General features: G+C 62.7%; 46 protein-coding genes, 3 pseudogenes and 1 riboswitch (1 of these 50 running past the window's edge). Of the genes and pseudogenes, 19 read left to right on the forward strand and 30 right to left on the reverse strand.

Annotated elements, in window-relative coordinates:
- The 9 genes from ACLEJU_RS13480 to ACLEJU_RS13520 form a co-directional block, all read left to right on the forward strand.
- On the forward strand, positions 1-213 hold a 213-nt coding region (locus tag ACLEJU_RS13480; RefSeq protein WP_440776683.1), incomplete at its 5' end, for an enolase C-terminal domain-like protein.
- Positions 214-364: 151 nt separating this feature from the next.
- A complete protein-coding gene (catC, locus tag ACLEJU_RS13485; RefSeq protein ID WP_435424581.1) occupies positions 365-655 on the forward strand; it encodes a muconolactone Delta-isomerase in 291 nt (96 codons plus the stop codon).
- Between the two features lie 38 nt (positions 656-693).
- Entirely contained in the window at positions 694-1,608 is a 915-nt protein-coding gene (gene catA, locus ACLEJU_RS13490; protein WP_435424554.1) for a catechol 1,2-dioxygenase, read from the forward strand.
- 159 nt (positions 1,609-1,767) lie between these two features.
- Positions 1,768-2,967: a benzoate/H(+) symporter BenE family transporter gene (locus tag ACLEJU_RS13495; protein ID WP_435424555.1), complete on the forward strand. Its 1,200-nt coding sequence runs from the start codon at positions 1,768-1,770 to the stop codon at positions 2,965-2,967.
- 54 nt (positions 2,968-3,021) lie between these two features.
- Positions 3,022-4,272: an OprD family porin gene (locus ACLEJU_RS13500; RefSeq protein WP_435424556.1), complete on the forward strand. Its 1,251-nt coding sequence runs from the start codon at positions 3,022-3,024 to the stop codon at positions 4,270-4,272.
- A gap of 93 nt (positions 4,273-4,365) precedes the next feature.
- A complete protein-coding gene (locus ACLEJU_RS13505; RefSeq protein ID WP_435424557.1) occupies positions 4,366-5,445 on the forward strand; it encodes a metal-dependent hydrolase in 1,080 nt (359 codons plus the stop codon).
- A gap of 3 nt (positions 5,446-5,448) precedes the next feature.
- Positions 5,449-6,156 carry a TraX family protein gene (locus ACLEJU_RS13510; RefSeq protein ID WP_435424558.1) on the forward strand — a complete coding sequence of 236 codons (708 nt, stop codon included), beginning with the start codon at positions 5,449-5,451 and terminating at the stop codon, positions 6,154-6,156.
- Between the two features lie 30 nt (positions 6,157-6,186).
- Positions 6,187-7,098 (forward strand): LysR substrate-binding domain-containing protein, encoded by a 912-nt coding sequence (locus ACLEJU_RS13515; protein ID WP_435424559.1) that lies wholly within the window; start codon positions 6,187-6,189, stop codon positions 7,096-7,098.
- A 99-nt stretch (positions 7,099-7,197) separates the two neighbouring features.
- The gene (locus ACLEJU_RS13520) at positions 7,198-8,178 is read left to right on the forward strand and encodes an LLM class flavin-dependent oxidoreductase (RefSeq protein WP_435424560.1); all 981 of its coding nucleotides are present in this window, start codon (positions 7,198-7,200) and stop codon (positions 8,176-8,178) included.
- A gap of 59 nt (positions 8,179-8,237) precedes the next feature.
- On the opposite strand, the gene ACLEJU_RS13525 is transcribed toward ACLEJU_RS13520, so the two are convergent.
- A complete protein-coding gene (locus ACLEJU_RS13525) occupies positions 8,238-9,335 on the reverse strand; it encodes an alkene reductase (RefSeq protein ID WP_435424561.1) in 1,098 nt (365 codons plus the stop codon).
- A gap of 201 nt (positions 9,336-9,536) precedes the next feature.
- Positions 9,537-10,547 carry an aldo/keto reductase gene (locus ACLEJU_RS13530; RefSeq protein ID WP_435424562.1) on the reverse strand — a complete coding sequence of 337 codons (1,011 nt, stop codon included), beginning with the start codon at positions 10,545-10,547 and terminating at the stop codon, positions 9,537-9,539.
- A gap of 212 nt (positions 10,548-10,759) precedes the next feature.
- Between ACLEJU_RS13530 and ACLEJU_RS13535 the strand changes: the two genes are divergently transcribed.
- Entirely contained in the window at positions 10,760-11,695 is a 936-nt protein-coding gene (locus ACLEJU_RS13535) for an RHS repeat-associated core domain-containing protein (protein WP_435424563.1), read from the forward strand.
- Positions 11,696-11,793: 98 nt separating this feature from the next.
- Here ACLEJU_RS13535 and ACLEJU_RS13540 read toward each other — a convergent pair whose 3' ends face one another.
- Positions 11,794-13,323, reverse strand: coding sequence for an FAD-dependent oxidoreductase (locus ACLEJU_RS13540; protein ID WP_435424564.1), 1,530 nt, complete (start codon positions 13,321-13,323; stop codon positions 11,794-11,796).
- Positions 13,324-13,459: 136 nt separating this feature from the next.
- Positions 13,460-14,788 (reverse strand): MFS transporter, encoded by a 1,329-nt coding sequence (locus tag ACLEJU_RS13545; protein ID WP_435424565.1) that lies wholly within the window; start codon positions 14,786-14,788, stop codon positions 13,460-13,462.
- Between the two features lie 163 nt (positions 14,789-14,951).
- Between ACLEJU_RS13545 and ACLEJU_RS13550 the strand changes: the two genes are divergently transcribed.
- The gene (locus ACLEJU_RS13550; protein ID WP_435424566.1) at positions 14,952-16,049 is read left to right on the forward strand and encodes a sugar diacid recognition domain-containing protein; all 1,098 of its coding nucleotides are present in this window, start codon (positions 14,952-14,954) and stop codon (positions 16,047-16,049) included.
- Positions 16,050-16,161: 112 nt separating this feature from the next.
- Positions 16,162-17,304 (forward strand): glycerate kinase, encoded by a 1,143-nt coding sequence (locus ACLEJU_RS13555; RefSeq protein WP_435424567.1) that lies wholly within the window; start codon positions 16,162-16,164, stop codon positions 17,302-17,304.
- Here ACLEJU_RS13555 and ACLEJU_RS13560 read toward each other — a convergent pair.
- On the reverse strand, positions 17,242-18,258 hold the full coding sequence (locus ACLEJU_RS13560) for a LysR substrate-binding domain-containing protein (RefSeq protein WP_435424568.1): 1,017 nt from the start codon (positions 18,256-18,258) through the stop codon (positions 17,242-17,244). The two genes, ACLEJU_RS13555 and ACLEJU_RS13560, sit on opposite strands and share 63 nt — an antisense overlap.
- Positions 18,259-18,405: 147 nt before the next feature.
- Between ACLEJU_RS13560 and ACLEJU_RS13565 the strand changes: the two are divergent.
- Positions 18,406-18,996 (forward strand): annotated as a pseudogene (locus ACLEJU_RS13565) (SDR family NAD(P)-dependent oxidoreductase); the annotation flags it as partial.
- 3 nt (positions 18,997-18,999) lie between these two features.
- The gene (locus ACLEJU_RS13570) at positions 19,000-20,109 is read left to right on the forward strand and encodes an SMP-30/gluconolactonase/LRE family protein (RefSeq protein WP_435424582.1); all 1,110 of its coding nucleotides are present in this window, start codon (positions 19,000-19,002) and stop codon (positions 20,107-20,109) included.
- Here ACLEJU_RS13570 and ACLEJU_RS13575 read toward each other — a convergent pair.
- From ACLEJU_RS13575 to ACLEJU_RS13595, 5 genes are all read right to left on the reverse strand, one after another.
- Positions 20,099-21,079, reverse strand: coding sequence for a tyrosine-type recombinase/integrase (locus ACLEJU_RS13575; RefSeq protein WP_435424569.1), 981 nt, complete (start codon positions 21,077-21,079; stop codon positions 20,099-20,101). The two genes, ACLEJU_RS13570 and ACLEJU_RS13575, sit on opposite strands and share 11 nt — an antisense overlap.
- 57 nt (positions 21,080-21,136) lie before the next feature.
- Entirely contained in the window at positions 21,137-22,009 is an 873-nt protein-coding gene (locus tag ACLEJU_RS13580) for a phosphate/phosphite/phosphonate ABC transporter substrate-binding protein (protein WP_435424570.1), read from the reverse strand.
- Entirely contained in the window at positions 21,997-24,324 is a 2,328-nt protein-coding gene (locus tag ACLEJU_RS13585) for a putative bifunctional diguanylate cyclase/phosphodiesterase (RefSeq protein WP_435424571.1), read from the reverse strand. Before ACLEJU_RS13585 ends, ACLEJU_RS13580 begins: the two co-directional genes overlap by 13 nt.
- Before the next feature lie 80 nt (positions 24,325-24,404).
- Positions 24,405-25,400, reverse strand: a complete 996-nt coding sequence (locus tag ACLEJU_RS13590; protein WP_435424572.1) for an SCO family protein — start codon at positions 25,398-25,400, stop codon at positions 24,405-24,407.
- Between the two features lie 61 nt (positions 25,401-25,461).
- Positions 25,462-28,851: an Ig-like domain-containing protein gene (locus tag ACLEJU_RS13595; protein WP_435424573.1), complete on the reverse strand. Its 3,390-nt coding sequence runs from the start codon at positions 28,849-28,851 to the stop codon at positions 25,462-25,464.
- Between the two features lie 252 nt (positions 28,852-29,103).
- Positions 29,104-29,218, forward strand: a riboswitch (TPP riboswitch).
- Between the two features lie 30 nt (positions 29,219-29,248).
- Here ACLEJU_RS13595 and ACLEJU_RS13600 point away from each other — a divergent pair.
- Together ACLEJU_RS13600 and tenA are read left to right on the forward strand one after the other, a co-directional pair.
- Positions 29,249-29,896, forward strand: a complete 648-nt coding sequence (locus ACLEJU_RS13600) for a TenA family protein (protein WP_435424574.1) — start codon at positions 29,249-29,251, stop codon at positions 29,894-29,896.
- The gene (gene tenA, locus ACLEJU_RS13605; protein ID WP_435424575.1) at positions 29,893-30,558 is read left to right on the forward strand and encodes a thiaminase II; all 666 of its coding nucleotides are present in this window, start codon (positions 29,893-29,895) and stop codon (positions 30,556-30,558) included. The genes ACLEJU_RS13600 and tenA overlap by 4 nt, the downstream gene beginning before the upstream one ends.
- Positions 30,559-30,571: 13 nt before the next feature.
- Here tenA and ACLEJU_RS13610 read toward each other — a convergent pair whose 3' ends face one another.
- From ACLEJU_RS13610 to tssB, 15 genes are all read right to left on the reverse strand, one after another.
- Positions 30,572-30,766, reverse strand: coding sequence for a hypothetical protein (locus ACLEJU_RS13610; RefSeq protein ID WP_435424576.1), 195 nt, complete (start codon positions 30,764-30,766; stop codon positions 30,572-30,574).
- A gap of 143 nt (positions 30,767-30,909) precedes the next feature.
- The gene (locus ACLEJU_RS13615) at positions 30,910-31,803 is read right to left on the reverse strand and encodes a hypothetical protein (RefSeq protein WP_435424577.1); all 894 of its coding nucleotides are present in this window, start codon (positions 31,801-31,803) and stop codon (positions 30,910-30,912) included.
- A 3-nt stretch (positions 31,804-31,806) separates the two neighbouring features.
- Positions 31,807-34,791 (reverse strand): T6SS effector BTH_I2691 family protein, encoded by a 2,985-nt coding sequence (locus tag ACLEJU_RS13620; RefSeq protein WP_435424578.1) that lies wholly within the window; start codon positions 34,789-34,791, stop codon positions 31,807-31,809.
- On the reverse strand, positions 34,784-35,713 hold the full coding sequence (locus ACLEJU_RS13625) for a DUF4123 domain-containing protein (RefSeq protein ID WP_435424579.1): 930 nt from the start codon (positions 35,711-35,713) through the stop codon (positions 34,784-34,786). The genes ACLEJU_RS13620 and ACLEJU_RS13625 overlap by 8 nt, the downstream gene beginning before the upstream one ends.
- On the reverse strand, positions 35,710-37,872 hold the full coding sequence (gene tssI / locus ACLEJU_RS13630; RefSeq protein ID WP_440776684.1) for a type VI secretion system tip protein TssI/VgrG: 2,163 nt from the start codon (positions 37,870-37,872) through the stop codon (positions 35,710-35,712). The genes ACLEJU_RS13625 and tssI overlap by 4 nt, the downstream gene beginning before the upstream one ends.
- Before the next feature lie 71 nt (positions 37,873-37,943).
- Entirely contained in the window at positions 37,944-38,468 is a 525-nt protein-coding gene (locus ACLEJU_RS13635; RefSeq protein ID WP_435424462.1) for an Hcp family type VI secretion system effector, read from the reverse strand.
- A 113-nt stretch (positions 38,469-38,581) separates the two neighbouring features.
- Entirely contained in the window at positions 38,582-39,427 is an 846-nt protein-coding gene (gene icmH / locus ACLEJU_RS13640) for a type IVB secretion system protein IcmH/DotU (RefSeq protein ID WP_435424461.1), read from the reverse strand.
- A 1-nt stretch (position 39,428) separates the two neighbouring features.
- Complete coding sequence (tssK, locus tag ACLEJU_RS13645) at positions 39,429-40,766, reverse strand: type VI secretion system baseplate subunit TssK (protein ID WP_435424460.1); 1,338 nt, start codon at positions 40,764-40,766, stop codon at positions 39,429-39,431.
- 45 nt (positions 40,767-40,811) lie between these two features.
- Complete coding sequence (gene tssJ, locus ACLEJU_RS13650; protein WP_435424459.1) at positions 40,812-41,537, reverse strand: type VI secretion system lipoprotein TssJ; 726 nt, start codon at positions 41,535-41,537, stop codon at positions 40,812-40,814.
- Entirely contained in the window at positions 41,428-42,138 is a 711-nt protein-coding gene (locus ACLEJU_RS13655; protein WP_435424458.1) for an FHA domain-containing protein, read from the reverse strand. Before ACLEJU_RS13655 ends, tssJ begins: the two co-directional genes overlap by 110 nt.
- A complete protein-coding gene (tssG, locus tag ACLEJU_RS13660; protein WP_435424457.1) occupies positions 42,135-43,151 on the reverse strand; it encodes a type VI secretion system baseplate subunit TssG in 1,017 nt (338 codons plus the stop codon). Before tssG ends, ACLEJU_RS13655 begins: the two co-directional genes overlap by 4 nt.
- Complete coding sequence (tssF, locus tag ACLEJU_RS13665) at positions 43,115-44,881, reverse strand: type VI secretion system baseplate subunit TssF (protein WP_435424456.1); 1,767 nt, start codon at positions 44,879-44,881, stop codon at positions 43,115-43,117. The genes tssG and tssF overlap by 37 nt, the downstream gene beginning before the upstream one ends.
- A 2-nt stretch (positions 44,882-44,883) precedes the next feature.
- Positions 44,884-45,294: a type VI secretion system baseplate subunit TssE gene (gene tssE, locus ACLEJU_RS13670; protein ID WP_435424455.1), complete on the reverse strand. Its 411-nt coding sequence runs from the start codon at positions 45,292-45,294 to the stop codon at positions 44,884-44,886.
- On the reverse strand, positions 45,291-46,781 hold the full coding sequence (gene tssC / locus ACLEJU_RS13675; RefSeq protein ID WP_435424454.1) for a type VI secretion system contractile sheath large subunit: 1,491 nt from the start codon (positions 46,779-46,781) through the stop codon (positions 45,291-45,293). Before tssC ends, tssE begins: the two co-directional genes overlap by 4 nt.
- Positions 46,782-46,799: 18 nt before the next feature.
- On the reverse strand, positions 46,800-47,303 hold the full coding sequence (gene tssB / locus ACLEJU_RS13680; protein WP_435424453.1) for a type VI secretion system contractile sheath small subunit: 504 nt from the start codon (positions 47,301-47,303) through the stop codon (positions 46,800-46,802).
- A 431-nt stretch (positions 47,304-47,734) separates the two neighbouring features.
- On the opposite strand from tssB, the gene vasI reads away from it, so the two are divergent.
- From vasI to tssM, 3 genes are read left to right on the forward strand one after another with little or no spacing between them, the layout of a single operon-like run.
- Positions 47,735-48,298, forward strand: coding sequence for a type VI secretion system-associated protein VasI (gene vasI, locus ACLEJU_RS13685; protein ID WP_435424452.1), 564 nt, complete (start codon positions 47,735-47,737; stop codon positions 48,296-48,298).
- The gene (gene tssA / locus ACLEJU_RS13690) at positions 48,286-49,752 is read left to right on the forward strand and encodes a type VI secretion system protein TssA (protein ID WP_435424451.1); all 1,467 of its coding nucleotides are present in this window, start codon (positions 48,286-48,288) and stop codon (positions 49,750-49,752) included. Before vasI ends, tssA begins: the two co-directional genes overlap by 13 nt.
- Positions 49,749-53,321 (forward strand): type VI secretion system membrane subunit TssM, encoded by a 3,573-nt coding sequence (gene tssM, locus ACLEJU_RS13695; protein ID WP_435424450.1) that lies wholly within the window; start codon positions 49,749-49,751, stop codon positions 53,319-53,321. Before tssA ends, tssM begins: the two co-directional genes overlap by 4 nt.
- A gap of 18 nt (positions 53,322-53,339) precedes the next feature.
- On the opposite strand, the gene ACLEJU_RS13700 is transcribed toward tssM, so the two are convergent.
- The 5 genes and pseudogenes from ACLEJU_RS13700 to ACLEJU_RS13720 form a co-directional block, all read right to left on the reverse strand.
- Complete coding sequence (locus ACLEJU_RS13700) at positions 53,340-54,419, reverse strand: 4-oxalomesaconate tautomerase (RefSeq protein ID WP_435424449.1); 1,080 nt, start codon at positions 54,417-54,419, stop codon at positions 53,340-53,342.
- A pseudogene (locus tag ACLEJU_RS13705) lies at positions 54,416-54,982 on the reverse strand (4-carboxy-4-hydroxy-2-oxoadipate aldolase/oxaloacetate decarboxylase); the annotation flags it as partial. The gene ACLEJU_RS13700 and the pseudogene ACLEJU_RS13705, both read right to left, overlap by 4 nt.
- A pseudogene (locus ACLEJU_RS13710) lies at positions 54,979-55,365 on the reverse strand (OprD family outer membrane porin); the annotation flags it as partial. The pseudogenes ACLEJU_RS13710 and ACLEJU_RS13705, both read right to left, overlap by 4 nt.
- A 105-nt stretch (positions 55,366-55,470) precedes the next feature.
- A complete protein-coding gene (locus tag ACLEJU_RS13715; RefSeq protein ID WP_435424448.1) occupies positions 55,471-56,733 on the reverse strand; it encodes a gallate dioxygenase in 1,263 nt (420 codons plus the stop codon).
- A 21-nt stretch (positions 56,734-56,754) separates the two neighbouring features.
- Positions 56,755-57,509: the 3' portion of an MFS transporter gene (locus ACLEJU_RS13720; protein ID WP_435424447.1), read on the reverse strand. 595 nt of this gene lie beyond the right edge of the window; only the last 755 of its 1,350 coding nucleotides appear in the window; its start codon lies off the right edge, out of view; its stop codon occupies positions 56,755-56,757.

Here is a 57,509-nt window from a genome sequence, read left to right on the forward strand (position 1 = left end):
GAAGGCTCGATCGGCACCTTGGCCTCGGCCCATGCCTTCCTCACCCTGCGCCAGCTGACCTGGGGCACCGAACTGTTCGGGCCGCTGCTGCTGACCGAAGAGATCGTCAACGAGCCACCGCAGTACCACGACTTCCAGCTGCATGTGCCACGTACGCCAGGCCTGGGCCTGACCCTGGACGAACAACGCCTGGCGCGTTTCGCCCGCGCTTGAAAGAACACACAACCCCCCTGTGGGAGCGGGCTTGCCCGCGAACACCGGCAGAGCCGGTGCCATCCACCGCGTTGTCTGCTTCGCGGGCAAGCCCGCTCCCACAGGGGATCGTGCCCGCCTTTGAACACTTTGCAAGACAGGAGAAAACAACATGCTGTTCCACGTGAAGATGACCGTGAAACTGCCGGTCGACATGGACCCGGCCAAGGCCGCGCAACTGAAGGCCGACGAGAAGGAGCTGGCCCAGCGTCTGCAGCGCGAGGGCACCTGGCGCCACCTGTGGCGCATCGCCGGGCACTACGCCAACTACAGCGTGTTCGACGTGCAAAGCGTCGAGGCGCTGCACGACACGCTGATGCAGTTGCCGCTGTTTCCGTACATGGACATTGAGGTCGACGGCCTGTGCCGCCACCCATCGTCGATCCACAGTGACGACCGCTGATTCAACCCTTTGCACAAGAACAAGATGAGGTATCCATCATGACCGTGAAGATTTCCCAAACTGCCGATATCCAGGCCTTTTTCGAAGAAGCCGCCGGCTTTGGCAATGACGAAGGCAGCCCGCGCCTGAAGCGCATCATCCAGCGCGTGCTGCAGGACACCGCACGCCTGATCGAGGACCTGGAAATCACCGAGGACGAGTTCTGGCACGCCGTCGACTACCTCAACCGCCTGGGCGGTCGCGGTGAGGCCGGGCTACTGGTGGCAGGCCTGGGCATCGAGCACTTCCTCGACCTGCTGCAGGATGCCAAGGATGCCGAAGTCGGCTTGACCGGCGGCACGCCACGCACCATCGAAGGCCCGCTGTACGTGGCCGGCGCGCCGCTGGCCCAGGGTGAAGTGCGCATGGACGACGGCAGCGAGGAGGGTGTGGCGACCGTCATGCTGCTCGAGGGCCAGGTGCTCGACCCGCAAGGCCAGCCACTGGCCGGAGCGATCGTTGACCTGTGGCATGCCAATACCCGTGGCACCTACTCGTTCTTCGACCAGAGCCAGTCCGAGTACAACCTGCGCCGCCGTATCGTCACCGATGCCGAAGGCCGTTATCGCGCCCGCTCCATCGTGCCGTCCGGTTATGGCTGTGATCCACAGGGCCCGACCCAGGAATGCCTGGACCTGCTCGGCCGCCACGGCCAGCGCCCGGCGCATGTGCACTTCTTCATTTCGGCAGCGGGGCACCGCCACCTGACCACCCAGATCAACCTGGCCGGGGACGAGTATCTGTGGGATGACTTTGCCTACGCCACCCGTGACGGGCTGGTGGGCGAGGTGGTGTTCCATGAAGGGGCAGAAGGGCGCCATGCCGAGTTGAAGTTCGATTTCCAGTTGCAGAAGGCGCACGGGACCGAGGACGAACAGCGCAGCGGGCGACCGCGAGCGTTGCAAGAGGCCTGAAACACCGCGCTGGCTTCTTCGCGGGCACGCCCGCTCCCACAGGTACGGCGCAGACCTTGAGACTTGTGGTGAATCTGTGAGAGCGGGCTTGCCCGCGAAGAAGCCAACACAGAACAAGAGCCAGCCAACAAGGCCGGCCGAAGCCTTGTGAGACGTCTCATGAAAACCCTGATCAAGGACTGGTCCCTGTCAGCCCTGGTCGCCGGCTGCATCGCGACCCTGATTTCCTACGCCGGCCCGCTGGTGATCATCTTCCATGCCGCCGAAGCCGCCGGTCTGTCCCACGGCATGCTGTCGTCCTGGGTCTGGGCCGTGTCCATGGGCAGCGCCGTGCTCGGTGCGGTACTCAGCCTGCATTACCGGGTGCCGGTGGTGATCGCTTGGTCGATCCCGGGTTCGGCGCTGCTGGTCACCGCCTTGCCTCAACTTGGCCTGGAACAGGCCGTAGGTGCGTATCTGGTCGCCAACCTGGTCCTGCTGCTGATCGGCATCAGCGGGGCCTTCGACCGCATCATCGCGCACCTGCCTGGCTCCATCGCGGCGGGCATGCAGGCCGGCATCCTGTTCAGCTTCGGCACCGAAGTGTTCCGGGCACTGCCGGTGCAGCCGCTGCTGGTGCTGGCGATGTTCGCGACCTACGTGCTGATGCGCAGGCTGCAACCGCGGTATGCCGTGGCGGCAGTGCTTGGTGTCGGCGCTCTGGTGACCGTGGCCAGCGGTGCCTTTCGCAGCGAGGCGCTGGTGCTGGAACTGGCCTCGCCACAGTGGATCGCCCCGCAGTTCAGCCTGGCGGCAACCTTCAGCCTGGCGTTGCCCATGGTGCTGGTCGCACTGACCGGGCAGTTCATGCCGGGCATGGCGGTATTGCGCAACGCAGGCTACGCCACGCCGGCCAGTCCGCTGATCAGTGCCAGCGCACTGGCCGGCGCGCTGCTCGCACCGTTCGGTTGCCATGGCCTGAACCTCGCAGCCGTCACCGCCAGCCTGTGCACCGGGCATGAAGCCCATGAGAACCCGCGTCGGCGTTACATCGCGGCGCTCGCCGGCAGTGCGCTGTACCTGCTGCTGGGGGTTGCCGGGGCGACGCTGATGTCGCTGTTCGCCGCGTTCCCGGCCGCGTTGATCGCCGCGCTGGCCGGGCTTGCCCTGTACGGCGCCATCAGCGAGGCCCTGGCGCGCAGCCTGGCCGAACCCAGCGAACGCGATGCCGGGTTGTTCAGCTTCCTGGTCACCGCCTCGGGGGTGTCCTTCCTGGGCCTGTCGGCAGCGTTCTGGGGGCTGCTGTTCGGCCTGCTGGCCCATGGGCTGCTGCGCCTGCGCCGCCCGCAACCCCGCGAGGTGCTGCGCCGCATCCCCTGAAAACCCGTGTTCCCCGCGCTTTATCCATAACAACAAGATCAAGAGAGCTTCGGAATGAACCACACCCCTTGCGTCGCCATCGGGCTGACCTTGCTCAGCCCTTCCTTGCTCGCTGCCGAAGGCGGCTTCTTAGAGGATGCCAAAGCCAGTCTCAGCGCCCGCAACTACTACTTCAGCCGTGATTTTTCCGACATCGTCGGCGTCAACCAGCAGTCCAAGGCCGAGGAGTGGGCCCAGGGCTTCATCCTCGACTTCAAGTCCGGCTACACGCCGGGCCCGGTCGGCTTCGGCGTCGATGCCCTGGGCCTGCTCGGCATCAAGCTCGACAGCAGCCCGGACCGGGTCAACTCCGGCCTGCTGCCGGTGCATGGCGATGGTCGCGCCGCCGACGAGTACAGCCGCATCGCGCCCACCTTCAAGGCCCGGCTGTCGAAGACCGAGCTGCGCGTGGGCGAATTGCAGCCCAACCTGCCGGTGCTGACGTTCAGTGATATCCGCCTGCTGCCGCCGACCTATCAGGGCACCAGCATCAGCTCGGCAGAAATCGACGGGCTGACCGTGCAGGCCGGGCACCTGACCAGCACCCACCTGCGCAATGAGGGCGGCGACGGCAAGATGAACGCCATGCTTGGCCATGTGCCCCAGCGCCAGGCCGAAAGCGATGCCTTCAACTATATGGGCGGTGACTACGCGTTCAACGCCAACCAAAGCAGCGTCAGCCTCTGGTATGGGCAGCTTGAAGACATCTACCACCAGGGTTTCCTGGGCTTGAAGCACAGCAAGCCGATGGGGGACTGGGTGCTGAGCGCCAACCTTGGCTATTTCACCGCCCACGAGGATGGTGATGCGCTGCTGGGCAAGATCGACAACCAGGCGTTCTTCTCCATGTTCACTGCCCGGCTCGGCGGCCACAGCTTCGGTGCCGGCTACCAGGGCATCTATGGCGACAGCCCGTTCCCACGGGTGTTTGCCAACATCTCCCCGTTGGGCAACGAAGTGCCGACCTATGAGTTCGCCTACACCGACGAGCGTTCGTACCAGGTGCGGTATGACTACAACTTTGCGGCGATGGGCGTGCCAGGGCTGACGGCGACAGTGCGCTATATCACCGGCAACAACGTCGACACCGGCCAGGGTTATGAAGGCAAGGACCGCGAGCGTGACCTGGATATTGGTTATGCCGTGCAGAGCGGCGTGCTCAAGGGGCTGGGTATCAGGGTTCGCAATGCCATGGCGCGGTCCAACTATCGCAGTGACATCGATGAAAACCGGCTGACGCTGGTGTACACCTGGCAGCTGTTCTGAGGCATCGTCAGCCATTTGTTGTCACACAGCAGCGATTGCGTCACCTGGGTGTGGAGGGTTAGGTTTCCTCATTGCCACTGAGGAAGCCTGACCTTGGATTCCATCACTCAAGCCGTGCTTGGCGCAGCGCTGCAAGGCACGGTTCTCGGCCGCGTCCAGGGCCGTCGCTCGCTCATCTACGGCGCCGCGTTGGGCACCGTGCCGGACCTCGACGTGGTTATCCGCTATGCCGACCCGGTGTCGCAGATGACCTATCACCGCGGCTTTTCCCATTCGCTCTTCGTTCTCACCGGGCTCGCCTTGCTGCTGGCCTGGCTGGTCAACTGGCTCGCCCGAACGCGCTGGCCCCACAAGGGCTACACCTTTTCCCGTCTGTTCCTGGCGTTCTGGCTGGTGCTGGTCACCCACCCGATCCTCGATGCGTTCACGGTCTACGGCACTCAGCTGTTCTGGCCGCTGCCATTCACCCCGCTGAGCTGGGCCGCGGTGTTCATCATCGATCCGGTCTATACCGTGCCACTGTTGGCTGCGGTGATCTACACGGCATTCAAGGGCCTGCAAAGCAGGGCAATACGCTTGTTGGGCCTGGCACTGCTGTTCAGCACGGCCTACCTGGGCTTCGGCCTGGCCGGGCGCATGGCCGCCGAACAGCGCTTGCAGACCGCGCTCGATGCACAGGGCATTATCGTCAGTGAAGTGCGCGCAGTGCCGATGGCCTTCAACAGCCTGGTCTGGCGGGTGCTGGCGAAAACTCCGGATGGCTATTACTACGAAGGCATCAGCAGCGCGTTCGACCGCGAACCACCGGAAATGCAGCGTCTGTCGCTGAACCTGGAGGCGGCGAAGGCGCTGAGCGGTTCTGCGTTACTCCAGCGTTTGCGCTGGTTCACCGACGATTGGCTGCGCTATGACGAGGCCGGTGACGCGTTGGTGGTCACCGACCTGCGCATGGGCATCCCGGGCAACTACACCTTCCGCTTCAACATGGCCCACCGTGACGGTCAGGGCCACTGGATCGTCGACCGACCAAGCCTGTGGCAGGGCAGCGGCGCGATGTTCAACCCTGACGACCTGGCGCTGATCTGGCGGCGCATCCTCGACCAGCAACCGCCGTTGCCATTGGCAGCCTGGACCAGCAGATACCTGGGGCAGGCCAGCGAGCCTGGGCACTAAGGCGTGCGCTCGGCGGGGCTGGACCTGGTCAAGTGGGTGGCGATCGTGACCATGATTGGCGACCATGTGCGGTTCATCTGGCCTGCGGCACAAGGCTTGTTCATCGTTGGCCGGTTCGCATTTCCCTTGTTCTGCCTGGCCATGGCGGTCAACGTGGCGCGTGCTGGCAATATCAACCTGCGCTACCTCGGTTGGTTGCTGGCGTTCGCCGTATTGTCCGAAGCGCCTTATCGCTGGCTGGACCCTGACTCGCAGACCTTCAGCATCATTCCCACGCTGACCCTGGGGCTGCTGGTTGCATGGAGTGTGCATCATCAGCAGGTTTGGGTACGGCTGGGCGGGCTTGCTGCCATTCTGCTCGCCGCACTCTACAGCGAGCGCCTGATGTACGGCCTGCCTGGTGTGATGCTACCTGCCGGCTGGCTAGTGGCGCGTCGGCAGGGCGGACTGGCCTGGCTGCTGCCTTGCCTGCTGGCCGTGGCGGGAAACCTGACCAACAGCTGGCTGCGTGGACACCTCGGCGCTCCGGTGACCTTGATCACCATGGCCGCTGCGGCGCTGGCGATTCCCGTTGGCTGCCTGCTGCTGCGGGCCGAGCATTGGCCGGTGCCAGCGGTGCGGCGCTGGGGCTATCTGTTCTACCCTGTGCATCTGTTGCTCATCAAAGTCCTGGTATTAGCCCTTGCAATGGCGCAAATCGCACCCATCTAAGCGGGTCTTTCGTATCCGCAGGAGCCCGCCATGGAACCCAACCGCTTCGGCGATATCGCCGCCTTCGTGAGTGCCGTGAAGGCTGGCAGCTTCACCGCAGCGGCAGCCAGCCTTGGCCTGACCCGCTCGGCGGTGGGCAAGAGCATCGCCCGGCTGGAAGCGCGCATGGCCGTGCGCCTGCTAAACCGCACCACACGCAAGCTGAGCCTGACCGACGAGGGCCAGGTGGCCTTCGAGCGCTGGCGGCAGATTCTCGATGACCTGGACGAGGTCGAGAGCACCATGGCCCTGCGCCGGGGCAAGCCTACTGGCACCCTGCGCCTGACCGCGCCGCTATCGTTTGGCCAGCGCCATGTGCTGCCGATCCTGGATGCCTACCTCAAGCAGTGGCCGGAGCTGCGCGCCGATATTCGCTTCACCGACCGTTATGTCGATCTGGTCGAGGAGGGCGTCGACGTCGCCGTACGCATTGGCGCGCCGAAAGAAGATTCGCAGCTGTTGACCCGCACGGTCGCCTGGCAGCAGTTCGTCACCTGCGCCTCGCCCGAGTACCTGCACCAGCACGGCGTGCCACAGGTGCCGGCGGACCTCTACGGGCATGACAAGATCGCCTTCCTCAGTGGCGAGAAGTCGATGCCGTGGCGCTTTCACACCGACGAAGGGCTGCACCTGTGTGAGGAACCCGGGCGGCTGAACATCGACAGTTCCGAGGCGATGCTCGATGGCGCCCGGGCCGGTTTCGGCCTGATTCACCTGCCGACCTATATCACTGGCGATGACCTGCGGGCCGGTACGCTGGTGGAGGTGCTGCATGACTATCGCCCACCGGCCGACCCGATCCGCGTGGTCTACCCGAGCAAGCGGCACCTGTCGCCACGGGTACGCGGGTTCATCGACCTACTGGTGGCGACCTGGGAGCAAGGAGTGCCCTGGGAAGACTGATTGGGGACTGCCAGGCCCGTATCTGGTGCCTGAGTTCGGGTTTATCCCTGGCGCAGCAGCACAGACACTGGCGTCACTGATAATCCCTCTGGAGACCCCATGACTGCCTTGTCCGTACTGGATCTGGTCATGATCGGCGAAGGCAAGAACTTCGCCGACGCGATCGAAGAATCCCGCCAGCTGGCTCGCCACGTCCAGCAACATGACTACCGCCGCTACTGGATCGCCGAGCACCACGACATGCCCGGCATCGGTTCGGCTGCCACTTCGCTGGTGATCAACGAGATCGCCAATGCCACCCAGCACATTCGCGTCGGTGCTGGCGGCATCATGCTGCCCAACCATGCACCGCTGGTGGTCGCCGAGCAGTTCGGCACCCTCGACACGTTGCATCCGGGCCGTATCGACCTGGGCCTGGGGCGTGCGCCCGGTACCTCGGGGCCCACCGTACGCGCCTTGCGCGGTGCTGCGCCGGAGCGCGACTTCAGCCAGGACATCGCCGAACTCCGCGACTACCTGGCCGACAACGGCAAGCGCCAGGTCCGCGGTGTACCGGGCGCACACGATGTGCCGGTGTGGATCCTCGGCTCCAGCCTGTTCGGTGCCGACCTAGCCGCGAAGCTGGGGCTGCCGTATGCCTTTGCCTCGCATTTCGCACCGCGTTACCTGCTGCAGGCGATCGCCCATTACCGGGCCAACTTCCAGCCTTCCGCGCAATTGGCCAAGCCGTATGTGATGGTGGGTGTGAACCTGTTCGCCGCCGACAGCGATGCCGAAGCCGATTACCAGGCCAGCTCGCATCGCAAATGGATGCTGGACCTGCATGTCGGGCGCTTCGGCTTGCTGCCCAAGCCGCAGGAAGGGTATGTGCAGAGTCTGCCGGGGCATGAACGCGCGGTATTGGAGCAAGTGATGGCGTGCACCATTGCGGGTGGGCCGGATCGGGTGCGGGAAGGGCTGCGCTCGTTGATCGAGCAGACCGGGGCGGATGAGTTGATGATCGACTGTCGGATCCATGATCCGTTGGCCAGATTGCGCTCGCATGCTTATGCGGCGCGGGCATTGGCCGAATTGCGTTAAACCTCACTGGCCTCTTCGCAGGCAACAAAAAAGGGAGCCATCGGGCTCCCTTTTCAGTATCAGGCCTGCTTGAGGAACGGATAGTCCGTATACCCCTCAGGCCCATTGGCATAGTCGAACTGCGCCCGGTGTTCGTTCAACGGCGCTTGCAACCGCAGCCGCTCCACCAGGTCCGGGTTGGCAATGTAGCTGCGGCCGAAAGCCACGGCATCAATCAGGCCACGGCCGATCAAGTCCTCGCCTTTCTCGGCGGTATAGGCGCCTGCAGCGATGATCACACCTGGATACGCGGCACGAATCTGTTCGCGGAACTCATCGCGCAGCGGCTTGCCGCCGGCCCAGTCCGGCTCGGAGAGGTGCAGGTAGGCGAGGTTGCGCTTGGCCAGTTCCTTGATCAGGTACAAGCCGGCGGCTTCCTGGTCCTCGCCGTTGTCCACGCCATTGAAACCACCCAGCGGGAACACGCGGATGCCAATGCGCTCGGCGCTCCAATTGGCGATCGCAGCGTCCACGGCTTCCAGAACGATACGCGCACGGTTCTCTACGCTACCGCCGTAACGGTCTTCGCGCTGGTTCGCGCTCGGGGTAAGGAACTGGTGCAGCAGGTAGCCATGGGCGGCGTGCAGCTCGATGAAATCGAAACCGGCTTCATGGGCGTTGACGGCGGCCTGGCCGAAGTCAGCAACGATGGCGGCAATCTCGTCTTCGCTCAGGGCACGAGGCGTGGAGGTCTCCACCCGCATCAGGTTGCCCTGTTCGTCACGCAGGGTGGTGCGGGCGTTGGCCGGCAGGGCCGATGGTGCGACCGGTGCTTCGCCGTCGGGCTGCAGCGAAGTATGCGAAACCCGGCCGGTGTGCCAGACCTGCACGGCACTGTGACCGCCGTCGGCGTGGATGCCTTGGTTGATGACCTTCCAGGCGGCGATTTGCTCGGCGCTGTGGATGCCTGGTGAACCGGAGTAACCCTTGGCCTGGAAGGAGATTTGCGTGGCTTCGGTGATGATAAGCCCGGCGCTGGCGCGCTGGCGGTAATACTCGGCCATCATCGGCGTCGGCACGTCACCAGGCTCCAGGCTGCGCAGGCGGGTGAGCGGGGCCATGAACACGCGGTTGGGCAGGGTCAGGGGGCCGATCTGCACGGGTTGCAAGAGTTTCATTGTTGCTCCAGAGGTAGGAAAACCAATGGCGCGAACAATACCTGGATGATTGGGGAAAGGGGGGACCGGGACCCCGGCGTAGAGCTCCCCAGTGTCTTTTTGCCTGTACCGGCCCCTTGGCGGCTGAAGCCGCTCCAACAAGGATTCGCAGTCCCTTGCAGGAGCGGCTTCAGCCGCGAAAGGGCCGGTTCAAGAGAATGATCAACGACGAGCCAACCGCCCACTGACAAAATGCGCCACATCATTGAACCCCGGCGTCGACGCATGCCCCGGCGTCACCAGCGAATCGATGAATGCCTCATCTTCCGCCGTGATCTTCACCTCCAGCGCCCCGCCATAGGTATCCCATTGTGCCTCGGTGCGCGGCCCGACGATGGCCGAGCTGACCAGCTGGCTGTTGAGCACCCAGGCAATCGCGAACTCGACCAGGCCTACGCCCTTGGCCTGGGCATAATCCTGCAGTTGCCGGGCAATGGTCAGCGATTCCTGGCGCCATTCCACCTCCATGATGCGCTTGTCCTGGCGTGCCGCGCGGCTGCCGGCCTCGGGCGCTGCCCCCGGCGCATACTTGCCGCTGAGCACGCCACGGGCCAGCGGGCTGAAGGGCACCACGCCCAGGCCGTGATACGCGGCGGCAGTCATCTGCTCCGGCTCGGCCTGGCGGTTGACAATGTTGTACAGCGGCTGGCTCACCACCGGCTTTGCAACACCCAGACGCTCGGCGAGGTTGCAGATCTCGGCGATGCGCCAGCCACGGTAATTGGACACCCCCCAGTAACGGATCTTGCCCTGCTGCAACAGGTCGCCGATGGCGCGCACGGTCTCTTCCAGCGGTACCTTGTGGTCTTCGCGGTGCAGGTAATAGATGTCCAGGTAGTCCAGGTGCATGCGTGTCAGCGTGGCATCGATGCCATTGAAGATGTGCTTGCGCGACAACCCGCTGCGGTTGGGCAGGCCATCGGTGGGGCCCATGCCGACCTTGGCGGCGACGATCCAGTCTTGACGGTGGCGCGCCACCGCTTCGCCGACGATCTCTTCGGAGCGGCCGGCGTTGTAGACGTCGGCGGTGTCGATGAAGTTGATGCCCTGGTCCCAGGCCTTGTCGATGATCCGCAGCGCATCCTCGGTGCCGGTCTGCTCGCCGAACATCATGCTGCCCAGGGTCAGGGCGGAGACTTGCAGGCCGGATTGGCCCAGGGGACGGTAGATCATGCCGAGTATCCTTTGCGGGGAATGATCCGCTTGTTTTACACAGAACCGACGGGGTTTGAAAGGCTGACACGTCGGTGTGGGAGTTGACCCAATCGTTGCGTTCTCTGTATCCACGAAGACCACGGACCCGGCAACAAGTACCTGGTGTTTTTGCCAGTAGCAGTTATGACCGCTGTCGATCACCATCGCAGATGAATCAGCGGAGTAATGCCATGCACAATCGCCAAACAGCGTCACGATGTGAACTTTATTTTTACCAAGGCAGTAACCTGTCAATCGCAATGGGTGTTGCCAACACCCGCTTGCTTTGGGCCGGCGCTATTGCCTGCGGGCAGTTAAGCAATCGCGATGCGGCCACTGCAGTGTTTCAATGCGATCAAGCGAATACCATCATGGGAAGCAGTCGAAAGGCTCGTGCTCAAATGTTTTCTCCCTATGGATTCATGGAACCTCAGAGGTCGACGACGTTGGTAACATTTACGGGGCAGCGGCTGGACAAGCTGACAGGGAATTATCCACTAGGCCATGGGAACCGTGACTACAATCCTCGCACGATGCGACTCAATCAACCCGATGCTTTGTCCCCATTTGGGAAAGGGGGATTGAACAGCTACAGTTATTGCTTTGCGGATCCCATTAATAGGTATGACCCAACTGGCCGTTGGCCGCAATGGATGATGAATATCAAGCGCCGACTATTTGGTGGTTCTGCTCAAGCTCCGCAAGCAGAAATCCAACTGCAAGCCTTAAGGGTTGAAGCACTCGAACTTCCGGATTTTCGGGGCGCGAGGCTGCCCCCTCCGCGTCGTGATAGTAACGATTCAGGTAGAGGGTCAATGGTTGAGTCAGGTCAAGATGTAGCTCCGCTGGCTCAACATAGAGAAGCAGCTCTACCGCATCCCCATATAGCAGCTGGAACATCGCAACAAATTGGCTGGCGTGACGCCGTGCGAATGGTCATCTCATTCTTGCCCACAGTTTCTGTGGAGTGGGTTGTAGGGTTTGCCACCAAACATGTAATGCAAGGCAGCCCGTACGCTGTGCCTGTGACTGGAGTTGCGGCCCTCACAGCGAGTGGGGGGACATTTGTCTATTTGAATAGAAAGTTAGTCAAGAAAATCATTTCCAAAATCAGGCGCCAGCGGTGAGCGCATAATTGCAGGGTTGTCGGTTTTGCCGGGAATTTCATGTGCATGCCTGGCTTGATTGTTCTGTTGGTAATCTCACTTGGGTGCATGGGAAGTCGTCATGCACCCTTGTTTATTAGCTCAAATGCTTCACTCAAGCAAAGGGGGCGTTTCATCCGTTGTGACAGCGTCGCCATGGCATCCGAGTAACCCTTGGCAATCGCTGCCTCGACCTGGTCTCCGACACACTGCAGGGCAATGAAGTCGCCTTTCTCCGGCTCACCGACGAACTCGATGCGGTCCCAATTCCGGGCATGTCCCAGCACCTCGTAGGTGCGGCCGTGCTGGTAGGTCCAGAAGAACGGCACATCGTTGTAGCGGCGTTGCTCACCCAGCATGTTGGCCGCCGCAATCACTCCGTGCTGCTGGGCCAGCCGCCAGTGCTCGATGCGCACCGGCTGCCCTGCGTGGGGGAAGGTGGCGATATCGCCAGCGGCCCACAGCCCATCGGCGGCATGCAGTTCGGCATCGACCGGCAGTGACTGGTCTTTGGTCAATTGCACACCTTGCACGAACGCCGTGGCCGGCTTTACTCCCGTTCCGAGTAACACCAGAGAGGTGCTCAGCTTCTCGCCATTGGCCAATTGCACGGCTTCGACCTTGTCTTCACCCAAAAAGCACTCGACTTCGGTCGGGCCGTGGAACACGACGCCCTTGCGCTGATGCAGCTCGCGAATGCAGCGCCCGATACGCTCGCCCAGCTGTTTGGCCAACGGTACTTCGTGACGCGTGACCACATGCACCTGCGCGCCATATTTGCGTAGTGCAGCCGCGGCTTCGAGGCCAATGAAGCCGTCACCGACGATCACCACCGGCTGCCCAGGTTCGGCGGCATCGAGCAGGCGCGCGGCATCCTCGCGCGAGCGCAGGGTCATGACGCCGGGCAGGTCAACGCCCGGCAGCTGCGGGCGCAACGGTTTGCCGCCGGTGGCCAGCAGGGCAGCGTCGTAGTGGATGTGCTGGCCGTCGGCGAGGGTAATCTGGCGCTTTTTCGCATCCAGCGCACGGACCTTGCCGAAGCGCCGGTCAAGATGGCCCTTGCGCAGTTGATCGGGCTCCAGCAAGGCGGACACCTCGTCGGGCGCCATCTCCCCGGCGATGACGAACTTGCTCAAGGCGGTGCGATCGTAAGCGGGCTGGCGTTCCTGGTCGAGCCAGATCAGGTGCCCGCCGAAGCCGTGGTCGAGCAGCGTGGCCACCGCCGCCGAGCCAGCGGCACCGGCACCGATTACCACGAAGGTGCGGGCATCGCTGTGTCGCGGTGAGTCGTTCTGTGGTAAGGGCTGGTCATCGACCCATACCTCACCCTCCCTGACCCATGCCCTATACCGGCGCAGGCCCGTCAGCGCCGGGGGTTCGCACACCGCGCCTTCATCGACGGCAAACGCGGCCTTGTGCCAGGGGCAGACCAGCAGGCCGCCGCAGATCACGCCTTCTTCCAGCGGCGCGCCTTCGTGGGGGCAGTTGCCCTGGTAGGCATGGACCTGATCGCCTTGGCGGACGAGGATCATGTCTTCATTGCCGGCCTGGACGCGCAAGGGGCGCTTGGGGTCGAGCTGTTCGAGGCGGGCCACGGCGTGCTGGGTCATGGGCTTCTCCAAAGGGGCCTTTGGAACCATTTGACGCCTGGGGCGGGAGGGGGATGCGTTGACCTGACGATCGGTGGGGATATGGGCTTTTTGCCTCTATCACGGCGGTTCGGTACCCCGAACCGCCGCGAACGTCTTAATCGGCCCGTGCAGCACTCAGCGCGCGAGCCCTGGTAACCCGCAGAGCCACCACGCTACCCAGCACGATCAGCGCGGCCAGCGAATATAGCGCAGCATCGGTCGACCCAGTCTGGTCCTTGATGAAACCGACCAGGTACGGGCTGAGGAAGCCAGCCATCTGGCCCACCGAGTTGATGATCGCCAGGCCCGCCACTGCCGCACTGGCGCTGAGCAGCGCGGTCGGCATCGGCCAGAACATCGGCAGACCGGTGAGGGCGCCCATGGTGGCGATCGACAGGCCGAGGATGGCGATGGTCGGGTTGGCAGCGAAGTTGACTGCGATCAGCAGGCCGACGGCGCCCATCAACATCGGCACTACAAGATGCCAGCGGCGTTCGTTGCGCAGGTCTGCCGAGCGGCCGCAAAGGATCATGAACACGCCAGCCAGCAGGTACGGAATGGCGCTCAGCCAGCCGATCAGCAGCGGATTGTCGAAGCCCATGTTCTTGATGATCGACGGCAGCCAGAAGTTGATCGCGTACACGCCGCTCTGGATGCAGAAGTAAACGAAACCGAAGGTCCAGATCAGCGGGTTGGTCAACACGGCCATCACGCTGTCGCCAGTGGTGCTCGGCTTGCTGGCGGCGTCGGCCTCGAGGTCGGCGGCGATCAATTGGCGTTCGGCCAGGCTCAGCCAGGCGGCTTTCTGGTAACCATCGCTGAGCAGCTTGATGGCCAGTACTCCGAGGGCGACGGTTGGCAGGCCCTGGATCAGGAACATCCACTGCCAGCCGGCCAGGCCATGCTGGCCAGCGGCGAAGTGCTGGAGGATCCAGCCGGAGAACGGCCCGCCGAGCAGGCCCGACACCGGGATCGCCGACATGAACAGGGCCATGATGCGGCCACGGCGGTCAGCCGGGAACCAGCGCGAGAGGTACAGTACCACGCCGGGGAAGAAACCTGCCTCGGCCGCGCCGGTCAGCAGGCGCAGGGTGTAGAACTCGGTGGGGGTGGTGACGAACAACAGGCAGGTCGACAGGGTGCCCCAGGCGATCATCATCGCCGCAATCCAGCGCCGCGGGCCGAAGCGGTTGAGCGCCAGGTTGCTCGGCAGGCCGCAGAGCACGTAGCCGATGAAGAAGATGCCGGCGCCGAGGCCGTACACGGTTTCGCTGAACTCCAGTGCATCGAGCATCTGCAGTTTGGCGAAGCCGACGTTGACGCGGTCCAGGTAGTTGAACAGGTAGCAGATGAAAATGAACGGGATCAGCCGCAGGGTAATGCGCCGGTACAGCGCGTTGCGGGTGATATCCGTGCCTTGGTCAGGGGCGGGGCTGTGTGCCATGATCGTGGTCTCTGTTGTTATGGTTGTCGCCGCGTCGCCTGTGCCGGCGCTCGCCCTGACGAGTCTCGGGGACGGCGGCGCGCCTGTCTTTGTGCTTTTGCACAGCGTATCGTGGATGGCGCTGTGCCGCCGTACAAAAGCTGACACGATTAAGGATCGCTGAATGTTCGAACTGGACCATGACCTGGCGCAGGATATCGTCAATCGGGCGATGGCCATTCTGCCCTGCAACGTCAACGTCATGGACAGCCAGGGGCTGATCCTTGGCAGTGGCGAGCCGGAGCGCATCAACACCCGCCACGAGGGGGCGCAGCTGGTGTTGGCCAATGGCCGGGTGGTCGAACTGGACGTTGACGCGGCCAAGTGCCTGAAGGGCGTGCAGCCTGGCGTCAACCTGCCGTTGATGCTCGACGGGCGCCTGATCGGCGTGCTTGGCCTGACCGGCGACCCGCAGCAACTGCGCACCTACGGCGAGCTGGTGCGCATGACCGCCGAGATGCTCCTGGCGCAGCGCCATCTGCAGGTCGAGCAGCAGTGGCGGCGTCAGCGTTGCGACGACTTGCTGGCACTGTTGCTCGGCGGCAGTGGTGATTCGCCCCGCTTGCTGGACGAGGCCCAGCAGCTGGGCCTGAAGCCTCAGTTGCCACGGGTGCCGTGCCTGTTCGAGCTGCAATCCGGGCCGCCTGCCGAAACGCTGTCGGCCTGGTTGATGAGCCGCTACCCGGAAAGCTGGTGCGTGAGCCCTTCGCGCGAGTCGCTGCTGTGGTGCCGGCCGGCGGGGCTGGTGCTGGATGAAGCACGCCTGATCGAACGCCTGCGGCGCCACGGCTGGGAGGTCGAACGCCTGGCCCTGGGCAGCGCGGCGCAGAGCCTGGAACAGCTGCGCCGGGGTTATCGGCGGGTGCGTGACTTGCTGGCCTATGGCCGCGAGGTGTTGCCGAAGGAACAGCTGCTGAGCCTCAGCCGCTATCGCTTGCCGGCCTTGCTCTGGCGCCATCGCAATGAAGACGCGCTGGATGAACTGCTCGAGCCGCTGCAACGCCTTCGCGCCCGCGATGCCAGCGGCCAGTTGCTGACCACGCTGCGCGCCTGGTGCGCGCACGACGGCCAGAGCCAGGCCTGTGCCGATGCCCTGGGGATCCACCGCAACAGCCTGCGTTACCGTCTGGAGCGTATCGCCGAACTGGGCGAAGTAGACCCGTTGCGCCTGGAAGGCATGCTGAGCCTGTACTTGGGGCTGCAGCTGCTACCGGCCGGCTGAGCGCCACCGAAGGCATTTGCCCAAACAACGCCATCGGCCTTTTGTGCATCCGACCGAGGCCGCCGCGCCAGACAGCTGTCAGCATGCCTGTTATCAGGACAGGAGAATCCCCATGAAAATCGTCATCGCCCCCGACTCGTTCAAGGACAGCCTCGACGCTGCCGGAGTCGCCCGTGCCATCGCCCTTGGCCTGGGCGATGCGCTGCCTGCTGCCGAACTGGTCGAATGCCCGATGGCCGATGGCGGCGAAGGCACCATGGAGGCGATTGTCGCTGCCAGCCATGGCGAACTGCGTAAGCTGACCGTGCGCGGGCCGCTGGGGCAGCGCGTGGAAGCCGGTTGGGGCTGGCTGGCAGAAAGCCGCACCGCAGTCATCGAGATGGCCCAGGCCAGCGGCATCCAGCTGGTACCCAGCGGCCAACGCGATGCCTGCCGCAGCAGCACCTGGGGCACTGGCGAGCTGATCGCCGCAGCCCTGGCGGCGGGGGCGCAGCGTATCGTCCTGGCGATTGGCGGCAGCGCCACCAACGATGGCGGCAGCGGCATGCTGCGGGCGCTGGGCCTGCGCCTGCTGGACGCCGACGGGCAAGCGCTGGAGGAGGGTGGCCTGGCCTTGGGCCGGTTGGCCCGTATCGACGCGAGTGACCTGGACCCACGGCTGGCCGAGGTGAAGGTCGACGTGGCGGCCGATGTCGACAACCCGCTGTGTGGCGCCAATGGCGCATCGGCGATCTTCGGCCCACAGAAGGGCGCCAACCCCGAGCAGGTGCAGGCACTGGACCAGGCCCTGGGCCATTTTGCCGACCACTGTGCGCAACTGCTGGGTGAAGACGTGCGCGACTTCCCGGGTTGCGGTGCGGCCGGGGGCATGGGCTTTGCCGCCAAAGCCTTCATGGGCGCACGCTTCCGCCCCGGCGTGGAAGTGGTCGCGGAGCTGGCTGGCCTGGACGCGCTGGTGCAAGGCGCCGACCTGGTGATTACCGGTGAAGGGCGCTTCGACGCCCAGACCCTGCGCGGCAAGACGCCCATGGGTGTCGCCCGCGTGGCCAAGCGTCACGGGGTGCCGGTGGTCGTGCTGGCGGGCACCCTGGGCGAAGGCTACCAACAGCTGTATGCGCACGGTATCGACGCGGCCTTTGCCCTGGCCAACGGGCCGATGACCCTGGAGCAGGCGTGCGCGAATGCCGCGCAGCTATTGCAGGACCGTGCCGGCGATATCGCCCGTGTCTGGCAATGCGCCAGGCAGCAGCGCTGATACGTTGTAATCTTCCCGCATCAGCGGGCTCTGCAGGGTATCGGCAAAGCGTCGCGGCGCGCCCTGCAGAAGCATGGCAATGAAGCTGCCCAGCGCCGGCGAGGCGTTCTCGGCATTCCAGTTCATGTACAGGCCCATGCTCGGCGTGGGCTGGCCCTTGATCGGCCGGATCGGGCGAAACTGCACGCGGTCCTGCAGGGCCGAGTAGGCGATCGATTCCGGTACCAGGGCGACGCCGAAGCCGCAGGCCACCAGCCCGACCTGGGTGTGGATCTGCGCGGCCTCCTGGACGATTTTGGGGTGGAAGCCGGCCGACTCGCACAGGGCGATCAGCTGGCCGTGGTAGCCGCTGCCCAGCGCCTGTGGGGTGAAGACGAAATCCTCATTGGCAAAATTGCGCAAGTCGACCATGGGCTGCCGCGCTTCGGGATGGTGGGCGGGCAAGGCCATGACGATCTGCTCGGTGAGCATCAGGCGTGATTCGAGGGTGTCTTCCGGCAGCGGCAGCTTGCGCATGAAGCCGACGTCCGCTTCCCCGGCCAGCAATGCCTTGGCCTGGGAGGCCGAAGGCATTTCGCGGATGGTCAGGCGCACGTTCGGGTAGGTTTCGCGAAATTGCTTCAGGGTGGTGAGCAGCGACGCGTAGTAGGCGATGGAAATGGCGGTGATGGTCAATTTGCCGCTGATGCCTTGGGAGACGTTGCGCGCGTACTCGATGCCTTGCTCCAGTTCCCTCAGCGTGCGGTAGGCCGTTTCCAGGAAGGCCACGCCGGCAGCGGTGAGCTTGACCGCCCGTTTGTTGCGCAGGAACAGGCTGAAGCCCAGCTTATCTTCAAGGCGGCTGATCGCCTGGCTCAGCGGTGGCTGGGCCATGTGCAGGCGCAGGGCTGCCTTGTGAAAGTGCAGCTCCTCGGCGACGGCAATGAACTGCCTGAGCAAGCGTGTTTCGATCATTCCCTGTTCCTTCGACGAGCCGGGACGGCGGTGATATGCCGGAGATATCAAAGTTGCATGATTTTAATATTAAGTCATTGATTTTTTTATTGTTATCGTAGAGAGGAGAATTGGAAGGGCTCTACAATGCCATTTACAGACCCATTCATGGGCAAAGTCGCCATCGTTACCGGTGCTGCCCAGGGCCTTGGTCTGGACTACGCCATGGCACTTGCAGCCCGTGGCGCCCAGGTCGTCATCAGCGACCTGGGCACCGACCGGTCAGGTGAAGGGCAGGACCCGATGGCCGTCAGCGCTGCGTTCGAAACCCTGCGCGCCAGGGGCTTCGACGTGCTCGCGCACATCGGCCAGCTGGAACATGAAGACGCCTGCCGGCAATTGGTCGAGCTGGCCATCGAACACTTCGGCGCACTGGACATCCTCATCCACAATGCTGGCTGGGTGGACTACCAGGGCATCGAGAACCAGGAACAAGCCTTCCTCGACCGCGCCCTGGGCATCAGTGTGCATGCGCCGGTGTGGCTGGCCAAGCATGCCTGGAAGCACCTGAAGCGCTCAGCGGCACCGCGTATCGTGCTGACCACTTCCGATCGCGCCATGTACCAGCGTTATGCCCAGCCGGGGCTGGTGGCCTATGCGGCGGGCAAGATGGCCCAGGTCGGCATCATGAACGCCCTGAGCATGGAGGGGCAGGAGCACGGCATCCTGGTCAATGCGATCTCGCCCGTGGCCAAGACCCGCATGTGGGGTATCAGCCAGGCACCGCAAGAGCTCAAGCCCGAGTGGGTCACCCCGGGTGTTCTGTACCTTGCCAGCGCGCTGTGCCACGACACCGGCTATATCCTGCGGGCCAGCAACGGCCAGTTCACCGCCACGCGCCTGTGCGAGAACAGCGGGGTCAGCTACCCGCGTGATCTGGCGCGGGTGGAGGCGGCCAGCCTGGCCGAAGTCGCTGCGCGCTGGAGCCGCATCAAGGAATGCCACTACCAGCCGCTCAAGGTTGCCAATACCCGTGCCGACCTGGGTGAGAGCCCGGTCTGGGATGCACAGACGGGGGCGTTGTACTTTGTCGATATCACCGGCGGGCGTATCAACCGGCTGCTGCCCGGAGGCGAGGTCGAGCGGCTGTATGAGTCGGCCGCACGCATTGGCGCACTGGCGCTGACCGACCGCGGCAACCTGATCTTCACCGAAGACTCCAGCGCGGTGCTGCTCGACCTTGCTTGCGGCCGCATTCGCCAGTACTCGGTACCCGTGCATCCGCGCTCGACCTATCGTTTCAACGATGGCGCCTGCGACCCGCAGGGGCGCTTCGTCACCGGCTTGATGGACGAAGTCCCGAGTGGCGGGACCGGGGCGCTGTTCCGCTTCGATGGCCAGCTCAATGACGAGGTGATCCATTGCGGCGTGGCCTTGCCCAATGGCTTGGCCTGGTCTGCCGACGGCCAGACGTTGTTCTTCGTCGACTCCGTGGCGCGCAAGATCTACCGCGCCGAATACCCCGCAGAAGGGCGCCTGGAACAGGTCAGCCTGTTCGCCGAGACGCCTGCGGAGCTGGGGCGGCCGGACGGTATTGCGCTGGACCGGGAAGGCGGGCTGTGGGTGTGCCAGTTCAATGGCAGCTGCCTGCTGCATTACGACCGGCATGGCCACCTGACCGATCAGGTGGTGATGCCGGTACCGCGCCCGACCAGTTGCTGCTTCGGCGGCGAGAACCTGGATACCTTGTACATCACCACGGCACGGGTCGGCATGGCGCCGGCGCAATTGCGGCATTACCCGGATGCGGGCGACATTTACGCGATTCGCCCGGAGGTGGGCGGCATCGCACGGTATGCCTTCAAGGAATGAGCACCTGCCCCTGACTGGCCGGTAGCACGGCCAGCTCGCCGAAGCGTTGCGCAGCGTCGATATAGCGCAATGCCGACTTGGCGTCCTTCCAGCCCACGTAACTCATCAGCGCTTTCAGCTCCCAGCCATTGGCCGTTGCCCAGGTGGCAAAGCCGCGGCGCAGGGAATGGCCGGTGTACAGCGCGGCGGGTACCTCGGCACGTGCCAGCATGCGCCGCAGCAGGCCGATCAGGCTGTTGCTGTTGAGCGGCGTGTCGCTGAGGTTGCCCCAGCGGTCGAGCTTGCGGAATACCGGGCCGTGGGCGATACCCGCTACCTCGATCCATTGCAGGTAGGCATTGACCGGGCACAGCATTTTCAGTGCCGGGGTGCGGTGCTGCACGCCCAGCGCTTCACGGTCGCCCTTGCTGCGCGGCAGGAACAGGGTGATGCCGACGCCGGCTTCGGCCTGGATGTGCTCCACGCGCAGGCGCGCCAGTTCATCGCCGCGAAAGCCGCGCCAGAAGCCCAGCAACAGCAAGGCGGTGTCACGCCGGGCGCGGCGCAGGGCTGGCAAGTCGTGGCATGCGCGGGCCTGGGTGGCTTCTGCCTCGAAGCGCTCGACGGCTGCCTGCAGGTGTTGCAGCAACAGCGGGGCGGCTTGCCTGGGGGGTGTCGGGTGCAGGGTGCGGATGCCGCGCAGCACCTGACGCACCAGCGGCGCCTTGGTCGGGTCGGGGAAGCCCTGGCTGATGTGCCACTGGCTGAGTGCTGCCAGGCGCTGGCGCAGGGTGCTGACCGCGTGCTGCTCGGCGTGGTCGGCCAGGTAGCGGGCGATGCTGTCGGCGGTGGCCGGCAGGAATCCGCCCCAATGGGCCTCGAAGTGCTCGATGGCGGCCTGGTAGCTGCGCCGGGTGTTGTCGCGGGTGGCGGCGCGGACGTAGCGCTCGATGTCGGTCATGGCTGGCAGGTTGGTGGGAGACCGTGACACGATAAAGCTAAATGGTTCGCCTGTCCCGCGAAGAGGCCCGCGAGGATGAAGAAGGTTTCAGCGGGGTAAAGAGGTATCCATCAATTGCCGCAGCGGCGCGTATTCGGCCTGGCTCACCGGCACCAGCCCGCTGGCATCCTGTGAGGCGACAAAGGCGGCCATGGCCTTGGGGTCGTCCAGCATCGTCGCGCGAATGCGTTGCTTCAGCGCCGGGCACAGGCTGGCACTGAACACATACGGGTCGTAGTAGATCGGCTGTGAGCGCCATTGCACCTTGAGTGCAGCCGGGCTCAGCGCATGCCGGGCGAGGTAGGCATCGGCCCGCTCGCTGGCGACGAATGCGGCATCGACCCGGCCATCGAGCAACGCCTCCAGCGCCTTGTCGTGGTTCCCGGCATACACCAGCGCGCCGAAGAATTGCGGCAACGGCGATCCGACTTCGGCCGGGAACTCGACACTCGGCACCAGGCTTCCCGAAGTGCTGGCCGGGTCGCTCAGGGCCACGCGCTTGCCGCGCAGTTGCTCGATGTTTTCGACGCTGTTGGCACGGGTCAGCAGCAGCGCCTGGTAATGGCTGCCGGCCGGCGTGTAGGGGCCTGCGCTCAAGGTGAAGGTGGCGAACGGTTCGATGCCGGGGTCGCGACGGTTGGCCAATACATAAGAGGCTGGACCAAGCCGGGCGATATCCGCGCCGCCGGAGACGATGGCATCCACCACGCTTTCGTAGGAGGCGGCAATCACCAGCTCCACCGGCACACCCGCTGCCTGGCTCAGGCGCTGCAGCAGCGGCTGGTGTTCACGGACCATGTCCTCGCTGCTCTTGATCGGGATCACCGCCAGGCGCAGGCTGCGCGGCGTGCAATCGGCCATGGCGGCAGAGGCCAGCAGATTGGCCAGCAACAGCGCGCCCAGGGTCTTCACAACACGCATGGCTTTTCCTCGATACCATTGAAGGGCGGGTACTCACGCAACTGCGCCGGCGACAACGGCCGACTGAAGTGATAGCCCTGAGCGATATCGCAGCCGGCGAGCTTCAGGCACACCACCTGCTCACGGGTCTCGACGCCTTCGGCCACCACTTCCAGGCCCAGGCGCTTGGCCAGGATGATGGTCGAGGACACGATCGGGCTGTCGTCATAGCTGTTGGATAGCGGTGCGATCAGCGAGCGGTCGATCTTCAGCTTGCTCAGCGGCAGCGACTGCAGGTGCGCGAAGCCGGCGTAGCCGCGGCCGAAGTCGTCCAGGCTGATGCCCAGGCCAGCGGCACGCAGGCGATGCAGGTGATCGACAGCGGTGCCTTCCGGGTCGAGGATGGTGGTCTCGGTGATCTCCAGCTCCAGGCGCTGCGGGTTGATGCCGTAAAGCTGCAGCTTGGCCAGCAGGCGGGTGCTGAAGTCGGCCTGGCGCAACTGCATGGCCGAAACGTTCACCGCCAGACGTGCCTCACGGCCTTGCGCATCCCAGCGGGCCAGTTCTTCGCAGGCCAGGCGCAACACCTCCCAACCCAGCTCGATGATGAAACCGCTGCGTTCGGCCAGGCTGATGAAGCGGTCTGGGTAAAGCAGTCCGAATTCGGGGTGATCCCAGCGCACCAAGGCTTCATAGCCCAGTACACGGTGGCTATCCAGGCGGATCTGAGGCTGGTAGTGCAGCACGAACTGGCGCTCGGTCAGGGCCGTGCCGAAGGCCTGCTCGAGGGTGAAGGCCTGGATATCGGACAGGTTGAGCGAGGGGTCGAAGAAGCGGTACTGGGCGCGCCCGGCCTGCTTCGCCGAGTACATGGCGGCATCGGCGCTGCGGATCAGGCTGTCGATGTCCTGGCCATCACGCGGGCAGATGCTGACCCCGACACTGGGGCTGGTGTTGACCTCCTGGCCGTCGAGGGCGTAGGTGGCCGAGAGCTTCTGCACTAGCGTGCGCACCCAGCTGTTGATCTGCGCCTCACTGCGCTCGCCCGCCAGCAGCACGACGAACTCGTCACCGCCGAAGCGCGAAGCCTCGTCGCCAGGTTCGAGCAGGCGCTGGATACGCCCGGCCACCGCCTGCAGCAACAGGTCGCCGATCTTGTGCCCGAGCGAGTCGTTGATCGACTTGAAACGGTCCATGTCGATGAACAGGATGGCCATCAGGCGGCGCTTGCCGCGTTGCCGGGTCAGTGCTTGTCCTGCGACTTCGACGAACTGGCGGCGGTTGTGCAGGCCGCTGAGGTGGTCGGTGGCGGCGGCGTGGCTGCTGCGCCGGTGTTCGTCTTCCAGGCGGCCGATCAATTGCTGGTTGACCTGCTGCGCGTGCTCCAGGGCGCTGAACGCCTCCTGGCGCTTGCGCAGCAGGCGCAAGGTCCAGGCCAGGCTGGCGAGGATCATCAGGGTCATGCTCAGGTTCAGCCAGAACTGCCGCGAATAGGCCAGCGTGGAAGGGGCGAGAATTTCGTCATAACGCTGGCTGACCACCACGCTGAAGCCACGCTCGGGCACCCGCCGGTACAGGCTCTGGTAAGGGACCCCGGACGCATACTGGGTCAATTGCCCGGCCGCCGCGTCGGCATCTGCCATGTCCGGCTCGAAGCTGTCGCCTGCCACCACCACGCCGCTGGTATCGATGCGCAGACGCTCCTGGCCATCGTCCTGGATCAGGCGCAGCAAGCCGCTGTCGCCAAGGTCGATGTGCTGGAACAGAACCGCCAGGTAGCCAATGTCGAGCTGCACCACGAGGATGTTGTCAATCTCCCGGCCTGGCAGGTCGGTCAACGGCAACAGGAAGGGCAGGCGCCAGTTGGGCATGGTCGAGGGCAAGGTATCGGGGGCGGTCCGTGGCAGGAAAGGTTTGAAGCCGTAGTGGGCGACATGCACCTTCAATTGCGCCAGCCATTGCGCTGGCAGCTGCGCGGCCTCGTCGCTGTGGCTGGCGGAAAGCAGCCGGCCCTGGCGGTCGTACAGGCTCATGCGCTTGAACACCGGGTCCTCGGCCAACAGCCTGGCCAGGCTCAGGCTGCCCCGGCGCAAGGTTTTCATGTCGTCCTGGGTTACCCGGCCCACGGCCTGGGCGCGGTCGACCAGCTGGCGCAGGCTTTCGGCAACGATGCTGGCCAGGTTGAGATGCTCGGCCGCCTTGGCCGCCAGTGCATCCTGGCGCGAGGCGGCCTTCTGGGTGACGTGCAGCCCCCAGAGGAAGGTCAGTGTGGCTGCACAGAGCATCAGGATCAGCAAGCGCAGGAGGCTTGCGGAGGAGAGAGAGCGACGGATCACTGCTGTTGTTCCCGACCCTGGGTGATGGTCGAAAAATACGACAGGCAGATGACAGCCTCATGACTGGTGGCTAATTGCCTTTAAGGTTTTCCCCGGTCAGCCAGCGGTGCCTGTATGCGCGTGGTCTCTTCCTGCAAGTAAGTGATCAACGCGGTGATCTCGGTATCGCCCAGGCGCATGTTGGGCATGGCCAGGCGGTTGTACTGCTCGAAGAGCAGGGTGGCCAGCGGCTCTTTCTCGGCGAGCATCTGGTCCGGCTCCTTCAGCCAGCGTATCAGCCAGCTGGGGTCGCGTTGCTGGGTCACGCCGAGCAGGTCGGGGCCGATGCCGGGCTGGCCGGGTTCGGTGTTGCCCACGGTGTGGCAGGAGGAGCAGCGGGTGCGGAAGATCTGTTCGCCGCTGCTGGGCGGGCGGATTTCAGGTGCGCTGGCGTAGTCGTTGGCCATGGCACTGGCCTGTTTCCAGTTGTGCAGGCTGTTGCCCAGGCGGTCGGCGAGGATGTAGGGGCTCTCGAAGGGCGAGGCCTTCATCCAGCGGCCAGTGGCCTGGTTGCCGATGATCAGGCTCAGGTTGTGGTCCTTGGAACGGCCGTTCTCCAGGCCTTCGATGTACAGGCCCAGGCGCCGGCGCAGCTGTTCGATGTCTTCAGGCTCGCCGGTAAGCAGAGTCCAGCCGGGGCCGATGCCGAACTTTTCGGCATAGCGCTTGAGCGTGGCGGGGGTGTCGTTGTAGGGGTCGATGCTGATGGAGTAGAGGAAGATGTCCTTGCCGATCCGGTCACCGAGGATCTTCTGCACCTGGCGCAGGCGGGCGGTTTCTACCGGGCAGGAGTCGGAGCAGCCGGTGAAGATGAAATTGATCGCCACCACCTTGTCCTTGATCAGGTCGTCGAAGAACCGCACTTTCTTGCCGTCCTGGGTAACCAGCGGGGTGTTGGGGAAGTAGCTGGCGCCCCACGGCGTGGCGGCTTCGCTGGAGGGAGCCATTTGTGCCGATTCAGCTGGCTTGATCGGCCAGTAATGCGTACCGGCGGCGAACAGGGTGAGGGCAAGCAGAACACGCCATGACAGGGCCATGATGTCATTCCTCTGGTATTGAAGCTGTAGGGGCCGCAAGCGGCCCCTCTTCATGGAACAATCACTTGATGCTGATCGGTGCCGTAACGCTTTGACCCAGTGCCGACTTCACGGTGATCGTCGCCGGCGTGGCCGGGCCGCTGCCGGTGGTAGTCACCGACAACCGCCAGCGCGCCCCGGTACCTGCCGCCGTCAGCGTCGCCGAGCCCAGGTTCAGCGGGCCACTGGTGGTGGCGGCGGTCACGCTGATGCTGTTGCCGCTTGCCACCGAGGTGGTGCCGGAGATGTCCCAGGTGTAGCGGTTGTTGCTGCGTACCTGCACCACGGCGCTGCTGACCTGGACCTGGTCCGCTACCACGGCCGGGCTCACCGCGACACTGACCGTGGCCGGGGTCAGCGAATCGGCACCCTTGGCGTCACGCGCGGTGTAGGCAAAGCTGGCGGTGAACGGGGTGTCGACCGTGGCCGGTGGGGTGTAGGTCACGGTGGTGCCATCGGTGCTGACCGTACCCTTGCCGGAATCAGGCTGGTTGAGGTCCTTGACGGTCAGCGGTAGATTGCCTTCGGGGTCGGTGTCGTTGGCCAGCACGTTGATCACGATCGGCTTGCCGGCCGTGGTCGCGGCGCTGTCGTTCACGGCCACCGGTGGCTTGTTGGCAGTGTCCGTGTTGTTGCTGGCAGTACGGAAGGTTGGCAGCCCTACCGAAGCCATGTATTGCACACCATCCCAACCCGGCAGCGGTGTCGGCATCACCTGGAATTGCCCCGGGTGCTCGATGTCCCAGCGCAGCAGCATCGACGAGTCTTCATGCTGGGTGTTGTGGCAGTGCTCCATGTAGGTGCCGGCGAATTCGCGGAAGCGAATGGCCATTTCCACTTCACCCGAGGAGTCGGCATCCGGGCCGATGCGGTAGACGTCCTTGCGTGCCCATTTTTCCCACTCTGGCGGCGCCTTGCCGTCACGGCTGAGGATCACGCCTTCCTCGAAGTGCACATGCACCGGGTGGCTCCAGCCGCTGCCACCGTTCTTGATCTTCCACACTTCCAGGGTGCCGTCGCCGCTGAAGCCACCTTGGGTCGCTTCGCTGGCCAGCTGTGGCGCGGCAGAGATGCGCCGCGGGTCCATGCTGTAGCCGAAACCGCCGTCGGTCTTGATGGTCCAGGGGTTGGTATCGGTGCCGTCGGAGCGGCCAAAGATGAACTCGCGGTGGCGGGCCGCCTTGATCTTGGTCTGGTCGGCGGCAGCGGTGCGGTCGATGGTCAGCGGGATCATCTTCAGGCCTTCGGCCTTGCCCGGCTTGGCCGGTTCATAGGCGCTCGGGTCCATGCTGACGTCCTGGCCGCTGTAGGGCTGCACGACCAGTTGCATGACCTTGCCGACTACCGGGTCGCCCTTGTCCCATTCAGGCCCGTTGCTGGTCTGCTTGATCACCGCCTTGTACTTCTCGGACAGCACATCGGCCAGCGAGATAGGCTGTTTCGGGCCCTTGCCGGTTTCGTGTTCCATGATGTTGACGATGTACAGCTTGTCGCCGACCTTGATGCCGTTCTTGGCGAAGTTGATGATGATGTCGTAACGCTCGGCGATGCCTTGCAGCGGCAGGATGCCGTTGTTGTCGTCAGTCTTGCCGTCGCCGTTGAGGTCCATGGTGCCATCGAACGGCACCGCGTGTTCCATGATGTTGCCGTCGTTGGCGATCATGTGGAACGGCACCCGGGCGTACGACACGTTGGAGCCGGAAGGGCCCTTGAACTCGCCACCATTGCCAGCGATTTCACGCACCACGGCAAACTTGAAGTAGCGCGACACCGAACCGTTGAGGATACGGAAGCGGTAGCTGCGGGCGCGGACCTTGAGCTTGGGCTGGTACTGCCAGTTGACCAGCACCTGGTCACCGAGGAAGCCATCGGTGTTGAACGGGTTGAACCACAGCTGGCCGTTCTGATCCCAGGCCTTGTCGGCGATCACCAGGTTGACGTCGTAGTCGCGGTTGCCCCAGGGCATCCCCGAACCGCTGGGGAAGCGCAGGTTGACACCGTCCTGCAGGGCTTCGTTGCCGCGGTCGATGGCGCTGTAGTAGTTCATCATCACGGCGTTGCCCTTGTAGACGTTCTGCGCCGTGAAATCCATCATGTGGTCGTGGAACCAGTGGGTACTCATGGTTTCGTGCCAGTCGCCACGAATCTTGATGCTGCCGTTCTCGCAGGTCTTCAGCCCCGGGTTGGCGTCGTTGACGAACAGGGTTTCACCCGGCGAGCAGGGGAAGGCGGCACGGGGGTCTTCGGCACGGGTGTTGATGGTGTCGTAACCGGCCAACTGGATCGGCCAGCGGTAGTCGTAGTACTGACCGGGGAAGAAATAGGCGTTGGCAAAACCATCGCTTTCGGCCGGCGAGTGACCGTTGTGCTCGTGGGTGGAAATGGTGTGCAAGCCGAAGCCGGCGTTGGCTGCCGGGTCGATGGGCAGGGCGTTGTAGTGGCGCATCAGCACCGGTTGGCCATAGCGGACCATCAGCAGTTTGACCGGGAAGGTACCGTCGAACGTCCACAGCGACTTGTGGTCCTGCAAGGGCATGTTCGGGTGGAAGCGGGTGTCGATGCCCTTGGTGGTACCCAGGGTGGTCGGGATGTCCGAGGTCTGGTAGTACAGCCCGCCCGGCGCAAATTCACCGACGGCATAGTTGTGCAACTGCTTGCGATCACGCAGCCCCTGGTTGATGCGTGCACCTGCCTGTGCAGTCTTGAACGCCGCCTGGGGGTAGAACTCGTTCCAGCGCTGGTGCGACCAGCCTTTTCCTGGTGGCCGGCCTTCCGCCGGCGAGCCGACCGAGTTGCGGTTGAGGAACAGCTCGATCTGCGCCTTCCACGGGTTGCGGTCGAGGGTGTTGGCGTACTGGGTCGGGAACGGGTACAGGCCCGGTTGCTTGAGGAAGGCTTCCAGGGCATTGCCGTTGGGGCTGCTGCGGGCGACCACGTCTGGGTCTTGCGCAGGCGCAGCGCCCAGTGTGGGGACCGGGAAGGTCAGGGTAGGCGGCGGCAGATTGGGGTCGAGTTTTTCCGGGCCGAATTCTTCGAACAGCAGCAATTGCTGGGTGAATGGCTGCGCCCCGAACAACGGACTCGGCTTGCCGTTGGTAGGGTAATTGCGTGAAGTCTGCAGGGCGGGCGGCAGTATGTTGTCGACGCGGTTGGTCGAGCGATCGCCATACACCCCATCCTTGAGTTCGAGGGAGCCCTCGTTCGCCTCGGGCAGGTTGAACAGGTTGAGCAGCGCCGGATTCGGGTCTGCCGGCTGGTCATCGTAATGCGACGGGTCCGTCGGCGGTGGCTGGCTGACGTCATCCAACCCGGAAGCCACTGCTGAGATCAGCCCCAGGCTGAGCATCAGCGCGGTCACGGCGGACAATGTGAAGAGGTGGTTTTTGGGTTGGATCACGGCAGGTGTTTTCATTGCCTGGTGCCTCGCTCACGGCTAAATGGCTATGGGCCATCAATGGCTTATTGCCGGGTTTCAATGGCCTGAGCAACGGCTGTGCCAACAGATGTTTCGGTAATACTTTGTCAAACAACTCCTTGCGGTCCCTGAGGTGCGCTAAATAATGGGGTGTCAAGGACCGGGTGTAGGCCCCCGAAACTGGGCAGGGTTGGGGCCCAACTCCGGTGATGGAGTGGGTGACAATTGGTGATGGGGGCTGTATACCTGTTGCCCACCAAGGGGAGCCCGGCAACGGGCTGAGAAACCGCTGACAGCTGCAGCGCGGTGACCCTTCGAACCTGATCCGGATAATGCCGGCGAAGGGATGGGACTGCCGACCTGCCTTTTGCCGGCCTCACTGCGAGGCCACGCCATGACCGAACGCTTTAGCGAAACCCTGCAACGCCAGAACCAACCGACCTGGTCGGCCGCCGTCGGCCACCGTTTCGTCACCGAACTCTGCGCAGGCAGCGTCGCCGACCCGATCATGGTCCGCTATCTGGTCCAGGACCACCGCTTTCTCGACAGCTTCCTGACCCTGCTCGGCGCCGCCATCGCCACCGCCGACACCTATGAAGCCCGCCTGCGTTTCGGCCGCTTCGCGGGGATGATCTCCAGCGACGAGAACACCTATTTCCTGCGTGCGTTCGAGGCCCTGGACGTCAGCCCGGCGCAGCGCACCGAGCCCGCAGACACTGCACCTACCGCCGGTTTCAAGGCCATCATGCGCGAGGCCGCGGCCACCCGGTCCTACGCCGCCGCGTTGGCCGTGCTGAACGTTGCCGAAGGCCTGTACCTGGATTGGGCCCTCAAGGCACCGAAGCCGTTGCCGGCCAACTTCGTCTACGCCGAATGGATCACCCTGCACGACAACCCGGCGTTCTGCGATTTCGTGGCCTTCCTCAAGGCCGAACTGGACCGGGTCGGCCCCCAGGAGGCCGCATTGGCCAGTGATTTCTACGCACGCACCGTTGAACTGGAGCTTGCCTTCTTCGACGCCATTTACACCGAGGAGGCGTGAGCATGGATATCTTCGAGCGCTTGAAGGCCGCTACGGCCGGGCAGTGGAACAGCTATGTCGACCACGACTTCGTGCGGCAGATGGGCGAGGGCACGCTGTCGGAAGAAGCCTTCCGCACCTACCTGATCCAGGACTACCTGTTCCTCATCCAGTTCGCCCGTGCCTGGGCCCTGGCCGCCTACAAGAGCCGCCTGCCGGCGGATATCCGCGCTGCCCAGGCTGGCTTGGCGGCGATTCTCGACGAGACCGAACTGCACCTGCGCCTGTGCGCACGTTGGGGGTTGTCGCAAGCTGATATCCAGGCAGCTCCCGAGCACCAGGCGACGGTGGCGTACACCCGTTACGTGCTCGACTGCGGCGCGGCCGGTGACCTGCTTGAACTGCATGTGGCATTGGCGCCGTGCGTGATCGGCTACGCCGAGATCGGCCGCACGCTGGCAGAGCGCATTGGCGACCTGAGCGATCACCCGTACCGGGAGTGGATTGGCGAATATGCTGGCGAGGCCTACCAGGGCGTCGCTGCGGCGGCGCGCAGGCACCTGGATGAACTGGCGGCGCGGAGCATGACCGAGCAGCGGTTTGTGGAGCTGGCACAGATCTTTGGCCAGGCTTCGCGGCTGGAGGCTGATTTCTGGCAGATGGGGCTGGATGGCGTTGCCTGAGTGCCGGTTGGCTTCAGTCAGGCTGTTTCATTGTGGTTTTGTGAATCGCCGTGCACATGTACCGCACGGCGATTCGATCGCGCTCGGGCAGGGTGCGGTAGTGGTCGATGAGGTTGACCTCTTCCTTGTTCAGGCGGCGCAGGAACAGGCGTTGGTTGAATGATGTGAAAGCGCGGAAGATGCGGATCAGAACGGGATCGATTGCCATGGAATCGCCTTGCATGATTATGGGCTCTCGTCCGTGAGATTTCCCCTACTTTGTCAGGGGATAAGGGCTAAGTCTAGCGATCTGGGTCAATTTCTTGAGTGATTGGGCTGCTGCAGGCAGCCCAAGTTTTTCTCAGCGGGGGCTCATTTGCGTTTTCGCTTGCTGGGTTTAATGGGGGCTTCCTCGAAGGCCTCTGGCGGTGGCGGTGCTGCGCGAACGTTGAATACGCGGCAGATGACGTACCAGCAGATGGCTACTGACAGGTTGTAGGGAAAGAGCACTGCCCAGAACGGTAGTTGCCAGTTCTTTTTGCCTTGCATTTCTCCGGGCTCGCCGGTGCGCCAAGGGGCGTAATGGTTCCAGGCCTCTGTTGGTGTGAGGCATATGGCGTGTAACGGCCTGTGCCACCAGTTGGGTTCGCCTGGAGGAGGGAGTTTGTCGGGACCGTGATCCATGAAATGGCGTAGGTATTCCCAGACTTCGGCGACATATTTTATGTCGGGCTCGGTAGGTTCATTGCTGTCGATCCACAGGCTGTCCTCCTGGTGAAGACTGTGGTCTTCCCTGCGAGGAGCAAATGCCAGGGCGTAGCTGGAGCTGAAAGACGAACCGCCGAACTCAGTACGTTTGAAAACACCACCTCCCGTAGCAGCCCAGTCGAAATCAATGAGTGTTTTCCTACGCTGATAATAGATCCTTCTTGTCAGCCTGTTTAGGTAGAAATTCGATAGGTTTTTAATGAGGTGAATTCTGTAAGCTAAAAAAGGAGTGAAAATCAAAGGCGCAATTAGATACTGAATCATTGAGTGCGGCCTTGATATTAGCGTATGGCGGTATGCATCATCCATTATTCCTGGGTATAAGTACGCTGCTGACATCAAAGTTATGGCTGCATATAATTTCCCCATGAAGACGGAGTCACTTATCCACGGGTTCCGCAATACCAAATGAACGCTGCTTATACTGATTGTTTGGCTGTTGATTTTAGGTGATACTTTTGAGTGGGTGCGCGAGGGAAATAACCATCTCGTCGTCATTGGCTATTTCTCGATTGTGAACTGAGCACTGGAATGTGCTTCATCATCTAGTCCAAGTCTAGAGTGATAGATGACTGTCAGAGTGGCATTTGCATGGGCGCGAATTGCGTTTCTGAAGTTTAGTACAAGACCACTGCTGGTTAGGTAGCATTCAGGATTTGTCGGAAAAATGGTCACGCCCTGTTTGTTGTTTATACTGCTCAACGTTGCGCTCCACTCGCTTTGTGATAACACGAATCCTGGTAGTAAAACTGTAAATTCTACAGTTGGCGATCTGTCAGTGTCAGGACTGTGAACGGCCATATACCAATCCGCTGGTGTTAATACGACATGTCCTGCCCAACGGCTATCGAGCCTCTGAAGTCCAAGTCTTTTTGTTTCTTTAGATGAAAGTAATAGTGGCAGATAGTAGGCTGCATGCCAATTTTTCATCTCCTCCTTGATGCCGGTGTAAAAAGGAAGCTTTTTTTCGAAGTCCAGAGCAATGCCGGTCCGTACTTCGCCATCGTTCAGTCGATTGCCGAAAACACTTCTTGAGGCCCACAACTCTATTGGGCTATGCAGGCGCTCATTTGCCATGGCATGTAAATACAAGCCGCCCATTATGACGGCTGTCCCAAGTAGTACAACTGCCGCTGCAGCCCATCCGGCAAAAGGAATTACTGTTGTAGCTCCTGCGATAGCCAGACCTCCTTCCAAAACCAGCGCAGAGCCAATTGCGACAGAGCTGCCTCCATAAAACGTAAGGTCTGAAGCAGTTAGATCGCCATTAGCACTCTGCCGCCTGGACTTTTGTAAGTCCGAAAAGAACCCTAGAACAATTGCAGGATATCCCGAGATCCTCGCAAACAAATTGCTGCCTATGAATCTGGTAAGGCCATTGCCGAAAGCCAAGCCCGGCGTCGTCGGGGCGTATCGCAATATAAGCGCTTTTTGTGTGGCTCTTACACCCACCAGCGTCGCTGCTGTGGCTCCGATCACCCCAAAAATTGACGCGGCGAAGCCTAAGGTATATTCCGGCGCATCGCTCTTCTGCAGGCTGTTATACGCCGCTTTCAGCGCAAACACGTTGAACCACAGCATTCCGGCATTCAAACCCGTCCCGCCGCCAGAAGTGAGCAGCCCGAGTAGTGTTGGCTTTACCAGTGAGGTCGTGGTCATCTCCAGTGACACCGTCCTACTGCCCGTGATGCGTATCTGATTGATTTCTCCCACTTGTGCCATTCCGCTCTTTAGATACCGCTCGACCTCCTGACTGAATGGGTTCTCCTGGATCAGCTTGTCAGTGATGTTGTACCGCGCTGCCAGCAGCCCCAGCGCCTTCTCGGCATTGGCCTCGCGCGCTGCGGCCTGCACCTGCTGGCGCAGGCTGTTGCTGGCATCCCAGCGCGTCTGTCCGTGCATGCGTTTGAGCACCACGGTACTGACCGATTGAGCCGTTAGGTCGGTGATATTCGCCATGGCAGGGAAGCGACCAACCAAACCCTGGATGACGTTGTCGCTGGCACCGAGCAAGGTGCCGATCGAGTCGGCCTTGTCGCGAAATGGGTTGAAGGGCGCCAACGCTTCGTACAGCGGGCTGTCGTGCTGGTCCAGCCAGCGCTCCAAGCGCTTGAAGCGCAGGTCCTGCTCTTCGGTGCCGGGCACGGGTTGGCCCATGGGATGAATCAGCAGGGCCAGGGACATTTCCAGTCCACGGGCGGAGCTAAGCTCGTCGCGGTCATAGCAGGCCAGCGCGGCCGCCAGGCTGTACGGATCATCGAGATGAGCGGCTTCGGCGGTGGTCAGCCAGGCGTCGTGATCGTTGCTGGCTTGCAGGGCCAGTTCGCGCATCTGGCTGATGCGGTACTCCAGTTCGTCGCGTTCTTCCAGAAACTTAAGGTACTTGGCCGTATCGATACGCTGCCCCAGGCGATGGCCCTGCTCGGAATAGTCGGGGTGAGTGAGTACCCGGAAGCGTTCCTCGTAAGGCGGCTTCGGTCGGCTGTCCGGGCGTATCCTCAGGGCCGCTGTGCCCAGGGACGGGTTGTCGGCCGGGTACATGCTTTCCAAGGTCTTGTTCAGCAACGTGGCGATCAGGTTGCGATGGTGGAAGTCGCGGCTCTGCGGGCTGAGGCGTTCGGCATCCAGCTGGTAGCACATCGGCACGTCGGCTTGCTCGATACCCTGCGCCGGTCTTGTGTGGGGCAGCTGTTCGGAGGGCATCAGGTCGCGCAACTGATGCTGGTAGGCCGACACCGACAGGCTCAAGTCCAGGGCCAGGCCTTCGGCATCGCTCAGCACCACCACGGCGGGGATTTTTGGTTGGGTGTAGGGGTAGTGCTGTGCAACGGCGTGCAGGCTGCCGGCGAGCAATGCCGAAGTGCGTGGCTGGCTGCTCCAGCTCAGCGACATGCGTTGCGCGTCCGGCTTGAAGTCTTCGACCCAGGTTTGCAAGGCACTCACCGGCAGCACATGGGGCTGGGTGGAAGGCGCCTTGTTGCCGGCAATCAACTCGGCCATGTTCAGCTGGCGCATGTGCCGTTTGCGCATGGCCAGCGAGCCGGTGATGCGTGCGGTCATGGCATTGGTCCACAGGTGCGGGCTGTAGGCGATCCAGACTTCCTTGGCGCTGGTCTCGCAGGTGTCGGCCCAGACCCAGCCCATCGAGCGGCCGGACAAATAGCGATCGCGCCGCTGGTAGTGCTCCAGGCACCGGTGGCGCAATTCCTTGTACTGGCCTTCACCGTCGTACTCGTGGATGACCAGTTTTTCGCTCTGGGTGTCTTTCATGAACACGTAGACATAGCCCGCACGGAGGGCGCGCAGCGTGTAGGCGGAGTGCTGCAGTGGAGGGAAGCCTTGCTCCAGGGCGAAGCCGGAATCGCTGTAGCGGCAAGGCGGGGCAGCGCCGGTTCGTGGCACGATGGCGTAGCGCACTGGCAGGATCGGTACCCGTGCGCTGCAGGCAGGGGGCGATGCGGCGCGGCTCACGGAGGCCTCAGTCATGGGCGTTTTCCTTGCTGTGGATGAGTGCTTGCAGCTCGCGAAGGCGGCCTTGTGGTGACTCTTCGAGGTTGGTGTAGATAGCTTCGGCCTGCACATCGGTCATCAGCCACCTGTGCTCGGCGACCAAGCGAATGAAATCACCGGCAACGGTCTCGTCGCTGAAGTTGAGGGCATTCAGTTGCGGTAACAGGGCTTCTATCCATTCACGGATCTCCGTCAGCGTGCGATCTGCATAAGCCGGCATGGCCAGCAGTTCGTGGGCAAGGCTGAGCACGAAGTGTTCGTGCAAGCCCGATTGCAGCCGGCCAAGCTCGTGCTCTTGCAGGGACAGCAGCGGGGCGGACCTCGAACGCGCTGTGGTCGGCCTGTGTTCAAGTGTCTTCCACTCATGGACAGGCCCCCAGTCGATTCGCCACACCAAACGCGACACCGGGCCCAGCCAGGCCGCTCGATTGGCCTCATCCAATGCGTCCAGCCAGGCGCTCAAGTGATTGGGCGTAATGTGGTGAGTGGCCAACCCCAGATCCGGCAGGGTGAATTGCACCAGGCTGTGGAAATGGTCGGAAAGCTCATCGACGCTGACCTCTGCATCCAGAGCGATAGCGCCGCCAATGGGCATCCAGGCAATGAGGGCATGACGGAGCAGCTCTGGTGCATCACTGACGTCCACCAGCAATGGGCCGAACTCGTATTCCTCATCCATGACACTGCGTTTCCACGGCCAGGCGTGAGGAGGGCGATTGGTCACGTTTTCGATCAGCTCCAGCACTGACGGCGCATAAGGAGGCACTACTTCGCCTTGTGGTGAAATGGAGACAGGGCGGACGGCTGAATGCTCCAGCTCTCGACTGAGCAGCAAGAGAAAGCGCAAGCCACTGGCAAAGTCGAGGTCGGGCATAGGCGCTGAAGATGAACCCGTCATGCGGCAGGTGCTCCTATGCAGTTGCAGTCAGCCAGCGAGCATGTTCCGTCGGAACGGCGCCCGCACTGCCGATCCAGGGGGGCTCCGCTGACGGGCGCGCCATTGAGGGTGAAGGCATGAGTGGAGCCGCCCAGTGTTTGGTGCACCGCTCCGTTGAGGCGTATCGTCGGGCTGTCCAGCGTGATACCGGACTCATCGATACGGATGGAGCCCCCCGGGCCTTGGATGACCAGTGTTTCAGCCGCCCGCAGGTCATAACGCTGGGTGCGCCTGCGGATTTCTGTTCGCGCCTCAAGTTCCGCATGCCCTTCGATCTGTAGCTCGAGATTGCCGCCAACCTGAATCTGATAGTTGGCGGTTACCTTGTCATGGCGATGGTTGCCGACGGTTTCGAAACGGTCCTTGGCGATATTGATCCTCTGGTTGCGGCCAACATGGAGGAAATCGTCTTGGCCAATGGTGACGCGCTCATCGTTACCGACGGTTTCGCTGCGGTCATGGCCAATGGAAATCGTTTCGTCGTGGCCAATCTGCTCGGCCCGGTCGTTGCCTATTTGCGTGCTCTCATCATGCTTGACCACATTGTTCTGGTCCCGCTCAGCATGGATGAACACTTCCTGCCGGCCCAGTTCATCCTCGAAACGCAGTTCGTTGTAGCCATCGCCCTTGTGGGTCTGGCTCTTGATGGTCATGCGCGTCTTGTGTTCCGGCAGGTCGTATGGCGGCAGCTGGTTACCGCAGTAGGTGCGGCCGGTGATGATCGGCTGATCGGGGTCGCCATTGAGGTACTGGACGATCACCTCCTGGCCGATGCGCGGGATGGCCATCGAGCCCCAGCTGCCGCCTGCCCAGCCTTGCGACACGCGCACCCAGCAGGAACTGAACGCGTTGCTCTTGCTTTCCCGGTCCCAGGGAAAGCTGACCTTGACCCGGCCCCAGCTGTCACAAAAGATCTCCTCGCCGGGCGGGCCGACCACGGTGGCCATCTGCGGGCCGTCGATACGCGGCCGGGGCAGGGGCGGCGGCCGCCATTCGGCCATGCCGGGGACCAGTACTGCGTTTTGCACGTAATGGGTGCCTTGTTTGGCGTCGGCGGCGCCTTCCTGCAGGCTGGTGAACTGGCTGCCCTCGTGGTGGGCGCTGATCACCCGCCAGAGCACGTTGAGATTTTTACGTGGGTGGCCGGTGAGGGTGAAGGCCAGGCCTGGTTGCAGGCGTACGTCGTCGCCTGTGACTTCGGCAATACGGGCGTCGTGGCGCAAGCCGGTCAAACGGGTCTGGGTGAAAGGGATGCCAACCGCTTTATCCTTATAGCGCCCGGGGTAGTCGAAGCGCTCGTAATTCATGGATGGATGCACATTGGCGCTGGCTTGCTGATCCAGGCGATCGGCCGGGCGGGTGAAGGTGTAGTCACGCTGGGCCTGGCTCGCAGTGCGGACGTTCTCGCTGTAGTGGAAGCGCCGCAGGCAAGGCTGCGCCTGGTCGCCACCGCTGTTGACGTGGTACAGCACAGAGGCGGGGTGGCTTGCATCCTGCGCTTCGTAGGACCGTTGGTGCTTACTCTTGGCCTGAATGGGGCCCTGTCTGATCAGCCCCAGCGATAACAAGCGGTCGGTGATGAGCAGTGTGTGCTGATTGGGGGTGTGTTCGAAGCTGTAGACGAGGCCTTCTTCTGCGGCTAGGCGGGCGATGAAGTCAAGATCGGTCTCGTCAGCCTGAACGCAGAATTCACGAACCTGATGCTCACGGTCGGCGCGCAGTTCGAAGCGCAGAATGCCTTGGCGCTGGAGCATCAGTTCGAGAATCTGTGGCACGGTCTTCTGCTGGAAGATACGCCAGTTAGAGCGCAGCCCGGCGCGGGCCAGCTGTGGTTCGATCAGGGCGTGGTAACGGGTGCGGTGGAAGCCGCTGTCGCCCTGGCGGAAACTGCTGATCAGGCCGTGTACGTAGCGCACCGGACGGTCTGCGTCCCAGATGGTGAACAATGCAGGCTTGTCGAGCAGTTGGTCGAAGTTGATGTCGTTGTAGAAGCTGCTGAGCTCCAATCGCAACTGGAAGGGCGTGCTCAGGGCCTCCATGAGCTCGAACGACACTACTTCGAGTTCGATATCAGTCGCCAGGGGATGGAAGCTGTAACGCATGTGAGATGGATGGGGCATGAGAATTCAAATCCGCAGTCCGGCAGTTCCAGAAACCGAGCAGCAGCGCTGACCGGTTTCGTCTATTTAGGTCAAACGGCGGTTTCCATGGGCCTACGCCAGTCGTCACTGGCCGAGGTCCCAGCGACCTTGTGCTCCCAACTGATCTTGCGATACTTCATCGAGACCTCGACGAGCTGCGTGTAATTGGCGTTTTCCTGATTTTGCACATGCGGTAATACCGTGTTGATATCAACGATGATGCCGTCCACCAACTCGGTGGTGAAGAAGTGCTCCTGCAAACCCTGCACGCATGTGCGGTACCACCGGATAGTGGTCAGTGGCAGCACTTCTCCGGTCACCAGCGCTTGATACAACAACGGAACAGCTTTGTTCAGCGAGCAGGTGAAAGTGAACGGTTTGTGAACGCGTTGCCCGGCAGGTTGTCCGTTCTGGGGGTCGGTCGGCACGGTTACTCTGTGCTTTATTTCTTGAGCGAGAATTTCGTTTTCGTGGCCCTCCACGTAGCCGTTTCCAACCGAATCTGCTGTAAATGCCTTGGCAGTGATCAAGCCTTGAGTGGAGCCTTCAATTACGATGTAAGCGGGTGTTGGCATGGCAGTCTCTCCTGCATCCAAGTGGATAAAACACGCGCACCACAGGTGGCGTGGCCATCGGTAGCGATGGGCTTGTCAGCGAGGCTGGGGCCTCGTCAGTTCGTTGAAAACGTTCACTGCTGCAGAATGCCGTTGAGCGACTCCAGCACTTCGGCGGTCAGCAGGTGCAGGCGATAGCTGTAAACCCCGTACACCACTGCCATGGCGGCGGCGCTGATCAGCAGCGGGCTCCACCATGGCCACTGACGGTGCATGCGGAAGTCGCTGGGCGCGACATTACTCAGTGGATCGCAGCCCTGCTCCGGAATCGGGCCACGCACTTCGCGGATAAGCGTATGGATCTGCTGGAGCAGGGCATTCACAGCCTCATCACCCTTGGGTGCCAGGCCGTATTTACCTTTGAGACCGAGGCACAGGCAGAGGTACAGAAACTCCAGCACGTCGATATAGCGCTGGGGCTCCTGCATCAGGCGCGACAGCACCGTGTAGATCTTTTCCCCGCCCCAGGTCTCATGATGAAAAATGCTCAGCAGCGACTCTTGGCTCCAGCAAGAATTTCTGCCCCAGGGGCGGCTCATCACGGCTTCGTCCAGGTACAGGCACAGGGCGTAGGAATAGGCCAGCAGTTGCGCGGACTCATAGCCGTGCTGGCGCATTTCCTCGACGATGTTGTCGACCTGGGTGCGCACCTGATGGTGCACGTCCTGGATGTTGGGCAGGCTGTCCAGTGTGCGCAGGCGCATCACCAGGCCGAACAGCGGCATCGCCGCATCAATCATGGGGTTCTGGAAGGTGCCGCGCATTTGGAAGTCCGGGTCTGCCGGGTAGCCTGCGCCAGCGGTTTCGGCATCAGCTGCATATGCATCTGCAGCCCCGTATTTCGACGGTTGAAGCGCCGTCTCCAGCGGTTCACGTTTTGTTGGCGGTGTATCAACATTCTTGCTTGCGAACGCGTCCATTTCATTCACTCCTGATCGCCCAGAATTGCAGTTCAAGGCCTGGGATTTTCCCGGCGATGTGGATGCCAAACCCGTGGCTGTCCTTCATGGATGCCCAGGCGGGGCTGCGCCGGTCCAGCTCGAAGTAGCTGAAGCCGGCATGGAAGGGCAGGTTGCGTGGTGCCACCGGCAACGCCACCAGCGCGATGCCCGGCAAGTGATGCAGGACCATTTCGTTCATCGCTTCCAGCGCGCTGACCTTGACCGTGTGTACGAAGGTCTGACGCAGCGATTCGACGGGCTGGTCGGCGCGCACCGCGAGGATGAAGTCAGCCTCGTCGATCAGGCGGCGATCTTCCAGGGTCGTAGTCATCACACCCCAATTGAGGGTCCGCAGTGGCAACGACACCGCCCGCGGCTGCAGCACCGTGCTCAGCGCGCGGCGCAGCGTGTCTTCCAGTGGCTTGAAGGAAGTACGCAGGGCGTTGTGGTGATAAGCCGGATACTCCTGAGGCAGGCGGTTCTCGTCGGTGAAGGTCACCAGCTCACCACAGGCCTGGCTCATGCAGAGATAGAGCTGTTCCGGGTGGGTCTGCGGTTGCCGGGCCAGGTGGGCGAAGCATGGCCACCAGCGATTCAGAGCCTGCAACAGGTTGAAGTCGCGGATATCGGCGATGCCGGACTGGCCCGACGAGCTGATACGCGCCGCCAGGTTGCGCGCACGTTCGCGCAAGGTATTGCTGATCTCTTCAAGGAAGCGCTGCAGCGCCGGCACTGCCCGCACCGACACGCTGGTGGCGTAGAACGAGTCGTCCAGCTGCAGGCTGCCATTGGAGCGACGCTCGAGGATTCTTGCCAGCGCGAGGCGGGTATAGGCACTGCTGTCTTCACTTTGCCGCCGTAGCTGCAGGTTCGGTACGGCGAGGTCCACCTGCACCAAGTCGCCATCGGCGGTGTGGGTGTCCTTGATATCTTGGGCATGCGCGACATAACGCAGGTTTGCCACGCTGTCCGGCCAGCTCACTTCACGGCCGCCGTCGGTGCGCAGTGGCAGGCACAGGTAGATCTCGCTGTTCTGCGCGCCATCGTCACTGATTTCCAGTGGCGGCGGGGGGGGCAGGTCGCCAGGGATATCGAAGACGGTCCCGTCGGGCATGATGCCCTTGGCACGAATGATGGCGACCTTGCCAAGGCACAGGTACTCATCGTTCAACTGCAGTTCGCTGAAGCCGTAGAACGCCGCATTCAGGCTGCTCAGCCGCTGATGCAGCGCCGCCTCGCTGGACCGGGCCGCTTGCTGGAAATGCTGCGGTTTGACGAACAGGCCTTCGGGCCAAAGCACAGGGTTACGTGAACTCATGGGCACTCCATGTCAGGGATGAGGGGTTGCAGGCCGGCTGATCGATCATCGGTCCTCTTCCTTGAGCTCGATCTGCGCGTCATGGACTTGCAGCGAGAGCACCACCCGGCGGCCGCGCGGGACAATGCGCAGTACCTGCTGCCAGGTTGCGCTCTCCAGGCTGCGGTAGTCGGCAATCACTGCAATGAAGCGAGTGTCGTCATGGAGGGGTTCGAACGGCACAAACTTGAACTGGCCAGGCGACAGTAGGTAATCGTCATCGCGGATGTAGGTGCTGCGCAGTGCCTTGGCCGGGTCCGGCGCCAGTTGCTGGTGAGCACTGTTGAGCAGCAGTGAGTCGTCCCGTAGTTGCAGGACCTTGATGGCGATCGGGCTGGCGAGCTGGGGGCTGTAGCTGGGCGTTGCATCGGGCCGCTCAAGCGCTATCGTGGGTACCTCGTAGTCTCCGAGTGCACTCTCATCTGCGTCTGCTGAATCGGGATACTGCGCTTGCAGGTAGCTGAACAGGCTGGCGACCTTTTCGGTGAGCGCATGCGGGTCGTCTGCGCTCAGGCTGACCGTGTAAGGGCCGGGTTCGAGTTCGCCTGGTGCCGCATCAGCGGTTTCTCCGCTGTCGGCAACACCATTCAGCGTGGGGCTGACATGGATGCTGATAGCGAGTTCAGTCGGCACATCTTCTGGGGCGCCCACGGGGATAGACGGGTCTTTCAGCACCTGGAACATCTTGCCCAGGGCAGTGCAGCCAGCGGTGGTGGTGAGCACAAGCAACATTGAAGCGCAAAGCATCAGGCGTGGAAGCATGATCACGGTCCTGTAGCAGATCTTGCAGGGGGTTCTGGTCCGCAGGGCAAGCCTGTAACCTCGCATCGAGCGCAGCCAAGGAGTCGCGCCCGGGGATCGGGTCGAATGCCGAGCACACATCCGTAGCGGCAAGGGGTGGCAAGGAATCGATGGCGCTGTCCCGCGGGTAAGTCGAAGCGCTCGCCTCCAGGGCCTCGTGCACGTTCTGCCGAGGCACGAAGACTTCCTCCAGAGAGCACCTGGATGCCTGTTCCGGCTGCAGATCGACTCGCAACCGATAGGCGCCGACCCGCAGGATGTCGCCATCCTTGAGGCGCATGGGTGGGCGTTTACCGAGACAGCGCGTGCTGTCATTCAGGAACGTCTGGCAGCTGCGGTCGATGGCGCAGTACCCGCCTTCCGTCCAGCGGATCTCGCAGTGGATGGGCCGCACCTTCAGGCTCCTGTCGATCAATAGCCAGTCCGCACCCTGGCTGCCGAGGGTGCCGCCGCCGCGGCCGAAGCGGTGCTGTCGACTCACGCCGTGGGGTAGCTGATCGAGGTTGCTGACGTGCAGGATCAAAGCGCTCATGCCCGCCCCCTGAACCTGACCACCGGGCTGATCACTCCGTGACGGTCATCGACGAAGCTGGTCCAGCCCAGATAGGCACCCTGGCTGCGGTGCAGGCTGAACGGCGTCAGCGCGTTGCGCTTGAGGCGCAGCTCGAGGTCATACGCCAGCCCATCCCGCAGCAGAACGTCGATCAGTGCGCGCAAACGGCCGAAGTTGATGCCACTGGGCAGCAGGTCGCGAAACTGCGCTTGATCAAGCTCGCTGATCACGATCGTGAACTTGCTGCAGCGGGTTCGCGTTCGGCTGCCAACCATGAAGCTGCTGCCCAGTTCGCCGTTGGCCCGGCCAAGTCGCACCCGCTGGCGGGCGGCGGTGGGTACCGAGCGTGTCTCAAACTCCCGGATGTGTACCTGCGCAAGGTCGAAGCAGTGGCCAATGATGCCGGCCACGGTGCCCGGAGAACGGCTGCGGCTGGCAATCACCCCGGCGAAACTGAGCAGGCGGCTCCAGGGCAGCGCGGTGTCACCGCGCAATTGCCGATCATTGAGGCCGATCATCGCGAAGACGTATTGGGAAAACTGGTCGTTGGCGCCGGGTTGAAAGCGAATGTAGTAACGGTACTTGCGCCAGGCGCGGTGGAGCAGGCTGAGCAGGTAATGGTTGAAGAAATCGAAGAACGCAGGACGTATACCAATGCCCTGGACATGTTCATGGGCGATCTGCTCCAGGTAGTAGGTGGGCAACGGCGAGTCGCTGCCGTGCAGGCCCATGAAGGTGGTGCAGATCCGGTAGCGGGCATCATGGCCAGGCAATTGCTTGGCACTCAGCACATCGCTGGCGGGAAACCGCAGTCGTGGATCGCAGCCCAGGCGCACCCGCAAGCGCGTGGCAGCATCGGGCCAACGGGCTTCCAGATTGTCACCATGCAAGCCGTGCAGATGCTCCAGCAACTGGAAGAAATTGAACCGATGCGCCTGTGCGAGCAGCGAATCGGCTAAATCAGGGGCTGTTTGCCAATCAGCGGTGGCCATGTGTAGTGCTCGTTGTTGGTGGTGTTGGTCACTTCCAGTTGATGGAAGGAATTGATGCTGGCGTAGAGGGCAAAGAAGCGCGCGAGCACACAACTGAACAGGTACACGTCGCCCTCGCAGAGGAACCCCTGCTGGTCGAGCTGCAATCGGGTGTGCAGGCCGCGAACGGGCTGCCCGTTGATCAGCCAGTCCAGGGGCTCGGTCTGCACATCACGAATGGCGTCCAGGCGCTTGCGCGTGGTGCGCGCCTGCTGAATGTCATGCAGAGCCGCGAAGTCATAGGCGCGGATCACCGCCTTCAGCGGGTCAGCCGAGAGCAGCGACAGGTAGTTGAGCGACAGGTTGGAAATCAGCGCCCATTGCAACTGGCCGTCGAGCACAGGGCGGTACGGACGGGTCGGACGCCGGAGGTTGCGGTAGGTGGTCAGCGGTGGCGTGAATTCGTTGATGGTGCAGATGTCACCGGCATTCAGCGCCAGAGGCAGGTCGCGGTTGGTGCATGTCAGGTCGATGGAAGCCGTTTCCAGCGCACCGCGGTAGACGCTGGTGTCGGCGTGCACGAAAGATATACGGTGTATCACGCCATCGCCGAGCAATGATTCTTCGAGTTGGCAACGGTAGTACAGCGCGGCCCGGCCTTGGGCGTGCTCGATTTCATGGGCGAACGACTCGAACGGCAGGAAGGCCCGCAGCGGCTCGCCCGCCTCGCCATCGGCCAAGGTACGCGTGCTGATCACTCGGTCTACGCTGAATATTTCGTAGCCGTGCGCTGCACTGCAGCTTGGCTTGAGCAATGTGTGGGCGTACTCGCCAGACAGGTCGATCGGTTCGGCACCACAGTGCAACAGGTTCACCGCTGGCGTACAAAACAGGCAGAAATCGTCGACGCCAAGGGGCATTGCGCCGGGCAGCGGGCGGCTGAAATGGAAGTCGATGCTTACCTGCCCGCTGCTCTGGGCCGGCCAGTGCTCGCCCAGGCCGGTCAGGGTGAAGAAGTGGAAGCGCTGAGGAAAAACGAAATACTCCTGCAGGATCCGGTAGCCGTCGAAGACATTCTGCGGGTAGGGCAGCAGGGCTTCTTCCGGGCGGAAACCGGGAAAAACCAGGCTGCTGGCCGGTAGCCGGCGGATTTCGCCGTTGATCATCACGCTGATGTGCTTCAGGTACTGCGACAACCACAGGTACAGGGTCTGCGCACAACAGTCATCGCCACTGAGGTGAACGTCGAGGCTGTCGCAGCCCAAGCTGTTCAGCGGACGTTCGACCAGTGTTTCGAGTTCGATGCGCACCACGGAATGCTCCGGCGTGTGGGTCGCCTGGACGTCGCTGATGGCAAAAGGATGCAGCATTACCTCGGTGCAGGTTCGGTACTCGCAAGCGATGCCATCCACGGGGACGGAGAACAACCGTGTACCCTTGGGAATGCTTTGGGACTGGCTGAGCGCTTGTTTTTCCGCTGAGAACTGGATGATCGTTGCGCTCGGCAAGAGGCGCAGGTAATTGGGCCAGAGCAATTGCAGCATGGGGTGGGTCAGTTCCGGCAGGTCGTCCTCAAGCTTCAGCCGCAGCTTGGCGGTCAGGAACGCAAAGCCCTCAAGCAGACGCTCCACGTCTGGGTCGCCGCTGTCCTTGCCGAGAAACCGCGCCAGTTGTGGGTTGTCCTTGGCGAAATCCGCTCCCAACTCGCGCAGATAGCGAAGTTCTTCGCTGAATCGATCCTTTAATGACATGACTACCTTACTCGGGTGTATCGGCTAAGGCCGTTGACCAGCAACTCGACCTGCAATAGCTCAGGGTGATCGTTCACCTGCACCAGGCAATCGAGCCGCAAATGCAGCTCAAGCGGGGCGCAGGCATCGGGCACGGCTTTCATCCCACGGATCTGGATACGTGGCTCGAAGCGCTGAAGGGTCTGGCGGATGTCATCACTGACTTGCCGCACGCGGTCACCGGTGCTCAGGTCGTATCCGTTGAAGTCGCGCAGGCCCAGCTCAGGGCTACTTCGGGAGCAACCCTGGCGGGCGTTGAGCAAGGTTTCGAGGTGCCGTTTGATCACCTCGAACTTTTGCCCAGCCTGTTCCCGCCGGGAAGGCGCGCGACGGGTCTGACGCTCTGCAGTCAGGCGGTCGAACAGGCCATTCATTGCGTATCGAGCCGCCCAACCAGCGAGATCTCGAAGTTGGCACCCAGGTACTTGAAATGCGGTCGCACGGCGATGGAGACCTGATACCAGCCAGGATCTCCGGCGACATCCGTGACGGTGATTGCGGCGGCGCGCAACGGCCGACGGCTGCGTACGTCGGCCGAAGGGTTTTCCTGGTCGGCGACATATTGCTTGATCCACTTGTTGAGCTCCGACTCCAGGTCGCGGCGCTCCTTCCAACTGCCGATCTGTTCGCGTTGCATGACCTTGATGTAGTGCGCCAGGCGGTTGACGATGAACAGGTAGGGCAGTTGGGTGCCGAGCTTGTAGTTGGTCTGGGCCTGCAGGCCTTCAGGGGTCTTGGGGAAGGCCTTGGGCTTCTGTACTGAATTGGCCGAAAAGAACGCTGCGTTGTCGCTGTCCTTGCGCATGGTCAGGGCGATGAAACCTTCCTCGGCCAGTTCGAACTCCTTGCGGTCTGAGATCAGCACTTCGGTGGGGATCTTGGCCTGCAACTGGCCCAGTGATTCGTAGAGGTGTACCGGGAGGTCATCCACTGCGCCACCCGACTGCGGGCCTATGATGTTCGGGCACCAGCGGTAGCGGGCAAAGCTGTCGTTGATGCAGCTGGCCAGCAGGAACGCGGCGTTGCCCCACAGGTAGTTGCTGTGGCGACCGTCCATGTTCTCGTGATAATTGAAGGTTTCGGTCGGCAGTTCCTCGGGGTGGTACGGCGAACGCAGCATGAAGCGCGGTGCGACCAGCGCGGTGTGGCGAGCATCTTCGCTGTCGCGGAACGCTCGCCACTTGGCATGACGGGGACCGGCAAAGATGTCCTTGATCTCTTTCAGGTCAGGCAGGTCTTCGAAACTGCTGAGATTGAAGAATTCCGGCGCAGGCGCCGCGAGAAATGGTGCGTGAGCCATGGCGCCCACTGATGCCATGTAACTTAACAGTTTGATATCGGATGATGACGGGCCGAAGTGGTAGTTGCCCAACATGGCGGCAATGGGCTCGCCACCGAACTGGCCATAACCGGCGGTATAAACATGCTTGTAGATACCGCTGCAGGTGATATCGGCTGCATTTTCGAAATCGTCGAGCAACTCTTCCTTGCTGGCATGCAGGCACTCAAGTTTTATGTTCTCACGAAAGTCCGTGCGATCTATCAACAGTTTGAGGCTGCGCCAAGCGGACTCCCGTTGCTGAAACTCCGAATGGTGGAGGATGGCATCCATCTGTTTACCAAGTACACGGTCAACTTCGGCAATCATCTGGTCGACGCGATGCTTGTTGATCGATTGCTCCGGCTCGTCGCTTCGCAAAATCTGCGTAATGAATGCGGCTACGCCTTGCCGGGCAACCTGATAGCCTTCCTGGGTGGGGACTAGCCGGGTTTGTGCCATGACCTGGTCGAGCAGGGTGGCCTCGCCCAATATCTCGGATGAAACTTCGGCCGTAGTGGTCGTGTTGTGCTGGGTCGGCATGCTGACGCTCCGTTGTCTTCAGTCTTGTCGTGGTGCGTCGAGCACCAGGTTCAGTTCTTGTGCCAGCCGTTGGCGAGCCTGATCGTCACCCAGCAAATGCTGGAGATGCTTGCGGAACGCCGGGACGTTACCCAGCGGCCCTTTCAGGGCCACCAGCGCCTCGCGCAGCTCGATCAGCCGGTTCAGCTCTGGCACCTGGCGCGCGATCCGGTCTGGCCCGAAGTCATTGATCGAGGCGAACTGCAGGTTGACGGCCAGTTCGGTGTCCGAGTCCGCGCCGAGCTGGGAGGGGACCGACAGGTTCAGGCTCACCTGGGCGTCTTCCAGCACGCTGTCGAACGAATGCTTGTCGATCCGCAGGACGGGGCGGTCTTCGAGCGCACGGCTGTCGTTCAGCCCGAAATCACCGATAACCAGCATCTTGTGGGGCAGCTCGACTTCAGCCTGCTCGCCGCCTGTGGCGGGTACGTAGCGGATGTTGATGCGTTCTTTCGGCGCCACGGAATTCGTATTCTTGGACATATATATTTGAAATTCCTGCTGTGTTTGTAGGGCGTTTCGTATAAGTATCTGGTGCGGGTCGTATATGTTTGTAAGATGTTTCTCGCGACTATTTGTTTTCTGTAAGGGGTATCCTACATAAGTAGGATTTGTCCTTCTGAATGCTTGCCGGCAAGTATTCCTCCTTTAAAACATGCGCAGGAAGTGCCTTGTTGGTCGAGGGATTAAGTGTGAGGAAATATTTATTTGAATATCTCGTTCGGCATGAATAGTCTTCGTGGGGTTTGGCTATGCCTGGTGCCATCAATTTGGTTGCAAGTGCAGGGTCCAGCATTGGTTTTTAGAGGGAGAGCCAACTTACGATGATTGCCCGCAGTGCATATGTCGCTGGTCTTTCGTTGCTGTTCGTTATGCAACCGGCGTTTGCTGGTGCCCAACGGGACTGTCCACGCGTGGTATCCAACCTGGAGCGCCTGGCCTGTTTCGACGAGGCCGCCGGTACGCCTGCCCGGGCGCCCAGTCAGGCACTGTCGGCACCGGAGCAGCAGGCGCCAAGCGTGTCACGCGTAATGGCGAACGAGGCCGGCCGCCCCGTCGATGACCTGACCTTCCGCCTCGGCAACCCGCACGAGGAGGCTGGTGCAGCGCAGCCGTGGCTGGTGATATCAGCACCGGCGATAGCCTCAGCTGAGCCTCGCAGCTACCTGATGATCAGCTGTATCCAGAACATATCCAGGCTGCAGTTGATCACTGGGCAGCCGATCAATGCCAATCGGGTCAAGGTGCAACTGCTGGGGGCACGGGGAGCCAGCACGGCAACAGCCTGGCAGGTGATGGAAAATGGCCAGGTACTCGATGCCGGCCGCGGACTACCCGCCATCGAACAGATCAAGCGCTTGATCGGGGCGCATCGGGTGCAGGTCTTCAGCGATGACCCGGGTGTCAATGGGCTGACGTTCGATGCTCAAGGGCTGGATCCACTGATCGGCCAGGCGCGAAAAACATGTCACTGGTAGCGGAGGTGTCGGCGCAGGACATCGAGCGGTTGCTTGCGCCCATCGACCCTGAAACACCGGCAGGCCTGTTCGACATGGAGGACGATAGCTATCAGGCGGTCGACCAGGAAATGGTCAAGCTTGGCGGCCTGCATGAGGCGACTATCGATTGGCCTTACATCGAGGAGGCTTCCCGCGAGTACTTGTGCCAGCGCTGCAAACACTTGCGCATCGTCGCGCACCTGAGCGCCGCTTGGCTGCGCAGTGGTTGCTGGGCGCGCTGGGGGTTCACCGCCGGGCTGCTGGCAGGCATGCTCGACCGCTATTGGGAGTCCGCACACCCTAAGCCCGGGCCCAAGGGCTTGCTGGGCAAGCGCAAACTGGTGGTGCTGGTACTCAACCGCTTGCTTGAGGCGCTGCCACGCCTGGACCGGTTTACCTTCGGCCCCACTCAGGCAGCAGCGGCGCGCCAGGCGATGGAATGCCTGCAACGGCAGACGGACAGGGCGCAACTGGAGCCCAGTCTGCTCGACGCGTTGCAACAGCAGTTGTTCAAGCAGCTGGAATGTGCCGACGGCAAGGTCGAAAGCGCACCAGCCAAGGTCGCCGCGCCTCGGCCCACACCCGCACCGCTGGGCGATACTTTCGCTACGCCCAAGGCCAGCTTGTCTCTGGGCACCGATCGCGAGACCCGGCGTGCGTTGTTGAACATGGCCGAATTCATCAACCAGCAGGACCATTACGACCCAACGGGCTACCAGCTGCGCCGCTTTGGTCTGTGGTCGTCAATCAAGGCCGTACCGCCGGCCAGGCAGGACCATCGCACGGAGCTGATGGCGGTGCCGACCGATATTGCCGGTAGCTACGAGGACGCCATCGCCAGTCAGGCGACGGACGTAGCGCTGTTATTGCGCATTGAAAAGAGCGTAGCGGCCTCGCCGTACTGGATCCGCGGCAGCTTCCTGGCCGCGATGGTGGCAAAGCGCTTGGCGATGGGCGAGGTGGCCGAAGCCATTCGCGCCACCACCGTCCGATTTGTCCAGCGCCTGCCGGCTCTCCAGCGCTTGTGTTTCAGCGATGGCACGGCGTTCGTCGACGAGCCGTGCCTGGCATGGCTCAAAGGTGCGCAAGGGCAGGTCGATCGGGGCACGCCTGCCCATGAGTTTGGGGCGCTTCGTGAAGAACTGGCCAACCAGCTGGAAGCGGGTGGAATCGAGCCGGTGCTGCTGCGCCTGCAGGCACTGCAAGCGGATTTCGGTGCACTGCGCGAGCGCTGCCACAGCACGCTGATTGCCGCCGATCTGCTGGCGGCGCGCGGGGTTTCCTGGCTGGCCCAGGACCTATGCGGCAGTGTCGCCCTGACGATGCAGCAAACCACGGCGGATGCCTGGGAACCGGATGTGTTCCAGAGGCTTCAGCAGTACGACGCTCATGCCGAGCTGACCGATCAGTACAAGGACTGGAAACCTTCATGAGTCAATTCTGGAAGCTATTCAAACGTTGGGGCGAGCCACTGGCCATTCGAGTCGGCCTTGCCATGCCGCTGCTGCTTGGGTTGGGCGCATTGTTGATGTTGGCCGCCATCTGGTGGCTGGGACCGCAGTGGAGCTGGCACGAGCAACACCCCTTGGCAAGTGTCGAGCAACGTAGCGTGGTCAGCCTGCTGCTGGTCCTGGTACCGCTTTTGTGCTGGATCGTTGTACTGCGCAAGCGTTTTCGTAGCCTGCAGGCGGAACACCGTCAGAACGCAGCGGCCCAGACAGATCCTTGCTTGCCGTTTGTTCACGGCCAGGAACAGGCGCTGGATCGCCAGCTGGCGAATTACCTGAGCAATGCGGGAGGGCGGCGTGCGCTGTATCGTTTGCCCTGGTACCTGATGCTGGGCGACAAGTGCGCAGGCAAGAGTGGTTTTATTGAGGGTACGAACCAAAGGTTTTCCTTGACGCGTATCGGCGATGTCCAGGCGCGTGGGCAGCAACTGGAGCAAACGGCTTTTCCTGTGGGCTGGTGGGTCAGCAATGAGGCGGTGATCCTCGACCCGCCAGGCGATCTCATCATCCACGACGCCATCGACGCGCAGCAGCAGGATGCCGACCAGGGACCACCGGCTGGGCTACCTGCGGGTATCCAGGCCAGGCTCTGGAGCGACTTGCTGGCCTGGTTGTCGCGTAATCGCAGTCGCCGGGCGCTCAATGGCCTGTTGCTGGTCGTCGACCTGCCCGCGTTGCTGCACGGGACGCCTGAGAAACGTAGCGCGCTGGCTTATGTATTGCGCACCCGTCTGCATGAGGTGAGCAGCCAACTGGGCGCCCGGCTGCCGCTTTACGTGGTTCTGAGCAAATACGATTTGCTGGACGGCTTCGGTCCTTTCTACAACCGTCTTTCACCGGCCCAACGCGAACAGTTGCTGGGTTTTACATTCAGGCTCGATGCGCTCAGCTGCTTCGATGCCTGGCAGGACGAGTTCATCGAGCAATATGATCGCCTGATCCTCCAACTGCAGGCACAGACCCTGCAGCAATTGCTGGTTGCGGACGGACTGTCCCAGCGCACATCCCTCGTTTCACTGCTTGCGCAGCTGGGCGGGCTGCGGCCGATTCTGACTGGCTTCCTGCGCGAAGTGCTGGCCAGTGATCGCTTCACCACGCCGCCACTGGTACGCGGGGTGTTCTGGTCTTCGGTGCGTCAGCAGGGGGAGGTCAGCAACGCGTTCGTACGCGAGGCGGCGCAGCCCTACAGCACCGTATTGCCACCGCGTGAAAGCACGCGACAGCTTAAGGCACAGAGCTTTTTCGCCCAGCAGGTCTTCCAGCAGGTCGTCTACAAGGAAGCGGGCCTGGCCGGTGACAACGTACAGGTTGCGCGAGGCAAACGTCAGTTGCTGTGGGTTGGCTCCGCCGTGGGCGTGCTGACATTGGCCATGGCAACCGCCACCTGGTACCGCTACTTCGACCTGAACGGCGCCAAGGCGGCGGGGGTGCTGGACAAGAGCCGGTCGTTCAGCCAACAAGCCGTGGACCCAGGCCTGGATCCCACCGGCCGCAACCTGCTGGAACCACTCGACCAGATCCGCGGCGCTGTTGCGGTGTTTGGTGATTATCGCGCCGCATGGCCGCTGGTGGCGGATGTCGGCCTGTACCAGGGGCGGGTCATCGGGCCCCGGGTAGACGAAGCTTACCTGAGCCTCCTTTCGCGGCGCTTCCTGCCAGCCTTGGCCAGCGGCGTGGTGGATGCAATGGATGCAGCTCCAGCCGCTAGCGACCAACAGATGGCTGCGCTCAGGGTCTACCGCATGCTCGAAGACCGCCACAACCGTCGCCCGCAATGGGTCGAGGAGTGGATGGCGAGTCAGTGGCAGCGGGCGTTTCCCGGCCAAGGGCAGGTACAGCGCGACCTCATGCGACATTTGCAGTATGCCCTGGCCTATGCCGATGTCGACCTGCCGCAATTCCGGGCGCGCGTCGAGAGCGTTCAGCAGGCCTTGCGCAAGGTCCCGTTGCCACAACGGGTATATGCCACGCTCAAACAGCAGGCCCTGGAGCGGCTGCCCTACGGGCTGGACCTGCGCCACCAGGTAGGCCCGGTGTTCGACGTCGTCTATCAGCCAGGCGACCGCGCAACTGAGGACACCTATCTGACGCCCCTGCTGACTGCGAAAGGGTTTACCGAGTTTTTCGAGCCGCAGAGTCGGCACATCACCGACATGGCCTTGATCGACCAGTGGGCGCTGGGCGAGCGCAAGGCCCTTGACTACTCCGATGCCGACCGCGAAGCCCTGGCCGAGCGGGTCCGCGCCCTGTATAGCACGGACTACATCGCCAGCTGGCAACGCGCGTTGCAGGCATTGGACATCGCCGATTTTCGCGACCTCGACCATGCGGTGACGGTTCTTGAGCAATTGACCGGGCCGGCAGCGCCGTTGCAACGGTTGCTGGAGACAGTGCGTGACAACACTGTCATCCAGCCTTTGCCGGCATTACCCAGCATGGCCGATACCGTATCGGGAAGCCCGGTACCACTGCAGGTTACCGGGATCAGCCGGGCATTTTCCGGGTTGAACGCCATGCTCGAAGCGAAAGGTGAGAATCCCAGCTACTACGATGAAACCCTCGCTGCGATTATTGCCATCCACGAGTATGCGAGGACGGTGAAGGGCAGCCCGGATCGAGGCAATGCGGCGTTGCAGGCTGTGCTGCAGCGCTTCTCGATGCAGGGCGCCGACCCTATCGGTACGTTGCAGCGAGTCGCGACCGGCCTGCCCGAGCCTGTGAGGCAGCAAGTCAGGGCGGTCGCCGAGCAAACGGCCCGTGTGCTGAATATCGAGGCTTTGCGGGAACTGGAGCGACGCTGGGACAATGAGGTGTACAGCTTCTTTCAGCAGCGTCTGGCCGGCCGCTATCCCTTCGTAGTGAAAGCGCCCGATGCCTCGCTGGACGACTTTGAGGCCTTTTTCGGGCCGAAGGGGCGGTTGCAGCAGTTCCAGGATCAGTACCTCAAGGTCTTCCTGAAGGACAATATCGAGGCGTTGCGCTCGGACCGGCAGGGGACTTCACTGATTCGCGAGGATGTCATCGAGCAACTGAATGCCGCCGACCGTATCCGCGAGACATTCTTCGACACCCGGGGTAACCTCAGCGTGCAGTTCAGCATCGAGCCCTTGGGCCTCAGTGCCAATCAGCGCACCAGCCTGCTCGACCTCGATGGCCAGCTGATTTCCTACGCCCAAGGCCCGCGTCAGATCGTCGGGGTGATCTGGCCCAATACGCTGGGGCAGCAGGTGCGCAGCAACCTCACCCTGCTCAGCCAAGGTGGCAACAGCAGCAGCCTCAATTATCGCGGTCCTTGGTCGATGTTCCGTCTGCTCAGTCGCGGAGCGCTAAACGGGCGTACCGAGAGCAGCGTGGACCTGAGCTTCCGTGCCGGCGATGGGGTGATGCGCTACCGGTTGAATGCCGAAAAAGCGTTCAACCCCATTACCCAGCAACCGTTCAAGGGGTTCAAGCTGCCGCGCGGGTTGTTGCAGGTGGCGCAGCAGGTCAACTGATTCAGTGCCTATCGTCTTCTAAGCACCCGACCATAGCCCTCGAGGTACGCAGACCTGCCCGTCGAACAACAGGCGGGCCGTGCGTACCAGCCCGCAGCCGGCCAATGCGCCCTGTTGCAGCCTTACCTCGATACTGAATTCGCCACTGGGGTGCTCCACCGACAGCCGCTGGTGGTCGCCCGTGCCTGTGACGGCAATGCCCTGGGTCACCGCGCCTTCGATCAGGCAGGCAGTGGCGGCACTGACCGCGCCGAATACGCCGATCGAGGCATGGCAGCGGTGCGGAATGAACGAGCGGGTACTGATCGTGCCGCCCTGGCGAGGCGGGGAGACCAGGCACATCTTCGGCACGTTGCGCTGGCTGACGTCACCCAGGTTCATGCGCGGCCCCATCTGCAGGCGGATCGACTCCAGGCGCGCCTTCAGCGCATCATTGGCGTCCAGCGCTTCACGGCTTTCCCGGCCACTCAGCCCCAGGTCTTCGGCACGCAGCAGGATGACCGGCATGCCATTGTCGATACAGGTCACCTCGATGCCATCGACCTGGTCACGGCTGTTGCCGGTCGGCAAGAGAGCACCGCAACTGGAGCCGGCAATGTCGGTGAAGCTGATCACCAGAGGAGCGCCGTACCCGGGCACGCCGTCGATGCGGGTATCACCGGCATACTCCACCACTCCATCGGGCGTAGGCACCCGGGCGATTGCCAACTGGCCGGTGTTTTCCATGAAGATGCGCACGGCCGTGACCGGGCCATCGACCTTGACCAGGCCACGCTCGATGGCGAACGGCCCGACCCCGGCCAGGATATTGCCGCAGTTCTGGCCGTAGTCGACCCGCGCCTCATCCACCAGCACTTGGGCGAACAGATAGTCGACATCGGCCTCTGCGCATTGCGAGGGGCGGATGATCGCCACCTTGCTGGTCAGTGAGTCCGCGCCGCCGATGCCGTCTATCTGGCGGCTGTCGGGCGAGCCCATGACCGCCAGCAGTACGCGATCGCGCAGGCCGCCATCGGTGGGCAGGTCGTCCTGCAGGAAGTACGCGCCTTTCGAGGTGCCGCCGCGCATGAGCAGGCAGGGGATGCGGGTCTGGCTCATGTTGATTGGTCCAGGTCGGCAAGCTGGTCAACATAGCGCAGGCCTTTGGCGGCCAGGCGTGGGCGCATCTCGTAGATGTCCAGGCCCAGTTCACCAGCCGCCAGGCGCAGGCGTTTGCGCTCTTCCAGTTCGGCGCGCTCGGTCGCTGCGCGCAGCACGCTTGCCGCTTCGCCATGGCGTACCACGACCACGCCGTCATCGTCGGCGACGATGATGTCACCGGCATTGACCAGTTGCCCGGCGCACAGCAGCGGCAGGTTGACTGAACCCAGCACTTCCTTGACCGTGCCTTGGGCATTGATGGCCCGCGACCACACGGCAAAACCCATGTCGCGCAGAATCTGGCTGTCGCGCACACCGGCGTCGATCACCAGGGCGCGCACACCGCGGGCCTTGAGCGAGGTTGCCAGCAGGTCGCCGAAGTAGCCGTCACAACATGGCGAGCTGGGAGCGGCCACCAGCAGGTCGCCCAAGCGACACTGTTCGACGGCGACATGGAACATCCAGTTGTCACCCGGCGCCACCAGCACCGTCACGGCTGTGCCGGCCACGGCGACGCCTCGGTTTTGGAAACACGTATCTTGCCGGCTACGGCCGTACGCCCGAAGTCATCTCCCGGGCGGCCATCATCGTGCACCGGCAGCAGTTGCGTGCCGGCGGTGCCTTTGCCGCCATCGAGCTTGATGCTGTACAGGCCCAGCACGTCCACGCCGAAGCCGACGGTGCCGGGCGTGAAGCCGGACTTCAGGTCGAGGATGAAACTCTGCGTCCATTCCGCCGCCTTGTTCTGGCTGGCATCGCCGGTGTAGTCGCGATTCATGTAGAAATTGCGCAGGGTCAGGCTGGCCTTGGTGTCGTCGAGCAAGCCTTCTGCACCTGCCGACAAGGGCAGGCTGGCCGCCAGGGCGATACCCGGCAGGAGGGGGTAGAACGGGCGAGATTTCATTGTTGTTTCTCTTTTTGTTGGGCAAAGCGCTGCCGGCCAGCGGCATGAATGTGCTGGGGCGTGGGGTTGGGGCAAAGGTTGCGGGGCCGGAGCGGCCCCGTTTGCTCAGCGGCTGGCTTTAGCGGCTACTGAATAGCGCACTGGCTGGTTGCGGGTTTTCATGAAGTCTTCAAGGCTCTGCCCGCGCATGGCGGCGTAGATGTCCAGGTTGGAGACGCCCACGACCGCGCCGAGCTTTTCCAGCACGAAGAAGATCACGCCGTAGTGGATCAGCCCGCGCCAGTCGCGGCGTCGCAGCAGGTCGCGCTCCTCCTCGCTGAGCCCGGCCTCGTCAAACAGCGCCTCGGGCTCGGCCACAAAGCGCTCACGCCACTGTGGATCGATCAAACGGTGCAGGCACTTGTTCAGGCGATAGCCGCGGGCACTGCGTTCGAGGGTGTAGGGGTAGGTGCCCGTCAGTTGCTCGACCCCCGCCAGCTGATGCTGCATGTGCTGGTGGTGGCGCTCGTTGACCGGTGCCGGCAGGCCCTGGTCGAGGTTTTCCAGCAGCAGGGTGGCAATGCCGGTCATCGAGGGCAGGTAATAGCTCTGGTGCTTGCGCTCGACCTTGGCTGACAACGCGCCGCGCATGATCAGCCAGGTGATCACCTCCGCGCCTTTCATGCCGCCGAGGGTGGCGTATTCGGCCAGGGTCATCTCGGTGAGTTGCTGCGGGTCGTTGACCAGCAACTCGATGAACTGGGCATCCCATTCCGGGTTATTGAAGCCGCAGCGCTCGCCGTGGACCTGGTGCGAGACCCCGCCAGTGGCGACGATCGCCACCTTGAGGTCTTCCGGGTAGCTCTCGATGGCCCGGCGCAGGGCCTGGCCCAGCTTGTAGCAGCGCCGCGCGGTGGGGATCGGCAGCTGCAGCACGCCCACCTGCAAGGGCACGATCTGCACCGGCCAACCCTCGTCGCACGGCAGCAGTGCCGACATCGGCGAGAAGAAGCCATGGTCCAGCGGCTTGTCGCGGAAGAAACTCATGTCGAACTCGTCGGCCATCAGGCTCTGGCCGATGTGCCGCGACAGTGCCGCATGGCCGCCAACCGCGGGCAGATCGCGCGGGTTGCCACCTTCATCCGCCACACCGTATTGGTCGTCGACCCCCAGGATGAAGGCGCTGTAGTGGTCGAAGAAGAACGAGGTGATGTGGTCGTTGAAAATGTAGAACAACACGTCCGGCTGGTTGGCCTGCAACCATGTGCGGATCGGCTCGAAGCTCTGGAAGATCGGCGCCCAGGCGGCTTCCTGCTGTTTGTCGTGATCGACGGCAAAGCCGATGGTCGGGGTGTGGGAGACGGCCAGGCCACCAATGATACGAGCCATGTAAAGGTCCTCTGTTTCAGGTTATTGCGCGGTAACGGCCGGATGGGCGCGGCGCCGGGCGTGGCCGTTGGCCAGGATCGCCACGGCAGCGACGAACGCCGGCAGTCCAAGGAAAGTGAACAACAGTGGCAAGCCCAGGCCCAGGCTGAGCACGGCGCCACCGATCAGCGAGCCGAAGATGGCGCCGAAGCGGCCGATGCCGAGCATCCAGCTTACACCCGTGGCGCGGAAGTCCGTGGGGTAGTAGCCCGGGGCAAAGGCGTTCAGGCCGGTCTGTGCGCCGCTCATGCAGAAACCGGCGGCAGCCACGCCAACCACCAGCAGGCTCGACTCCAGGCTCAAGGCGCCCAGGCTCACGATGCACAGCCCGCCCAGGGCGTAGGCGACGGCGATGACCCGGTTGGGGTTGCGCCGGTCCATGATCCAGCCGACCACGATGGCGCCCACGGTGCCGCCGATCTGGAACAGGCCGGTGATGGTCGCGGCGCGCTCGATCGACAGGCCGCCATCACGCAGCAGGGTCGGTAACCAGCCCATTGTCAGGTAGATCACCAGCAGGCCCATGAAATAGGTCGCCCACAAGGCCAAAGTGCCGAAGCGGTAGCGCTCGCTGAACAGCTGGCGAGCCGGGGCCTTGTGCTGCACAGACGGTTCGCTGACGGTAAAGCGGGTGCCTTCGGCGAAATGCCCGCCGAGTTTGGCCAGGGCCGCGGCAATCTGTTGTGTCGGCGCCTGGCGGGCGGCCAGGAAACGGGCGGACTCCGGCAGCAGCCACA

This window comes from Pseudomonas sp. SMN11 (assembly GCF_052041945.1).
Lineage (GTDB): Bacteria > Pseudomonadota > Gammaproteobacteria > Pseudomonadales > Pseudomonadaceae > Aquipseudomonas.

What these genes read in the sequence shown, in the direction of transcription:
- tssJ (WP_435424459.1), bottom strand. Translation starts at nt 41,537, where the DNA reads ATGTTGCTTGTGCTCACCACCACCGCTGGCTGCACTGCCCTGGGCAAG.
- catC (WP_435424581.1), top strand. Translation starts at nt 365, where the DNA reads ATGCTGTTCCACGTGAAGATGACCGTGAAACTGCCGGTCGACATGGAC.
- ACLEJU_RS13635 (WP_435424462.1), bottom strand. Translation starts at nt 38,468, where the DNA reads ATGCCAACACCCGCTTACATCGTAATTGAAGGCTCCACTCAAGGCTTG.
- ACLEJU_RS13550 (WP_435424566.1), top strand. Translation starts at nt 14,952, where the DNA reads ATGTTCGAACTGGACCATGACCTGGCGCAGGATATCGTCAATCGGGCG.
- ACLEJU_RS13500 (WP_435424556.1), top strand. Translation starts at nt 3,022, where the DNA reads ATGAACCACACCCCTTGCGTCGCCATCGGGCTGACCTTGCTCAGCCCT.
- tssK (WP_435424460.1), bottom strand. Translation starts at nt 40,766, where the DNA reads ATGAGTTCACGTAACCCTGTGCTTTGGCCCGAAGGCCTGTTCGTCAAA.
- ACLEJU_RS13530 (WP_435424562.1), bottom strand. Translation starts at nt 10,547, where the DNA reads ATGATCTACCGTCCCCTGGGCCAATCCGGCCTGCAAGTCTCCGCCCTG.
- tssM (WP_435424450.1), top strand. Translation starts at nt 49,749, where the DNA reads ATGAGTCAATTCTGGAAGCTATTCAAACGTTGGGGCGAGCCACTGGCC.
- ACLEJU_RS13620 (WP_435424578.1), bottom strand. Translation starts at nt 34,791, where the DNA reads ATGACTGAGGCCTCCGTGAGCCGCGCCGCATCGCCCCCTGCCTGCAGC.
- icmH (WP_435424461.1), bottom strand. Translation starts at nt 39,427, where the DNA reads ATGGACGCGTTCGCAAGCAAGAATGTTGATACACCGCCAACAAAACGT.
- ACLEJU_RS13600 (WP_435424574.1), top strand. Translation starts at nt 29,249, where the DNA reads ATGACCGAACGCTTTAGCGAAACCCTGCAACGCCAGAACCAACCGACC.
- tssI (WP_440776684.1), bottom strand. Translation starts at nt 37,872, where the DNA reads ATGCCCCATCCATCTCACATGCGTTACAGCTTCCATCCCCTGGCGACT.
- ACLEJU_RS13655 (WP_435424458.1), bottom strand. Translation starts at nt 42,138, where the DNA reads ATGAGCGCTTTGATCCTGCACGTCAGCAACCTCGATCAGCTACCCCAC.
- ACLEJU_RS13715 (WP_435424448.1), bottom strand. Translation starts at nt 56,733, where the DNA reads ATGGCTCGTATCATTGGTGGCCTGGCCGTCTCCCACACCCCGACCATC.
- ACLEJU_RS13700 (WP_435424449.1), bottom strand. Translation starts at nt 54,419, where the DNA reads ATGAGCCAGACCCGCATCCCCTGCCTGCTCATGCGCGGCGGCACCTCG.
- ACLEJU_RS13590 (WP_435424572.1), bottom strand. Translation starts at nt 25,400, where the DNA reads ATGGCCCTGTCATGGCGTGTTCTGCTTGCCCTCACCCTGTTCGCCGCC.
- tssB (WP_435424453.1), bottom strand. Translation starts at nt 47,303, where the DNA reads ATGTCCAAGAATACGAATTCCGTGGCGCCGAAAGAACGCATCAACATC.
- ACLEJU_RS13615 (WP_435424577.1), bottom strand. Translation starts at nt 31,803, where the DNA reads ATGACGACGAGATGGTTATTTCCCTCGCGCACCCACTCAAAAGTATCA.
- tssG (WP_435424457.1), bottom strand. Translation starts at nt 43,151, where the DNA reads ATGGCCACCGCTGATTGGCAAACAGCCCCTGATTTAGCCGATTCGCTG.
- ACLEJU_RS13570 (WP_435424582.1), top strand. Translation starts at nt 19,000, where the DNA reads ATGTGGGGTATCAGCCAGGCACCGCAAGAGCTCAAGCCCGAGTGGGTC.
- ACLEJU_RS13535 (WP_435424563.1), top strand. Translation starts at nt 10,760, where the DNA reads ATGCACAATCGCCAAACAGCGTCACGATGTGAACTTTATTTTTACCAA.
- ACLEJU_RS13595 (WP_435424573.1), bottom strand. Translation starts at nt 28,851, where the DNA reads ATGAAAACACCTGCCGTGATCCAACCCAAAAACCACCTCTTCACATTG.
- ACLEJU_RS13540 (WP_435424564.1), bottom strand. Translation starts at nt 13,323, where the DNA reads ATGACCCAGCACGCCGTGGCCCGCCTCGAACAGCTCGACCCCAAGCGC.
- tssC (WP_435424454.1), bottom strand. Translation starts at nt 46,781, where the DNA reads ATGCCGACCCAGCACAACACGACCACTACGGCCGAAGTTTCATCCGAG.
- tssE (WP_435424455.1), bottom strand. Translation starts at nt 45,294, where the DNA reads ATGAATGGCCTGTTCGACCGCCTGACTGCAGAGCGTCAGACCCGTCGC.
- ACLEJU_RS13515 (WP_435424559.1), top strand. Translation starts at nt 6,187, where the DNA reads ATGGAACCCAACCGCTTCGGCGATATCGCCGCCTTCGTGAGTGCCGTG.
- ACLEJU_RS13525 (WP_435424561.1), bottom strand. Translation starts at nt 9,335, where the DNA reads ATGAAACTCTTGCAACCCGTGCAGATCGGCCCCCTGACCCTGCCCAAC.
- ACLEJU_RS13610 (WP_435424576.1), bottom strand. Translation starts at nt 30,766, where the DNA reads ATGGCAATCGATCCCGTTCTGATCCGCATCTTCCGCGCTTTCACATCA.
- catA (WP_435424554.1), top strand. Translation starts at nt 694, where the DNA reads ATGACCGTGAAGATTTCCCAAACTGCCGATATCCAGGCCTTTTTCGAA.
- ACLEJU_RS13560 (WP_435424568.1), bottom strand. Translation starts at nt 18,258, where the DNA reads ATGATCGAAACACGCTTGCTCAGGCAGTTCATTGCCGTCGCCGAGGAG.
- ACLEJU_RS13580 (WP_435424570.1), bottom strand. Translation starts at nt 22,009, where the DNA reads ATGCGTGTTGTGAAGACCCTGGGCGCGCTGTTGCTGGCCAATCTGCTG.
- ACLEJU_RS13625 (WP_435424579.1), bottom strand. Translation starts at nt 35,713, where the DNA reads ATGACGGGTTCATCTTCAGCGCCTATGCCCGACCTCGACTTTGCCAGT.
- ACLEJU_RS13545 (WP_435424565.1), bottom strand. Translation starts at nt 14,788, where the DNA reads ATGGCACACAGCCCCGCCCCTGACCAAGGCACGGATATCACCCGCAAC.
- tssF (WP_435424456.1), bottom strand. Translation starts at nt 44,881, where the DNA reads ATGTCATTAAAGGATCGATTCAGCGAAGAACTTCGCTATCTGCGCGAG.
- ACLEJU_RS13495 (WP_435424555.1), top strand. Translation starts at nt 1,768, where the DNA reads ATGAAAACCCTGATCAAGGACTGGTCCCTGTCAGCCCTGGTCGCCGGC.
- ACLEJU_RS13555 (WP_435424567.1), top strand. Translation starts at nt 16,162, where the DNA reads ATGAAAATCGTCATCGCCCCCGACTCGTTCAAGGACAGCCTCGACGCT.
- ACLEJU_RS13520 (WP_435424560.1), top strand. Translation starts at nt 7,198, where the DNA reads ATGACTGCCTTGTCCGTACTGGATCTGGTCATGATCGGCGAAGGCAAG.
- tssA (WP_435424451.1), top strand. Translation starts at nt 48,286, where the DNA reads ATGTCACTGGTAGCGGAGGTGTCGGCGCAGGACATCGAGCGGTTGCTT.